The organism is Deinococcus koreensis (assembly GCF_002901445.1).
Classification (GTDB): domain Bacteria; phylum Deinococcota; class Deinococci; order Deinococcales; family Deinococcaceae; genus Deinococcus; species Deinococcus koreensis.
In genome coordinates, this window is the sequence record NZ_PPPD01000001.1 from 2,362,501 (window position 1) to 2,419,307 (window position 56,807).

48 protein-coding genes and 3 tRNA genes (1 of these 51 running past the window's edge) are annotated in these 56,807 nt (G+C 70.6%); 17 read left to right on the forward strand and 34 right to left on the reverse strand.

The genetic code is table 11. The annotated features are described in order from the left end of the window. The 15 genes from CVO96_RS11175 to CVO96_RS11245 form a co-directional block, all read right to left on the reverse strand. Positions 1-1,271, reverse strand: the 5' portion of a protein-coding gene (locus CVO96_RS11175; RefSeq protein ID WP_103312303.1) for a chromosome partitioning protein. It extends 532 nt beyond the left edge of the window; only the first 1,271 of its 1,803 coding nucleotides appear in the window; its start codon is at positions 1,269-1,271; the stop codon falls past the left edge of the window. Between the two features lie 316 nt (positions 1,272-1,587). Next, positions 1,588-3,222, reverse strand: coding sequence for a P-loop NTPase family protein (locus CVO96_RS11180; protein ID WP_103312304.1), 1,635 nt, complete (start codon positions 3,220-3,222; stop codon positions 1,588-1,590). Positions 3,223-3,421: 199 nt separating this feature from the next. Beyond that, positions 3,422-4,684, reverse strand: coding sequence for a glycosyltransferase family 4 protein (locus CVO96_RS11185; RefSeq protein WP_207795299.1), 1,263 nt, complete (start codon positions 4,682-4,684; stop codon positions 3,422-3,424). Continuing rightward, positions 4,681-5,865, reverse strand: coding sequence for a glycosyltransferase (locus tag CVO96_RS11190; RefSeq protein WP_103312305.1), 1,185 nt, complete (start codon positions 5,863-5,865; stop codon positions 4,681-4,683). Before CVO96_RS11190 ends, CVO96_RS11185 begins: the two co-directional genes overlap by 4 nt. Positions 5,866-5,928: 63 nt before the next feature. Beyond that, a complete protein-coding gene (locus tag CVO96_RS11195; RefSeq protein ID WP_103312306.1) occupies positions 5,929-6,765 on the reverse strand; it encodes a glycosyltransferase family 2 protein in 837 nt (278 codons plus the stop codon). Then, positions 6,762-8,048 (reverse strand): O-antigen ligase family protein, encoded by a 1,287-nt coding sequence (locus CVO96_RS11200; RefSeq protein WP_103312307.1) that lies wholly within the window; start codon positions 8,046-8,048, stop codon positions 6,762-6,764. Before CVO96_RS11200 ends, CVO96_RS11195 begins: the two co-directional genes overlap by 4 nt. Then, positions 8,045-9,151, reverse strand: a complete 1,107-nt coding sequence (locus tag CVO96_RS11205) for a glycosyltransferase (RefSeq protein ID WP_207795300.1) — start codon at positions 9,149-9,151, stop codon at positions 8,045-8,047. The genes CVO96_RS11200 and CVO96_RS11205 overlap by 4 nt, the downstream gene beginning before the upstream one ends. Next, the gene (locus CVO96_RS11210; RefSeq protein WP_103312308.1) at positions 9,148-10,593 is read right to left on the reverse strand and encodes a lipopolysaccharide biosynthesis protein; all 1,446 of its coding nucleotides are present in this window, start codon (positions 10,591-10,593) and stop codon (positions 9,148-9,150) included. The genes CVO96_RS11205 and CVO96_RS11210 overlap by 4 nt, the downstream gene beginning before the upstream one ends. Next, complete coding sequence (locus CVO96_RS11215; protein ID WP_103312309.1) at positions 10,590-11,630, reverse strand: glucosamine inositolphosphorylceramide transferase family protein; 1,041 nt, start codon at positions 11,628-11,630, stop codon at positions 10,590-10,592. The genes CVO96_RS11210 and CVO96_RS11215 overlap by 4 nt, the downstream gene beginning before the upstream one ends. Continuing rightward, complete coding sequence (locus CVO96_RS11220; protein ID WP_103312310.1) at positions 11,627-12,388, reverse strand: hypothetical protein; 762 nt, start codon at positions 12,386-12,388, stop codon at positions 11,627-11,629. Before CVO96_RS11220 ends, CVO96_RS11215 begins: the two co-directional genes overlap by 4 nt. Then, positions 12,385-13,374, reverse strand: a complete 990-nt coding sequence (locus CVO96_RS11225) for an NAD-dependent epimerase/dehydratase family protein (protein ID WP_103312311.1) — start codon at positions 13,372-13,374, stop codon at positions 12,385-12,387. The genes CVO96_RS11220 and CVO96_RS11225 overlap by 4 nt, the downstream gene beginning before the upstream one ends. 159 nt (positions 13,375-13,533) lie before the next feature. Then, a complete protein-coding gene (locus tag CVO96_RS11230; protein ID WP_103312312.1) occupies positions 13,534-14,796 on the reverse strand; it encodes an exopolysaccharide biosynthesis polyprenyl glycosylphosphotransferase in 1,263 nt (420 codons plus the stop codon). 816 nt (positions 14,797-15,612) lie between these two features. Then, positions 15,613-15,689, reverse strand: a tRNA-Arg gene (locus CVO96_RS11235). 55 nt (positions 15,690-15,744) lie between these two features. Then, positions 15,745-15,818: transfer RNA gene (locus CVO96_RS11240), tRNA-Gly, on the reverse strand. Between the two features lie 33 nt (positions 15,819-15,851). Further along, positions 15,852-15,928, reverse strand: a tRNA-Pro gene (locus CVO96_RS11245). Between the two features lie 40 nt (positions 15,929-15,968). On the opposite strand from CVO96_RS11245, the gene mqnP reads away from it, so the two are divergent. The 6 genes from mqnP (at position 15,969) to CVO96_RS11275 (ending at position 21,118) form a co-directional block, all read left to right on the forward strand. Further along, positions 15,969-16,913: a menaquinone biosynthesis prenyltransferase MqnP gene (mqnP, locus tag CVO96_RS11250; protein WP_423739378.1), complete on the forward strand. Its 945-nt coding sequence runs from the start codon at positions 15,969-15,971 to the stop codon at positions 16,911-16,913. Continuing rightward, a complete protein-coding gene (locus tag CVO96_RS11255; protein WP_103312313.1) occupies positions 16,895-17,185 on the forward strand; it encodes a hypothetical protein in 291 nt (96 codons plus the stop codon). The genes mqnP and CVO96_RS11255 overlap by 19 nt, the downstream gene beginning before the upstream one ends. A 177-nt stretch (positions 17,186-17,362) precedes the next feature. After that, complete coding sequence (locus CVO96_RS11260; protein ID WP_103312314.1) at positions 17,363-17,815, forward strand: hypothetical protein; 453 nt, start codon at positions 17,363-17,365, stop codon at positions 17,813-17,815. Between the two features lie 159 nt (positions 17,816-17,974). Then, positions 17,975-18,571, forward strand: coding sequence for an adenylate/guanylate cyclase domain-containing protein (locus CVO96_RS11265; RefSeq protein ID WP_103312315.1), 597 nt, complete (start codon positions 17,975-17,977; stop codon positions 18,569-18,571). Positions 18,572-18,616: 45 nt separating this feature from the next. Further along, positions 18,617-19,294, forward strand: coding sequence for a response regulator transcription factor (locus CVO96_RS11270; protein ID WP_010887388.1), 678 nt, complete (start codon positions 18,617-18,619; stop codon positions 19,292-19,294). A gap of 216 nt (positions 19,295-19,510) precedes the next feature. Further along, the gene (locus tag CVO96_RS11275; protein WP_103312316.1) at positions 19,511-21,118 is read left to right on the forward strand and encodes a sensor histidine kinase; all 1,608 of its coding nucleotides are present in this window, start codon (positions 19,511-19,513) and stop codon (positions 21,116-21,118) included. 65 nt (positions 21,119-21,183) lie between these two features. Here CVO96_RS11275 and argR read toward each other — a convergent pair whose 3' ends face one another. From argR to CVO96_RS11290, 3 genes are all read right to left on the reverse strand, one after another. Then, entirely contained in the window at positions 21,184-21,672 is a 489-nt protein-coding gene (gene argR, locus CVO96_RS11280) for an arginine repressor (RefSeq protein WP_103312317.1), read from the reverse strand. A gap of 10 nt (positions 21,673-21,682) precedes the next feature. Next, a complete protein-coding gene (gene coaBC, locus CVO96_RS11285; protein WP_279327008.1) occupies positions 21,683-22,951 on the reverse strand; it encodes a bifunctional phosphopantothenoylcysteine decarboxylase/phosphopantothenate--cysteine ligase CoaBC in 1,269 nt (422 codons plus the stop codon). A gap of 340 nt (positions 22,952-23,291) precedes the next feature. Continuing rightward, on the reverse strand, positions 23,292-23,897 hold the full coding sequence (locus CVO96_RS11290; protein WP_103312319.1) for a TetR/AcrR family transcriptional regulator: 606 nt from the start codon (positions 23,895-23,897) through the stop codon (positions 23,292-23,294). Positions 23,898-24,083: 186 nt separating this feature from the next. Here CVO96_RS11290 and CVO96_RS11295 point away from each other — a divergent pair, with 186 nt between their 5' ends. Further along, the gene (locus tag CVO96_RS11295; protein WP_103312320.1) at positions 24,084-26,984 is read left to right on the forward strand and encodes a YhgE/Pip domain-containing protein; all 2,901 of its coding nucleotides are present in this window, start codon (positions 24,084-24,086) and stop codon (positions 26,982-26,984) included. Between the two features lie 25 nt (positions 26,985-27,009). On the opposite strand, the gene CVO96_RS11300 is transcribed toward CVO96_RS11295, so the two are convergent. The 7 genes from CVO96_RS11300 to aceB all read right to left on the reverse strand — a co-directional run bounded on the left by CVO96_RS11300 (position 27,010) and on the right by aceB (position 36,103). Further along, the gene (locus CVO96_RS11300) at positions 27,010-28,734 is read right to left on the reverse strand and encodes an NAD-dependent malic enzyme (RefSeq protein ID WP_103312321.1); all 1,725 of its coding nucleotides are present in this window, start codon (positions 28,732-28,734) and stop codon (positions 27,010-27,012) included. A gap of 27 nt (positions 28,735-28,761) precedes the next feature. Further along, entirely contained in the window at positions 28,762-29,508 is a 747-nt protein-coding gene (allE, locus tag CVO96_RS11305) for a (S)-ureidoglycine aminohydrolase (RefSeq protein WP_103312322.1), read from the reverse strand. Positions 29,509-29,570: 62 nt separating this feature from the next. Beyond that, entirely contained in the window at positions 29,571-30,929 is a 1,359-nt protein-coding gene (locus CVO96_RS11310) for an allantoinase (protein WP_103312323.1), read from the reverse strand. After that, positions 30,926-32,173, reverse strand: coding sequence for an allantoate amidohydrolase (locus CVO96_RS11315; protein WP_103312324.1), 1,248 nt, complete (start codon positions 32,171-32,173; stop codon positions 30,926-30,928). Before CVO96_RS11315 ends, CVO96_RS11310 begins: the two co-directional genes overlap by 4 nt. Beyond that, a complete protein-coding gene (locus tag CVO96_RS21280) occupies positions 32,170-33,687 on the reverse strand; it encodes an aldolase/citrate lyase family protein (protein WP_207795301.1) in 1,518 nt (505 codons plus the stop codon). Before CVO96_RS21280 ends, CVO96_RS11315 begins: the two co-directional genes overlap by 4 nt. 45 nt (positions 33,688-33,732) lie before the next feature. After that, positions 33,733-34,536: an IclR family transcriptional regulator gene (locus CVO96_RS11325; RefSeq protein WP_103312325.1), complete on the reverse strand. Its 804-nt coding sequence runs from the start codon at positions 34,534-34,536 to the stop codon at positions 33,733-33,735. Between the two features lies 1 nt (position 34,537). Beyond that, complete coding sequence (aceB, locus tag CVO96_RS11330; protein WP_103312326.1) at positions 34,538-36,103, reverse strand: malate synthase A; 1,566 nt, start codon at positions 36,101-36,103, stop codon at positions 34,538-34,540. Positions 36,104-36,241: 138 nt separating this feature from the next. Between aceB and CVO96_RS11335 the strand changes: the two genes are divergently transcribed. Continuing rightward, positions 36,242-36,487: a ChpI protein gene (locus CVO96_RS11335; protein WP_103312327.1), complete on the forward strand. Its 246-nt coding sequence runs from the start codon at positions 36,242-36,244 to the stop codon at positions 36,485-36,487. Beyond that, complete coding sequence (locus tag CVO96_RS11340) at positions 36,484-36,834, forward strand: type II toxin-antitoxin system PemK/MazF family toxin (RefSeq protein WP_103312328.1); 351 nt, start codon at positions 36,484-36,486, stop codon at positions 36,832-36,834. The genes CVO96_RS11335 and CVO96_RS11340 overlap by 4 nt, the downstream gene beginning before the upstream one ends. On the opposite strand, the gene CVO96_RS11345 is transcribed toward CVO96_RS11340, so the two are convergent. After that, complete coding sequence (locus tag CVO96_RS11345) at positions 36,831-38,078, reverse strand: glycerate kinase type-2 family protein (protein WP_103312329.1); 1,248 nt, start codon at positions 38,076-38,078, stop codon at positions 36,831-36,833. The genes CVO96_RS11340 and CVO96_RS11345 overlap by 4 nt on opposite strands. A 24-nt stretch (positions 38,079-38,102) precedes the next feature. Then, the gene (locus CVO96_RS21285) at positions 38,103-38,876 is read right to left on the reverse strand and encodes a hypothetical protein (RefSeq protein ID WP_207795302.1); all 774 of its coding nucleotides are present in this window, start codon (positions 38,874-38,876) and stop codon (positions 38,103-38,105) included. Positions 38,877-39,016: 140 nt separating this feature from the next. Here CVO96_RS21285 and uraD point away from each other — a divergent pair, with 140 nt between their 5' ends. From uraD to uraH, 3 genes are read left to right on the forward strand one after another with little or no spacing between them, the layout of a single operon-like run. Further along, on the forward strand, positions 39,017-39,553 hold the full coding sequence (uraD, locus tag CVO96_RS21440) for a 2-oxo-4-hydroxy-4-carboxy-5-ureidoimidazoline decarboxylase (RefSeq protein WP_243398307.1): 537 nt from the start codon (positions 39,017-39,019) through the stop codon (positions 39,551-39,553). After that, positions 39,546-40,415: a factor-independent urate hydroxylase gene (gene pucL / locus CVO96_RS21445; protein WP_103312332.1), complete on the forward strand. Its 870-nt coding sequence runs from the start codon at positions 39,546-39,548 to the stop codon at positions 40,413-40,415. The genes uraD and pucL overlap by 8 nt, the downstream gene beginning before the upstream one ends. Next, positions 40,412-40,768, forward strand: a complete 357-nt coding sequence (uraH, locus tag CVO96_RS11370; RefSeq protein ID WP_103312333.1) for a hydroxyisourate hydrolase — start codon at positions 40,412-40,414, stop codon at positions 40,766-40,768. Before pucL ends, uraH begins: the two co-directional genes overlap by 4 nt. An 18-nt stretch (positions 40,769-40,786) precedes the next feature. Here the strand turns inward: uraH and CVO96_RS11375 are convergent, their stop codons facing one another. From CVO96_RS11375 to CVO96_RS11405, 7 genes are all read right to left on the reverse strand, one after another. Next, complete coding sequence (locus CVO96_RS11375; RefSeq protein WP_103312334.1) at positions 40,787-42,151, reverse strand: transaminase; 1,365 nt, start codon at positions 42,149-42,151, stop codon at positions 40,787-40,789. 109 nt (positions 42,152-42,260) lie between these two features. Further along, positions 42,261-43,703: a gamma-aminobutyraldehyde dehydrogenase gene (locus CVO96_RS11380; protein WP_103312335.1), complete on the reverse strand. Its 1,443-nt coding sequence runs from the start codon at positions 43,701-43,703 to the stop codon at positions 42,261-42,263. A 199-nt stretch (positions 43,704-43,902) separates the two neighbouring features. Beyond that, the gene (locus CVO96_RS11385) at positions 43,903-44,712 is read right to left on the reverse strand and encodes an ABC transporter permease (protein ID WP_103312336.1); all 810 of its coding nucleotides are present in this window, start codon (positions 44,710-44,712) and stop codon (positions 43,903-43,905) included. A 204-nt stretch (positions 44,713-44,916) separates the two neighbouring features. Continuing rightward, positions 44,917-45,840, reverse strand: a complete 924-nt coding sequence (locus CVO96_RS11390) for an ABC transporter permease (protein WP_103312337.1) — start codon at positions 45,838-45,840, stop codon at positions 44,917-44,919. Then, complete coding sequence (locus CVO96_RS11395) at positions 45,837-46,880, reverse strand: ABC transporter ATP-binding protein (protein WP_207795303.1); 1,044 nt, start codon at positions 46,878-46,880, stop codon at positions 45,837-45,839. Before CVO96_RS11395 ends, CVO96_RS11390 begins: the two co-directional genes overlap by 4 nt. 210 nt (positions 46,881-47,090) lie before the next feature. Further along, positions 47,091-48,251 (reverse strand): ABC transporter substrate-binding protein, encoded by a 1,161-nt coding sequence (locus CVO96_RS11400; protein WP_103312338.1) that lies wholly within the window; start codon positions 48,249-48,251, stop codon positions 47,091-47,093. A gap of 52 nt (positions 48,252-48,303) precedes the next feature. Further along, positions 48,304-49,752: an APC family permease gene (locus CVO96_RS11405; protein WP_165795278.1), complete on the reverse strand. Its 1,449-nt coding sequence runs from the start codon at positions 49,750-49,752 to the stop codon at positions 48,304-48,306. Positions 49,753-49,937: 185 nt separating this feature from the next. Between CVO96_RS11405 and CVO96_RS11410 the strand changes: the two genes are divergently transcribed. From CVO96_RS11410 to eutC, 5 genes are all read left to right on the forward strand, one after another. After that, the gene (locus tag CVO96_RS11410; RefSeq protein WP_103312340.1) at positions 49,938-51,488 is read left to right on the forward strand and encodes a PucR family transcriptional regulator; all 1,551 of its coding nucleotides are present in this window, start codon (positions 49,938-49,940) and stop codon (positions 51,486-51,488) included. Between the two features lie 328 nt (positions 51,489-51,816). Further along, positions 51,817-53,358, forward strand: coding sequence for an amino acid permease (locus tag CVO96_RS11415; protein WP_207795304.1), 1,542 nt, complete (start codon positions 51,817-51,819; stop codon positions 53,356-53,358). Beyond that, positions 53,358-54,122, forward strand: a complete 765-nt coding sequence (locus tag CVO96_RS11420; protein ID WP_207795305.1) for an SDR family NAD(P)-dependent oxidoreductase — start codon at positions 53,358-53,360, stop codon at positions 54,120-54,122. The genes CVO96_RS11415 and CVO96_RS11420 overlap by 1 nt, the downstream gene beginning before the upstream one ends. Before the next feature lie 509 nt (positions 54,123-54,631). Further along, entirely contained in the window at positions 54,632-56,029 is a 1,398-nt protein-coding gene (locus CVO96_RS11425) for an ethanolamine ammonia-lyase subunit EutB (protein ID WP_103312342.1), read from the forward strand. After that, on the forward strand, positions 56,029-56,802 hold the full coding sequence (gene eutC / locus CVO96_RS11430; RefSeq protein ID WP_103312343.1) for an ethanolamine ammonia-lyase subunit EutC: 774 nt from the start codon (positions 56,029-56,031) through the stop codon (positions 56,800-56,802). Before CVO96_RS11425 ends, eutC begins: the two co-directional genes overlap by 1 nt. Positions 56,803-56,807 lie beyond the last annotated feature (5 nt).

A 56,807-nucleotide genomic window follows, 5' to 3' on the forward strand; every position in this document is an offset into this window, starting at 1 on the left:
GCCACCTGAGGATTCAGGCAGGCCTGCGACAGCGTGGTGGCGACGCCGTAGGCGAGATCGACCCCAGCCCCGGGCAGCGGATGCCAGGCCGCGATGTGGAGCGGCCAGAGGTGCCGTTGCCGGGAGCGGCCTCCCTGGGCATCGATCACCAGCACCCGGAGCCCGCTGGCCCCCAGATGGGCCGCCAGCGCCGCGACGACGGCGCTGGCGCCGGCCCCCTGCGCCTCGGTGGGGGCGCAGACGACCACGGTCGCCTGGGGGGCGCGCGCCAGCAGGGGCATCAGCTGCAGCCGCAGGTAGCCCAGGGCGCCCAGGAACGCCCCGGTTCGGCTGGAGGCCACGGGGCCCTGGCCCGGCAGGGGCAGCTCCCCCAGCACCCGCAGCCTCAGCGCCTCCAGATCGGCCGCGCCACGAACCCGGCGCTGGAAGCGGTGCAGCAGCAGGGCCGCGCCACTGCTGCCCAGCAGGGCCAGCAGGCCGGCCAGCGCCGCGTCCCGCGAGGGCCGGGGGGCCAGCGGGGTGGTGGGGGTCACGGGCTGCGACACTAGCGTGAGGGTGCCGGCCGCCGACGATTCGAGCAGTCTCAGCTCCCAGATGTTCTGAATCACCTGAGAGCGTGCGGCGCGCCCGGCAGGATCCCGGCCCGTGGCGCCCAGCTGCGCTTCCAGGGTCTGGCGGGCCCGGGTGTACCGCTGACGGGCCCGCTTCGAGTCCCAGGCCAGGAGCGACCGGGCGCCCAGGCCGGCCAGGGTTTTGGCGGTCTGGGGCGAGCCGGCGCGTGCCAGGATCTCGTAGACCCCGCGCTGCTGCTGGTCGACCCGGGAGCGGAGCCGCAGCAGCCCGAAGCGCTGGGCCTTGACCTCGGCGCGCAGATCCGCGGCCAGGGCCTGGATCTCCGGTACCGGCAGGCTGGTGCCCGGCAGCCGCCGGATGATGTCCTCGACCAGTTCGGTGCTGTGCAGCACTTCCTCGACCGCGCCCGGAGTGACGGGCGGCGCCCGAACCGAGAATTCCGCCGCCGAGTCGCGCCCGCCGCTGACCGACATCAGGCTGGTCGCTGCCTCGTAGACCCTCGGCTGCGCTCTGGACGACAGGTAGACCCCGGCCGTCGCCGCCACGGTGGCCAGCCCGATCCACAAGGCGAAGGGGCGCAGCCGGCGCACGAGCTGCCCCAGCTCGATGTCGTCCCGCTCGGCGGCGGGGCTGACGGGGGTGAAGGGCGGCTCGGTGTCCGGGGGAGGCACAGTGTCCAGGGGAGGCACAGTGCTCATAGTAGACACGCTCAGCGGAGGCGCAGTGTTCATATCCGGCGCAGTGTGGATGCCAGTCGCAGTGTCCATACCCGGCACGGTGCCTTTATCCGGCAGAGTGGCTCCATCCGGCACGGTGTCCATGGGGGGCGCGGCCTCAGTCGGAGCCTCGGTGGTGACCGGACGCATGGTCATGACAGACGGCATGGTGCTCGTCGCAGAGCCAGGAAGCGGCGCGGAAGAAGGTTCAGCCAGGGTCGTGGCGCCCGGATATGGGCCGCCAGGCGTGACCTGAAGCACTCCGGCTAATACCTTCAGCGCCCTGCTCACAGCCTCCTCACAGCCCCTCGGAGTCGGCGGCCGCGCGGCGCAGGGCGGGTTCCTGACCCCGTGAGCGGGCCGCGAGGGCGCCCAGCCAGGTCTGCGACACATTGCTCCAGACCACGCCCAGCACCCCGGCCGCCGAATCTGGCACGGCGTCCGGCACCGTGCCGAGCGTGCCCCCCCGGTTCTCGGTGTCGTCGACCAGCAGCAGCAGGCTCCGGCGTCCGCCGCCCAGCAGCGCCGCGTCCTGGGAGACCGACAGGGCCGGAGCGTCGATCAGCACGGTGTCGTAGGCCTCCCCCCAGCGGGAGAGCAGCAGGTCGAGCTGTTCCACCTGGGCGAGCGCGAAGGCGGCGCGTGGGGTGTCCGGGCCACCCAGCAGATCGATCCCTGGAGCCACGTTGCGCGCCCGCGCGCCCTCCGGGGCGAGCAGCGCCTCTGCCAGCGTCGAGGCGGGCGGCGCCTTGTCGCTGGCGCCACTGAGCGGCTGCCAGCGCGGCTCGACATTCCACAGCTGGGCCTGCGCCGGATGGGGCTGCGCGTCGATCAGCAGCACGCGCTGTCCGGTCTCGGCGAGGCTGCAGGCCAGCAGCGCCGTGACGGTGCTCTGATCCGTGGTGGGGCGCGGCGCCGTGAGCACCACCCGCCGCGTGCCCGGGGGCAGCTGGGCCAGCAGGTTGCTCCGCAGCAGGCTGACGGCGCGGCGCAGCGAGGCCGGCCAGCTGGCGATAGGCTGCGCCGCCGACTGATTGAGGTGCAGTTCGGTGGGCCCGAAGCGGGGCAGCCAGCCCAGTTCGGGAACGCCCCGGAGCGGCCGGCCGCGGCCACGTGCCCGTCCCGTTGGCCAGAGGGCGGCCAGCACGGTGCCCAGCAGGGTCGCCAGCACGAAGGTCAGCACCGTGCGGCGCAGGGGCGAGGCCGACACCGGCCGGGCGGGCGCCACCGCCGACGCCAGCGGGGACAGGGTGCCGCTGGCCGCCTCCTGCACCTGCTCCAGCTGCGCAAGCCGGTCGCTGGCCCCCTGCCGGGCCTGGAGCAGCGCCTGGCGCCGCCCGATGTCCGGCGTGGCGGCCAAGCGGCGATCCACCGAGGCGAGGTAGCTGCGCAGGCTGCGCTGCAGGCGGGTCACGCTCTGCACGGCGCGCGCCTGATCCCAGGCCAGCAGCGCGTCCACCGCGGTATCGGCCAGCACCTTGGCCTCCTGCGGGCTCCCGCCCCGGGCCGCCACGATGTAGGTGCCGCCCTGCTGATCGTTGAGCTGCGCCCGGACGCCCAGGCGGGCGAAGTCCTGCTCGCTCAGCTCGCGGCGCAGATCGGCCGACAGGCGGGCCACCGTGTCGGCGTCCAGGCCGCTGCGGCGCAGGCGGATGATCATGTCCTGCACCAGGGACTGGCTGTGCAGCGCCTGTTCGACCGCGCCGCTGGGCAGGGCCGGGGCCGTCGTGACCACCGAATCGGCCGTCTCGCCGGGAGCCGCCATCAGGCTGCTCACCGCCTGATACTGGGGCGGCTGACGGGCCAGGGAGGCGTAGGTGCCCAGGGTCAGCAGCGCCGCGCCGCCCAGGATCAGCGGCGCACGGGACAGGAAAGCATTCAGGAAGCGCTGAGCGCTCCAGTCGGGTGGGGTGTGGGGACGGGCAGGAAGCAAGTGATACCTCGGCAAAGGGGCGGGACAGAAGACGGGACAGCGGACGGGGCAGACGCGGGGTGGGCAGGGTGCAAGGGTGGGTGAGTCTGGCACGGCCAGGGGCGGCCGCGATCTGACCCCAGGTGTAGCAGCCCAGGCATAACGGGAACATCAACGTGGAGGGTGAAAACGGGTGCCCCAGACCGGGGGTGGGGGGAGGTCACCCTGGCGGCTGCCCGGTGATGTCGGGGGTGGCTGGTGCCCGCCGGCCTCCACCTGCACGGCCTGCGTCCGGACTGCCAGCATCCGGACTGCCGGCGCCTCGTGGGGCCGCGTCCGGGGCCGCCGTCGCCGGGCTGGTCAGGGGCCGGCCCAGCACCTGCTGGTAGACCTCCAGGGTCTGGGCAAACATCCGCGTGAAGGTGAACTGCTCCAGAAAGACCTCGCGGCCCCGGTCGCCCAGCCGCTGACGCTCCTGCGGCGAGCCGATCAGCCCGGCCAGGGCGAGGCGCAGCGCGTCCACGTCGGCGGGCGGCACCACCCGGCCGGTCACGCCGTCCTCGACCGATTCGCGCACCCCCCCGACGTCCGAGGCCACCACCGGCAGGCCCGCGCGCATGGCCTCCAGGATGGAGCGTGGAAAGCCCTCCCAGTGGGTGGCCAGCACGAAGATCTGGGCCGATCTCAGGCGCTCGGCCACGTCGCTGCGGGCGCCCAGGAACTGCACCCGGGCGGCGAGGCCCAGCTCGGCGGCCAGCGCCATTGTCTGGGCTTCCAGGGGGCCGTCCCCGATCAGCTCCAGCGTCCAGGGCAGGGTCTGCAGGCCGGCCAGGGCGCGCAGCAGGGTGGCGTGATCCTTCTGCTCCTGGAAGCGCGCCACCATGACCAATGTGGGGGGGGCGTGCTGCGGCCGGGCCAGGGCGTCGCCGGACAGCAGCGGCATGCCGTTGTGCACCGTGACCAGCCGGTGGGCCGGGGCCACGCGCCGCCGCAGGGCGAGCTGCCGGTCGTGCTCGGAGACCGTGATGATCCGCCGGCTCAGGGGAGCGAGCAGCCGCTCGGCCAGCGTGTAGAACCGCCGCTGACTCTCCGGCACGCCCTCGGTGAAGGCCCAGCCGTGCGCGGTGAACAGCGCCGGCACCCCCAGCGAGCGCGCGGCGAGGCGGCCCAGCAGCCCCGCCTTCGAGGAGTGCGTGGACACCAGATCGGGCCGCAGTTCGGCCAGCACGCCCCTGAGCTCCAGCAGCGCGCGGCCCTCCTGGCGGGGGCGGATCTCACGGGTCAGGAACTGCAGGCTGCGAAAGGGGATACCGGCGCGCTCCAGCTCGGCCGTGTAGGCGCCCGCACCCCCGACGACCACGGTGACGTGGTGGCCCAGCGCCATCAGCTGCCGGGAGAGGTCGCGCACGTGGATGTGGGCGCCCCCCACCGAATCTCCACGGGTGATGACGAAGACGATCTTCAGTCCTTGCTCCTGCTTCATTCCTGGCTCCCGGCCGGGGTCTGCCGGCGACGCAGCACTCCTGCGTAGATCTCTTCCCAGTCGTTCAGCACGCTGTCCAAGCCGAAATGGCGTTCGATGTGGTCGCGGGCGGCCTCGCCCATCTGTGTCCTGTCGTGGGCCGGAATCGCCATCAGACGGGCCATCGCCGCGGCCAGGGCGGCCGGGTCGTTCGGGGGCACCAGCAGGCCGCTGCGCTCATGCAGCACGGCGTCCGGCACGCTGCCCACGGCGGTGGAGACCACCGGCAGCCGCGCCGCGCCGGCCTCCAGCAGCACCATCGGCAGGCCCTCCCAGGCGGAGGCCATCAGGTAGCCGTCGGCGCCGGCGAGCAGCGCGGGGACGTCCTGGCGGGCGCCCAGGAAACGCACCCGCTGGGCGAGGCCCAGCGCCTGCGCCTGGGCCCGCGCCGCCTCCAGACCCCGGCCCTCGCCCACGATGTCCAGCCGCGCCCCCGGCCAGTCGGCCGAGGCCTGCGCGAAGGCCCGCAGCATGGTCGGATAGTCCTTGGCCTCCTCGAAACGTCCGACCGCGATCCACGAGAAGGGGCCGGCCCTCCCGGTGCTGGGGGCGTCGCTGCCGCTGTCTACCGACATGGCGGGCTGGTCATGGGCGGGCCGGTCATGGGGGGCCCGGTCACAGGTGGCCCGGTCGAAGGCGGCCAGATCCAGTCCGTTCGCCACGTAGCGCAGCTTGCCCGCCGGCGCGGCCCGGGTGTCCAGATAACGCTGCAGGGCCAGGCGGCTGACACTGGTGGTCAGGTCGCACAGCCCGTCCGTGAGGCGGTAGGCCTGCAGCGACCAGCGCCCGCCCTCGCGCACCGAATGACCGGTCGAGATCAGCGCCGGCACCGGACACAGCAGCCGGCTCAGGCGCGCGAGCAGGTTGGCATGGACGAGGTGGCTGTGCAGCACGTCCGGGCGGACACGGGCGCTGGCGCGGGCCACGCCCAGCACCGCCCGCAGCAGGCCGGCCCGGCCACGAATGTTCAGCGACTGCACGTCCAGGCCGTCCTGGGCCGCCAGCTGCGCGACCGGCCCGGGGGGCGCGAACGACAGGATCTGCACCTCATGGCCGCGCCGCCGCATCCCGCGCGCCAGGCTGAGCACCTGCATGTCGGCGCCGCCCAGGCCCATGCTGGTGGAGACGTACAGGATCTTCACCGTGTTCGCTCCACGCTCTGCGTTCGCTCCACCAGGCTGTCGACCAGTCTGTTCACGGCGCCCTCAGGTGTCCTGCTCGCTGGACCGCCCGAGCAGGCGGCGCACGGTGCGCTTGGCCCCGGTGGGCAGGTAGCCGTAGACCAGCCGGCCCAGCGGATAGACGTAGCTGGACGCGGGCAGCCGCAGCTGGCGGATCGCCTGCACCTGCACGCGGGCCAGGCTGCGCTGGCGCTTCATGTAGCTGAAGTTGCGGTGCCAGTAGCTGGCGGCGTAGACGTAATGCTCCCCCAGCACCTCGGGCAGGTTCGCCAGCTCCCAGCCGCCGCGCGCCATGCCGATCCACAGCGCCAGATCCTCGATGTCGTCCTGCACGGGGTAGCCGCCGGCCTGCAGCCACGCGGCGCGGCGGAACATCACCATGGTGTGCGCGAAGGGGATGGAGCGGGCCATGGCCCGGCGCAGGCCGGCGTGATCCGTGGGCGGCTGGCGCACATAGCGTTCGGCGCGGTTCTCGTCGATCAGCACGTAATGCGCGCCCACCACGCCGACCCGGGGGTGGGCCTCCAGGAAGCGGCTCTGCTGGAGCAGCCGCTCCGGGTAGCTCACGTCGTCGAAATCCTGGATGGCGATGTACTCGCCCCGCGCCTCCCCGACAGCCCGGTTCAGGGCCTGCGCCCGCCCCAGGCGCCCCGGCGAGAGCACCCGCACCCGGGGATCGCGGGCGGCCAGCTCGGCCAGCAGGCGAGGCGTCGCGTCGCTGGAGCCGTCGTCGAGGATGATCCATTCGAAGTCGGTCAGGGACTGGGCCAGGATCGACGGCGGAGACTGGTCGAAAAACCGCTCGCCGTTGTAGACGGTGGTCACCACGCTGACCTTGATTCCAGGACGGGGGTCGTTCATGCCGGGCCTTCCTTTGCGGGGTCGTGCTGCGGCGCGGCGGGGCCTGCCCAGGCCCCCGGCAGCGCCGCCGGGCGGCTCAGCCGCACCGAACACAGGGCGAGGGCGGGCAGCACCCAGGTGAGCTTGCGGTGGTTCCAGGTCAGCGTGAAGGTGCCCACCGCCAGGCAGGCCAGGCAGGCCAGCCACATCGGGCGCAGGGAGCCGCGCATCTGAAGGACACCCAGCAGCAGGGAGATCAGGTACAGGCTGAACAGCAGCGCGCCGACCACGCCTTCCTCGACCGCCACGGTGATCAGGGTGTTGTGCGCCACGATGGCCTGCCCGAAATAGGGCGCCAGATCGTCGGCGAAGCGCCCCACCCCCAGCCCGAGGATCGGCGAGTCGCCGGCCAGCGTCCAGGCGGCTTCCCAGATGTCGCGCCGGTCGTTCAGGTTGCCGCTGGTGAGCTCGCTGCCGATGGTGCTCAGGCGCGCCACCGAGTCCGGCGCGAGCTGCGTGGCCGTCCAGACGCCCAGGCCCAGCGCGGCCAGCAGCCCCAGCCGGGCCGCCGGGCGGAAGCTGGCGGTGAACCACACGTCGTGCAGCACGTACAGCAGGCTGAAGGCGTAGGCGATCAGGGCGGCGCGGGAGCTGGTCAGCACCAGCGGCGCCAGACAGGCCAGCGGGTAGCTCAGCAGGGCCCACCGCAGGGCCGGCAGCCGCACCTGTTTGGCCGTCCACCACGCCAGCGGCACCGAGAGCGAGAGGATCAGCCCGAGGTCGTTGGGGTCGAAGTTGCCGCCCGAGTAGCGCTCGTAGAAGCGCACGGGCTGCTGGCCCAGGAAATTCACGATGGTCAGGACGACGCCCACGTAGGCCCCGGCGACCACCGAGACCAGGGCGGCGATCAGGTGCTGGCGCGTGCGGACCTGATCCCACAGCAGCAGCACGATCACGCCCAGCTGCAGGCTGGTGATGGCCGTTCCGAACGACGACTGCAGATCCAGCCGCACGAAATAGCTGGCCGCCGTGTACAGCAGGTACGCCAGCATCAGCGCCAGCGTGGTCGTGAGCTTCGCGATGCGCCCCCGGCCGAGCAGCGCCAGCAGCCAGCCCAGCACGGCCAGCCCGCCCAGCAGCCGGCCGACCGTGCCCAGGCCGCTGACCAGCACGGCGTTTTCCCAGGACAGGCTGAAGAGGAACAGGCAGGTCAGCAGCAGCGGCCCGAGCACCAGCAGGGAGCTGGAGCGGAGGCTGGCGCCCGCCGCCGTGGCCTGTGCGTGACCTGGCGCACCGGAGGTCATAACAGCAGCTCCAGGTAGCGCTGGGCGGGGTAGCTCATGCCGAAGGGCCGGAGGTCGGCGGCGGGCTGACCGCCGGCCTCCAGCGCGGCCAGGATGCCCTGGGAGAGCGCGCCCACATCGCCCACCGGCACCAGCGTGCCGCTGCGGGCGCGGGCCAGGATCTCGGCCGGGCCGTGCGGACAGTCCGTGGAGACCACCGCCGTGCCCAGCGCCAGGGCCTCGATTAAAACCGTGGGCAGCCCCTCGTAGCGCGAGGAGAGAGCGAACACCGCCGAGCGGGCCATGTAGGCGTAGGGGTTGCGCAGGTGTCCGGGCAGCCAGACCTCGTCCTGCAGCCCCAGTTCGCGGATCAGCTTTTCCAGGGCGGGCCGCTCGTCGCCCTCGCCCAGGATCGCCAGCCGCGCGGGGCGGGTGCGGCGCAGCTGCGCGAAGGCGCGGATCAGGGTGGCGTGATCCTTCTGGTAGATCAGCCGCCCCACGCCCAGAATCACGGGCGGCTGTCCCGGCGCGAACCAGGGATGGTCGACGGCCTCGGCGCCCATCTGCTCCAGGTCGGGCGCGATCACCGGGTTGTAGACCACCTCGATCTGACTGCGCCGCCGCCCGGTGACCCGGCTGAAGTCGTCTGCCACGCCCTCGGAGACGGCGATCACCGCCCCGGCCAGCGGATAGATGCGCCGCACCAGGGTCGGGGTCAGCCGGTCGCGCCAGCCGCTCGCCTGCGCGATCTCCCGCGAGAGCGTGTTGTGGATGGTCACGACCATGCGGGTCGGCACCCACGCCAGCTGCCGGGCCACCAGGGCCACGATGTTGGCGTGGTCGAGGGCGCTGAGCAGGGCGTGGGGCCGCTCGCGGCGCAGGTAACGGATCAGGCCCGGCAGGCTGCGGAGGGTCTGCGCGCTGCCGAGATCCACCACCCGCACCTCGGGCGGCAGGTCGTCGAGGTAGATCCCCTCCGCCCGGGCGAGCACGAAGTCCACCGGATGGCCGCGCTCGACGAAGCCGCGCGCCAGGTTCACCATCACCCGTTCGGCGCCGCCGGGGGTCAGGGTGGGCATGAACAGGGCGATGCGGCGGGCCTCGGCCGGCTCCGGGATCGTCACGACAGCCCCCAGAGGTGCAGGCCGCGCCGCCGGTTCCACCAGTGGCGCAGCCGGGCCCGGTCGCGACCACTCAGCGCCATGTAGACCACCACGTAGGCCCCGGCCCCCGCCGTGATCTGCCCCAGCAGGGCCAGCGGGCCGCGCCCCCCGGCGAGCAGCAGTTCGGCGCCCAGCAGGGCCAGCGTGCCGCCCGTCACGGCCAGCACGTTGGGCAGCCGCACCGGCACCGGGAAGGTGCGCCGTCCCCACCACCAGCTCAGGAGCAGCGCCACCGTCGCCGCGACCACCGAGGCGTAGGCGCAGCCCATGTAGCCGGAGGCCGGAATCCACAGCAGGTTGAGGCCCACGTTGATCCCGGCGGCGATCAGCACGACCCAGACCTGACGGCTGGTGTGCTGCCCCAGCTGGAAGCTCAGATCCAGGTGGAAGGATTTCAGGCCCATCAGCAGGGCGCTGAGCGAGACCCAGGGAATCAGGCGGGTGGCGGCCTCGCGGAAGTCCGGGCCCAGGGCCACCTGCGCGATCTGCGGCGCCAGCAGGGCCAGGCCCACCGTGGCCGGCACCGCCAGCGCGACCAGCATCGAGCCGTTGTGGGTCAGCTGCGCGCGCGCGGCGTCCGGGCCGTGGTCGTTCATGGCGCGCACGGCCAGCGGATAGGCGGCCAGGTTCACGATCGCCATCAGCATGCCCAGCGACTGCTGCGCGAGGTCCATGCCTACCGCGAAGACCCCGGCGTCGGCGCTTCCCCGCAGCCAGCCCAGCAACAGCCGGTCCGAGGTGCTCAGGATGAAGGCGAAGGCGAAGGTCAGGGTCAGCGGCAGGCCGTAGCGCAGCAGGGTCTGCATGGTCTCGCGCTCGGGGCGCAGGCTGGCGGCGCCGCGCCACTCGCGGGCGCTCCAGAGCAGGGCGGGCAGCGTGGCGCCCAGCAGCAGCCCCAGCAGCCGCCCGGTCGAGCCCAGGCCCCAGCGCACCAGCAGCACGCCGGCCCCCAGCGAGAGCAGGGCGCGGGCCAGCGAGAGCAGCCCGAAGGTCACGGGCCGCAGCTGGGCGCGCAGCAGCTCCAGGGTCAGCTCGAACCACACCTGCCCCCAGGTCAGCGCCAGCGCCAGCGCCACCAGCGGCCGCAGCTCGGGCTTCAGGAACAGCAGGCTCAGGAGACCCAGCACGCCGGTGGCCGCCACGACCAGCAGGTAACCGCTGACGATGGTTCGCAGGAAGGCCCGGCGCTCCTGCGCTGCGCTGGGCAGGTAGCGCAGCAGGCCCAGGTGCAGCCATTCGAACAGCACCGAGTTCAGCAGCCCCGAGATGGCGATCACCAGCGCGTACTGTCCGTATTCGGTCGGGCTGAGCAGGTGGCTGAACACCGCCAGCGCCACGAAGTTCAGGGCGCCGGGCACCCCGCGGGCCAGCGCGTAGATCAGGCTGTGGCGCAGCAGCGTCATCGGCCGATCCTGAACAGCTTGTTCCGCAGCCGCAGCAGCGCCCGCCGGGGCGAGGCGTCCAGGATCAGCGATTTGCCGTCCACGGCCGCCACGAAATCGTCGCCGTCGGGCTGCAGGTCCAGGTGGTGCATCCCCACGGCGTTCCAGCCCGGTGGGGGCGCGCCGGACAGTGGAGAGCCGGCCGCGGAAACGCCGGGCGGCCCCAGCAGCGGCTGCGGCACCTCCTGAACGAGCGTCTCCCGGTAGCCGTGGGCGCCCAGCTCGATGCGGTAGAGCCAGACGTCCTCGCCGTACACCTGCCCCTGGCGCTGCACCGGCCGGTACCACTGGCCGCCCAGCCGGAAGATGCGGCCCGCCGAGCGCAGCCGCGTGGGGTCGGCATCCGACTGGGCCGGCACCGGTGTCCAGGGCCCGCGCAGGCCGGCGGCGCAGTAGACCCGGGGCCGGGCCGAGTGGGCGGTCGAGGTCACCAGCCACCACTGGCCGTCCGGGCCGTCCTCGTGGAACAGCGAGGTGTCCACGAAGGCCTCTCCGGCCAGCAGATCGCCCACCTTCTCCCAGCCGAGCGGGAAGGCCGTGGCGCGGTACAGGCTGACCGTGGCCCGCTCGCTGGTCTCGGGCACCATGTAGGTCTCGCCTCCGTGCTCGAACACGTAGGGGTACGAGAGGTGACAGCGCTCGCGCAGGGCCACGCCGTCGTAGCTCCAGTGTTCCAGGTCGCTGGAGTGGGCCACCGAGAGTTCGCCCCAGCCGGTCGAGAGGTTGAGCACCTCGAAATACAGGTAGAACGCGTTCCCCCGCCGCAGCAGGAAGGGGTCGGCGATGTATTCGGCCACGGCGTCCGTGACCAGGTCGCGGGTCAGCACCGTGCGCCAGGGGTGCTCCCTGAGGCCCGGCAGTCCGCAGGGGCGGCCCAGCGCGATCATGTATTCGTGGCGCAGCAGGAGCCTGGACAGCGGCAGCCGGCTCAGCAGCCGGCTCAGCGGCGAGAGCTGCTCACGGTTCAGGCGGCGGCGGGCGGGCAGGGTCAGGCTCATGCGCCCTTCCCGAGCAGCCTCATCCCCTGGCGGGCCAGCACGTAGGGGCTGGTCAGGGCGTGATACTCGTAGCGCCTGTCCATGCCGAACGACAGCTTGAACTCGTCGATGCCCCGGGACGGATGCTGGGGGTCGTCGAACAGGCCGCCCGCGTCGTACAGGCGGATGCCCAGGCTCCTGAAATACAGCATGTCGAACCAGATCAGCGCGCGGTTGAGTTCGGAGATCAGCCTGGGATTGAAGGCGCCGCCGCTGCGGGCCGCCGTCGCGCCGTACAGCGCGCGGGCGCGGCGGATACCGTCGATCAGGTGGGTGTTGGCCGAGACGACCTGCCCCTCCACCGTGATCTGGCTGATACAGCCGGAGCGCTCCGTGAGGGCCCAGTTGGCCTCGCTGACCGGATGCCCGAACTTCTCGATGTTGAACTCGTCGATCAGCCGGCGGGCCTGCGGCAGCTCGCTGGGAAGCGCGACGCTGAATTCGTGTTCGGTCTTGAGGGCCTGGCGCACGCCGTAGCGGCAGGTGCGGCTCAGTCTGGCCATCAGCTGGTCTTCGGACAGCGTGAGGTCGGCCACCGCCGTGCAGAAGCTCCGGCGGTGGACGACCCGGTGCCCGTAGCGCTCCATGAACTCCGGACTGCCCTGCCGGATCATGGTGAGGGGAGAGCGCAGGTTCGCGACCTCGGCCACGTCCCTGGCTTCCGGGAACCAGACCACGCTGTAGGGCACCAGGGCGCTGGTCTTGCGGGTATGGATCACCGGGCCACTCCGCTGCCCACGGCACGGCCCACAGGCTGAGGCTCGTGCCGCAGCCAGGACGCGAACGCCTGACAGCCGGTTCCGAAGTCCACCTGGGGCTGAAAGTCCAGCAGGCGCCTGGCCTTGTCCAGGCTGGCCCAGGTCTGCGGCACGTCGCCGGGCTGCATGGGCATTTCGCGCCGCCGGGCGCTCACGCCCAGGGTCTCCTCCAGCACGCCGATCATCTCGGCCAGGCTGACCGTGCGGTTGTTGCCCAGGTTCACGATCTCGTAGTCGCTGCCCTGATACTCAATGGCCGCCTGAATCCCCCGCACGATGTCGCTGATATGGGTGTAGTCGCGCCGGGTCGAGCCGTCGCCGAAGACCGGGATCGGCTGGCCGTCCAGCAGCAGCCGGGCGAACTTGTGGATCGCCAGATCCGGGCGCTGCCGCTCGCCGTACACGGTGAAAAAGCGCAGCCCCACGAAGCGCATGGAGTACAGGTGGGCGTAGACGTGGCCCAGCAGCTCCCCGCTGACCTTGGTGCTGGCGTAGGGGCTGATGGGCGAGAGCACGTGGTCTTCCTCGCTCCAGGGCACGCGCGGGTTCACTCCGTAGACCGAGGAGCTGGAGGCGAACACGAACTGCCGGACGCCGAGTTCGCGGGCCAGTTCCAGCAGGTTCTGGGTGCCGCGCACGTTCACGTCCTGGTAGGTCGCCGGGTCGGCGATGCTGGGCCGTACCCCCGCCTTCGCGGCGAGGTGCACCACGGCGTCGTAGGGCCCGCTCAGCTGGGCACGCAGCGCCGGCAGATCGCGGATGTCCAGCTCACGCAGGGTGTAGTTCGGGTGCGGGCGCTGCCCGGCGACGTTGGCTTCCTTCAGGGCGCGCGGATAGAAGGGGTCGAAGGAGTCGACCGCCGTCACCTGCCAGCCCTGCGCCAGCAGCACGTCGACCACATGGCTGCCGATAAACCCCGCTCCCCCCGTGACCAGCGCGCGCCTCACCGTGCCCTCCCGGAATGTCCAGGGATGACGCGGGGCGCAGGAAGGCCGGTAACGGGGCCAGCAGCGGGACTGGCAGCGGGGGAGCAGGGGGCAGTGGGACGGGGAGTGCACATGGGGAAATCCTTTCGGGCGGGGGGACGGCGAGGCCCGCCGGAGACGTCAGCGGGCGCCGAACCCGGTCAGGATGGTCTGCAGCGTCTTGAACACGATCCGCACGTCCAGCCAGAACGACAGGTGCTTGATGTAGAACACGTCGTACCGCAGTTTGTCGATGGTGGTGCCGGTGTCGGCGGCGTAGCCCTGCACGACCTGGGCCCAGCCGGTGATGCCGGGCCGTACCCAGTGCCGCAGCGGGTAGAGCCGGATCTCCTGGTTGAACCGCTCCACGAAGGTGCCCTGCTCCGGCCGGGGCCCGATGATGCTCATGTCGCCGCGCAGGACGTTCCAGAACTGGGGCAGCTCGTCCAGGCGGAACTTGCGCAGGAAGTGGCCGACCCTGGTCACGCGGGCGTCGCCCTGCACGGCGAAGGCGGCGCCTCCCCGCTCGGAGTCGATCCGCATGGAGCGGAACTTGACCATCCGGAAGACCCTGCCGTTGCGGCCCACGCGTTCCTGCCAGAACAGGAGCGGGCGGCCGGAGTCGATCAGCACGGTCAGCGCGACCAGCCCCGCCAGGGGCAGCAGCACCGGCAGGGCCAGCAGGGTCACCAGCCGGTCGAGCACCGCCTTGACCAGCACGTAGGAGGACAGGAAGGGCACTTCGCCCAGACGCGCTCCGTGCAGATACTCCACCGAGACCCGGCCGCTCAGTTCCTCCTGCAGGCTGGCCACCGTGCAGGTCGGCACGCCCGAGGCGTAGGCGTGCATCAGCAGTTCGGCCCACTCCCCCGAGAGGGCCTGGTGCGGGTCGATCAGCAGCTCGTCGAGTTCCTGCAGGGCCACCTGCTGCGGGGTGGTCAGGAGCACGTAGCGCACGTCCGGGCCCTGCGGCAGCACGGACTCCATGCCGGGCAGCACGCCCACGACCATGGCCGGCGCGAAGCGGCGCATCAGGAAGCGGCTCACCAGCATAATCAGGCCCCAGCCCAGCGTGACGACCACCAGGAACTTGATCGCGCTGGACGCGTCGATCAGGGCCAGGACGACCAGGCTGATGATCAGGGCCGCCAGCGGAATCATGATCGACTCGTAGTAGCGGTAGGAACCCAGGCCCGCGCGGCGCCCCCGGATGGCGCCCCAGGCCACCCAGGTCGACAGCAGCCAGTTGCTGTAGGTCAGCATGATCGACCCCGCCGGCACCATCAGCTGGGCCGCGAGCAGGCCCAGGATCACCGGTGTGGTGACGTCCACCAGGCTGAGCAGCGCCAGCAGGTGCGAACGGTAGAACGCCTGTCGTGTCGGTTGGAGCCGTTGACTGACCATGGGGGCCTCTGTCCTGGTGAAGTCGCCCGGAGTGCGCTGGGGAAGACTGAGCGCCGCTCTGGCGGAGGGGAAGCTCCGGCGGGAGCAGGGGGAGCCGTGATCTTCGGCAACCCGCTGCCAAAGGGGGGGGAGGGGGGGGAGAACGTGGCAGAGACGGCGTGAGGGGTCGGCGCTGGGCAGAAGGCTGGTCAGACCAGGCCACAGGGCCCCGTCCGAGCTGATCTTGGCTGAATCTTTACTGTATCTGCGAAAAGATGAGAAAACGCTTAAAAATCAGAGCCTGCAGGTGCCAGAAAAAAGACGGGAAAAAGCTGAATAGGGTTCTCTGGGCGTCATGAAAAGCGGTCGCTTCGCCGGGCGATTCTCGTCCACACAATCCTCCACAGGTTGTTTAATTTTCCCATGTTCAGCTCATTGTGCGCTGGAACGGTGGACGCTGTATAGAATTTCATAGACATCCTGCCGACCTCACTTTAACCAGTCGGGTTGAACAGTTTGTGAGAAATTGTACAGCCGGTCGCTCGGCAGCGCCAGCGAATGTGGTGTGCAGATGGAGGGTTTCCCGGGTCACCCTCCGATGAGGGGGAGATAAAGTTCTCATGTCGGGGGGGGTCATCTCCCCATCGGATGAGCCGGACAGCTCCGCCGATTCCCCGCGCTGGGCCGCGCATGGAGAGGGAGGCAGGGAAGCGCGCGGCGACCGACGAGTCGGAGACGACGGGGGGGTGGAGACTGCCGGCCCTGGGTGGGCCCCGCGCAACAGGCGAAGCCCAGGAACCCACAGTCAAAATCCCCGCACTGGGCGGGGATGTCTGGTGGCGCACCCTGCAGGATTCGAACCTGCGACCGACCGCTTAGAAGGCGGTTGCTCTATCCAGCTGAGCTAAGGGTGCCTGAGGTGGGGCGTGGGGCTGAACAGGAAAAGCTCCCGCGGGGGGAGCTTCAGGCTGGAGCGGGATCACGGATTCGAACCGAGGCCAGAAGCTTGGAAGGCTGCTGTGCTACCACTACACCAATCCCGCTGGTGCTGCGCGCCCCGGCACGTGCCGGGATGATGGTCGAGGCGACTGGATTCGAACCAGCGACCCCTTGGTCCCAAACCAAGTGCGCTACCGGCCTGCGCTACGCCTCGTTCCCACGCGCGTTCAGGACTATAGCAGATGGGAAGTGGAATGTGCATGGGAGCGCCCGCCGAGCGCTCGGCGTATCCTGGCCGCATTGTGAGCGACGGTGTGGCGGCGGGGCGGCGGCTCAAAACCTTTCTGGATCTGGTGAAGTTCGAGCACACGGTCTTCGCGCTGCCCTTCGCCTACGCGGGGATGCTGCTGGCCAGCATGCAGCTGCGCGGCACCGGCTGGCCGGGCTGGCACACCCTGCTGTGGGTCACGGTGGCCATGGCCTCGGCCCGCACGGCGGCGATGGGGGCGAACCGGGTCATCGACCGCTTCATCGACGCCCGCAACCCGCGCACGGCCGGGCGCGAGGTGCCCAGCGGCAAGGTGTCTCCGGCGCAGGCCTGGGCCCTGGTCGCGCTGAGCCTGCTGGTGCTGACCTACGCGGCCGCGCAGCTGGGCCCGCTGTGCCTGCTGCTGATGCCCCTGGCGGTGGTGTTCCTGATCGGCTATCCGTACACCAAGCGCTACACCTGGCTCTGTCACCTCTGGCTGGGCGTGACCGACGGCGCGGCGGCGGCGGGTGGCTGGATCGCGGTCACCGGGGAATTCGCGCCGGGCGCCTGGCTGCTGTGGGCCACGGTGATCTTCTGGATGGTCGGCCTGGACGTGATCTACGCCACCATGGACTACGACTTCGACCGCGCCAACGGCATCCAGAGCATCCCCGCGCGCTTCGGCATCGCGCGGGGGCTGCAGATCGCCGCCGTCAGCCACGCGCTGACCTTCGTCTGCCTGCTGGCTGTGGGCGTGGTCACGGGGGCCAGCTTCTGGTACGTGCTGGCCGCGCTGGTCATGGGCGGCATCCTGCTGTACGAGCACCGGATCGTCAATCCGCACGACCTGGGACGGGTGAACGTGGCCTTCTTCGACGCCAACATGTGGCTGGCCCTGACCATGCTCGTGGGCGTGATCGTGGACGTGACATGGCGCACCCTGACCTGAGGGAGGCGCTGCTGGCGCCGGCGCAGGCCTTCCAGGCGGGTGAGGAACATCAGGCACTGGGCCTGCTGGGGCGGCTGGTCGAGCAGGCCGGGCCGGACACGGTCGAGTGGGCCAGTCTGGAGCGCCTGCGCGGTCTGGTGCTGATCCACGTGCTGCGCGAGGTCGAGGGCACCTTCGCGCTGGAGCGGGCCGACCCCGTGCTGGAGCGGGCCGGCGCCCCACGGCCGACGCTGGCCTGGCTGGCCGGGCCTGACGAGGCGGAGGGAACCTGAGGGAGCCGCGGGGATGGGCGCCGGGGGGCGTGGGGGCGGCGCCGCCTGCCGGTTCGCTAGAATCACCGCGATGCGCTCCTCTCCCGCCCGGATCGTTCCCCTGGTCTGCTCCGGTCTCCAGGCCGTTCTGGAGGGCGCTGCCCGCACGCCGGAAGGCGCCCGCCCGAGGAGCGCCCGGTGACCCTGGAGAGTTCCGAGCAGGAGTTCACCACCCGTTTCGCCGAGTTCGCGGCCACCGGTATGGTCTACGCCCAGGTCGAGGGCAGTCCGCTGCTGGAGTTCGCCTCGGGCGGGCGGGTGCTGTATCTCTTCGACCGCTGCGGGCCGTACAGCGCCCGGCCGGGCCCGGCACGCGTGGTCGTGCACGGCGTGCTGGAACAGATCGGGCCGGTGCCAGACGGTACCGAGCGCACGGAACTGCTGTCGGTGAACGGCGTGTCCAGTGTCGAGGGGCGGGGGCGGGTGGTGGCCAGCCTGCGGGGCACCTGGGTCGTGCAGGCCCGCCTCCCGCTGGTGCTGTCCGCCTTCGGGGAGGCGCCCACGCTGCAGGTCGGCGACTGGGTGGCCTTCCGCACGCTGCCCCCGCTGCACGGCTTCCTGCTGGGCGGCGCCGAACAGCGTCCGGCCTGAAGGGGGTCAGGACACCCTGCCCTCCGCCACTCTCTTCGCGAGCCCCAAGCACAACGGCCGACCCTCCATCGGCCAGCACTTCATCCAAGCTTTAATTAAGCGTTCCATGAAGAATCCTCTATGAATTGCTTCATGCCTGCGGCATGATGAGGCATTCCCATGCCCAAGTTGTTGCCCCTCCCCAGCGCCAGCGCCGAGACCTCCACGGCCTGTCTGGTGCTGGTGGATCTGGTCGCTAGCACTGCGCTCGCCCAGACCCTGCCCCTGCCTCACTACATGGCCCTGATGTCCGAGTTCGTGCAGGTCATGGTGCTGAGCTTCGAGGCGCGGGGCGGGCAGGTGCTGCAGCATCAGGGAGACGCGGTGCTGGGGTACTGGGAGGCCGATCAGACCGTGCAGGCCTCCCGGGCCGCGCTGGAATCCCACGACCGCGCGGGGCGGCTGGGTCTGGCGGGTCTGCTGGGGGTGCGACTGCAGCTGCGGGCCGGGGTGGCCAGCGGCGAAGTCCTGACCGGCATGGTGGCGGGACAGCGCAGCGCGTACGGCCTGCCGGTGAATTACGCCCGGCGCCTGTGCGACGGCGCGCAGCCGGGCGGCACCCTCGCCTGCTGCCGCGTGGTGCGCGAACTGAGCGCACAGCTGAGCTGGAAAGCGCGTCCACCACAGGAGTTTCAGGGCTTCGGTACGGACTGTGAAGCCTTCGAACTCGGCTGGCCCACGGACGGCGCGGGGCAGATGCACATGAAAGTTGATTAAGCACCGCGACCGTATTCTCATGAGAGCCGTCCATACACTGCGGCCATGGAACGCAAGCCACTGGTACTCGTCATTGAGGACGAAAAAGACATCGCCCGCTTTATCGAGCTGGAATTGGCCGCCGAGGGCTACGCCACCGAAGTGGCCTTCGACGGCGTGACCGGCCTGTCCAAATTCCGTGAAGTCAACCCCGACCTGGTCATCCTGGATCTGATGCTGCCCGTGCTCGACGGCCTGGAAGTGGCCCGCCGCATCCGCAAGACCAGCAACACCCCGATCATCATCCTGACGGCCAAGGACGGCATTCAGGACAAGGTCGAGGGCCTGGACTCGGGCGCCGACGACTACCTGATCAAGCCCTTTTCCATCGAGGAACTGCTGGCCCGGGTGCGCGCCCACCTGCGCCGCGTGAATCCGGCGGTGACCGGCGAGGTGCGCGTGGCCGATCTGGTCATGAACCTCGACGGCCGCGAGATCTTCCGGGGCGGGCGGCGCGTGGAGCTGTCGGCCAAGGAATTCGAACTGCTGGAACTGCTGGCCCGCAACCCCGGCAAGGTCTTCTCGCGCTTCGAGATCGAGGAGAAGGTCTGGCCCGAGTACACCGGGGGCAGCAACGTGGTGGACGTGTATATCGGCTACCTGCGGCGCAAGCTCGAGGAGGGCGGCGAGCGCCGGCTGATCCATACCGTGCGCGGCGTCGGCTACGTGCTGCGCGAAGAGTAAGCAGAGAGAACACGCGCCTGACCGGCCGCCGTGGCCCCCCCGCGTTCCGCCCCCATCTGGCCGGGCGGACGCCTGCTTTTGCCCACGAGCGCCGGCCCATGCTCATGTCCGGGCCGCTAGACTGCCGGGCGTGAGTGCCGATTCCTTCGCCGTGTTCCGTGCCGGTGGTGCAGGTGCCCGCCGCGACCCCCGGCGGCTCAGCGGAGGCGAGCGCGCATGACCCTGCGCTGGCGCCTGACGCTGTTCTATACCGGCCTGCTGGCCGCCCTGCTGCTGATCGTCGGGGTGACCACCCTGTACCTGATGCGGAGCAATCTGTTCGACGGCCTCGACGACGAGCTGCTCACCACCTACACCCGCTTCACCAGCACCTCGTTGACGGTGCCGCTGCCCCTGAACAGTGAACGGGCGGGGAACGCGGCGTCCCGGAGTACGCCACCGAGCGGGGTCAGCGAGGCGGCCCTCTCGGCGCGCCTCCAGTATGGCAACTTCATCCTGCAGAGCGAGGAGCTGAGCTTCTACACCCAGCAGAAGCTGATCGACGAGTTGAGCCAGGTGGGGGCCAGTGGGCAGAAGCGCAAGGACTTCTTCACCTATCTCCGCAGCCTTCAGGAGTTCGACCGGCGCTCCCTGAATACCGATTACCGCTACCCGATCACCCTGAGCGACGAACAGCTCGAACAGCTGATCCGCTCGCCCGACGGGCGGCTGACCCTGAACTACGAGCAGCGGGATTCCTTCAGCGATCAGCCGGTGCCCATCCGTCTGCTGGTTCGTCTGACGGCGCTGCGCCCGGTGCCCACCGCTTTTCCCGGCGACGATGAGGGCATTCCGACCATCGTGTACGTGGGCCGCAGCCTGAGCGATGTCCAGAACACCCTGAGTCAGCTCAGCCGGGTGATCGCGCTGCTGTTCCTGATCGGGCTGGCGATTGCCGGTACGGGGGCGTTCGTGCTGGCGGGTCAGGCCCTGCGCCCGCTGCGGCAGGTGCAGCGCGCGGCCGAGAAGATCGGCGGCCAGACGCTGGCCCAGCGGGTGCCGGTGCCCCGAACCGGCGACGAGGTGCAGTCGCTGGCCCAGGCCCTGAACGGCATGTTGGGACGCCTGGAGGCCAGCTTCGAGGCGCAGCGGCGCTTTACCAGCGACGCCAGCCACGAACTCCGCACGCCGGTCACGGCCATCAGCGGGCACGCCAGCTACCTGCTGCGGCGCACCAGCCCCAGCGGGCAGCAGCAGGAGAGCCTGAAGATCATCACCAGCGAGTCCGAGCGGCTGACCAACCTGATCGCCAGCCTGCTGCAGCTGGCCCGCTCGGATTCCGGCGCCCTGACCCTGCAGAAAGCCCCGATCCTGTCCACGCTCTTTCTCTCGGAGATAGCGCGGGAACTGGAGCCGCTGGCCCACTCGCAGCGCACCACCCTGCAGACCAGCGGTCAGGAGGTGGCCTTCGAGGGCGATCCCGACCGGCTCAAGCAGGTGATCATCAACCTGACCAGCAACGCCCTGAAGGCCGGGGCCAAGACCATCACCCTGCAGAGTCAGGCCGTGCTGGACGGCCAGGCGGTGCGCCTGAGCGTACGCGACGACGGCCCCGGCATCCCGGCCGACCAGCTGGAGAGGTTGTTCGACCGCTTCTACCGCCTGGAAGACAGCCGCAGCCGCGATCAGGGCGGCGCCGGCCTGGGCCTGAGCATCGTGCGGGGCATCGTGGAGGCCCACGGCGGCCGGGTCTGGCTGGAGAGCGTGGTGGGCGAGGGCACCGCCGCGCACGTGCAGCTCCCCGTGGGCAACCTGCCGGATCTGGACGACGAGGACGTGCCGTAGGGAGGCAGAAGGTCGAAGGCAGATGGCAGATGGCTCAGGATTTTTAAGCCATTTGCCTTCCGCCTCTACCCCAGCATCAGTTCGTGCAGCTCTTCCATCAGGGCCTCGCCCTCGGCGGTGGTGCGGGCGAGCACGAAGATGGTGTCCTCGCCGGCGATCGTGCCCACGATGTCGTCGCGGCGCAGGCGGTCGAGCAGCATGGCCACTCCGGTCGCGTGGCCGTCGGCGGTGCGGATGACCAGGGTGTTCTCGCCCCGGTCGATGTCGTGCACGAAGTTCTGGAACAGCCGCGCCAGTTCGGCCTCAACGTTGGTGTGCCCGGTCATCTGGGCCAGGGCGTAGCGGTGGCGGCCCTTACCGACCGGCACGCGCACCAGCCTCAGTTCGTTGATGTCGCGGCTGACGGTCGCCTGGGTCACTGCGACGCCCTCCTGGCGCAGGCGTTCGACCAGTTCGCCCTGGGTGGCGATGCTCTCGCGGGCGATGATGTCCTGAATGCGTTTCTGACGTTGTTCCTTGCTCAGCGTGGGCGGCACGCCCGCCATCTTATGCATGAAGTGTGAATTATTCAATCGTGGCGCCGGTCGGGGCCTCCGCCTGCCGCGCCCGCACCCGCAGCGCCTCGTCCAGCAGTCGCCGGGCGACCTCGCGCTTGCTGAGCCGGGGCCAGTCCTCGGAGGAGCCGTCCGGGCGCACCAGGGTGACCTGGTTGTCGTCGCCGCCGAAGGCCGTGCCCTCGCGCGTGGGGTAGTTCAGCAGGATGAAGTCGGCGTTCTTGCGTGCCGCCTTGGCCGCCGCGCGCTCGACCCCGGCGTGCGTCTCCATGGCGAAGCCCACCAGCACGCGCCCGCCCCTCTGCTGACCCAGTTCGGCCAGGATGTCGGGGTTGGGGGTCAGCTGCACGGTCACGTCGCCCGCCACCTTGGCCTGCTTCTCGCCCGAGGCCTGGGCCGCCCGGTAATCCGCCACCGCCGCCGTCATCACCACGATGTCGGCGTCCTGGGCGGCCGCGATCACCGCGCCGCGCAGCTCCAGCGCCGATCCGATGGGCACGACCCTCAGGCCGGGCGGGTCGCTCAGGGTCACCGGCCCGGTCACCAGGGTCACGTCGGCGCCCCGGCTCCGGGCCTCCTCGGCCACCGCGAAACCCATCTTGCCGGAACTGGGATTGGAGATGAAGCGCACCGGGTCGAGGTACTCGCGGGTCGGGCCGGCCGAGACGACCACCTTCAGGCCCACCAGGTCGCGCACCGCGGGCCGCAGGAGTTCCAGCACAAGGGCGGCGACGTCTTCCGGCTCGGCCATGCGGCCCAGACCCGCGCCCTCGCCGCGCGTGCCGAAGGCGCCGACCTCGGGGCCCAGGAACCCGTGCCCCCAGCCGCGCAGCCTCTCCACGTTGGCCTGCACGGCCGGGCTGCGCCACATCGCCTCGTTCATGGCCGGCACCCACAGCACCGGCCCGCGCACGCTGAGCAGGGTCGCCAGCGCGAGGTCGCCCGCGTGGCCGCCGGCCGCGCCTGCCAGCAGCTCGGCCGAGGCGCCCACCACCACCGCGCCGTCCACCCGCGCCAGCCGCAGGTGCAGGGCGTCGGGGCGCGGCTCGAACCAGTGTTCGTCGGTGCCCACCGGGCCGTCCGCGGCCGTGCTCAGGCTCAGCTCGGTGATGAACGCCAGCGCGGCGCGGGTGGCGATCACCTCGACCCGGACGCCGTGCTCGCGCAGGCGCCGCAGCACCGAGGGCGCCTTGACGGCCGCCATGGAGCCCCCCACGATCACCAGCACGGCGGGGGCAGCGGCGCCAGTCTCGGCAGTCTGGCCAGTCTCAGCAGTCACGAGCAGAGTGTACCCAGTGCGGGGCGGGCGCTGCCTGTCGCCGTGAACCTCATACGGATTCCGCTCCATTCCGTCACATCCATGATGCGGACAATTTCGTACCGCCCTCGCTGAACAACTCGGTCATTGCTGTCTGAGACGCTACCTGCGCTCCCCCACGAGGAGGGAGGAGCCCACAAGGTTGTGGGCATCGCCTTTGGAAGGATACCCAGCCAAAACTGTCCGGACTATCGGACATCCAGAACCGAACTGGATGTTCCTCGCTTGCGGCGAAATCCGTCGTTTTGCCTTCGCCCTCCGGTCGGATGGGTTCCGCAAACGGAACCGACCGGACGTCGTCTCAGGTGCCGGTCTGCAGGGCGCCCAGCCCACCGGCGATCATCTGCCCCAGGGTGCGGGCCAGCGCCGCCGGATCGCGCTCCGGATGACGCAGGGCCTCCACGGCCGCCGCCTCCAGCAGCAGGGTCACCACCTCCAGCGCCCAGGGGTGACGCTGGGCGGGGCGGTAGGGCTCGATCAGCCCGGCCAGCCGCGCCAGAAAGTGTTCGCGCTGCTGCCGGAAGATGGGGCCACCGCCGCTCCTCATCAGAAGCAGCAGTTCGCGTTCCCGCAGGAGCGCCCGGAAGACCTCGCTGTAGAGGCTCGACTGGTCGGCGGCGAGCGGGCCGGGCGGGGGGCGCAGCGGCCCGGCGAGGGGCAGGGCGGGCAGCAGCGGGCTCAGGCGTTCCCACAGCAGCGGCAGGCGAACGTCGAGCAGGGCGCGCAGCATGTCCTCGGTAGACGTGAAATAGGTGTAGACCGTGGGCCGCGAGGTGCCCAGGGCCTGCGCCACGTCGTTCATCCCGACCCCCTCGAAGCCGCGCTCGATAAACAGCGTCTCGGCCACCTCCAGAATCCGTTCACGGCGGGTCTCGGCGCTGAGGCGGCGGGCGGCGGGGGCGGACATGCGCGCAGCCTACCACCCTGGCTGACGATCTGTCACTTGACGATCTGTCAATAACACTGTCAAGATGGGCGCATACTCGACGGGTCGCCGACCTCGCCCCGTTTCAGGAGCCCCAGCCCAGGGGTTCTGGCCCAGGAGTCCGAGTCCAGGAGTTCCGGCCCAGGAGCCTCGTCCCAGGAGATCGACATGCCATCCCTCAGATCCCTCCAAGCCGACTACCGCCTGCTGAGCCCCGCCGAACGCAGCCTCTGGCGTCATCCGATGATGTGGCTCTCGGCCGCCGCCATCTCGGCGGTGCCGCTGCTGTACGCCACCATCTACCTCAGCAGTTCGCTCGACCCCTACGGCCGCCTGGAGGCCCTGCCGGTCGCGCTGGTGAACCTCGATCAGGGCGCCACCGCCCGCGGGCCGGACGGCGCGCAGCAGCGTTATGAGCTGGGTGCCGAGGTGATCCGTGACCTGACCAGGGAGCCGAAGTTCCACTACCTGAGCTACCCCAGCCAGCAGGCCGCGCAGGACGCCGTGCGGCGCGGGAAGGCCTATTTCGCCCTGACCATCCCCGCCACCTTCAGCAAGCAGTCGCTGGCGGGGGAGAGCCGGGATCACGGCACCCTGAACTTCTATGTCGCCGAGGGCAGCAACTATTTCGCCAGCCGCGTGGCCGCCACCTTCGCCACGACCCTCAGCGACGAGCTGAACCGCACGCTGGGCGAGACCCGCTGGGAGATCGTGCAGCGCTCCCTGAAACAGGTCGACCAGGGCTTCGCGGACATCCGCCGGGCGACCGGGCAGCTGGCCGACGGCGCGGCGCAGCTCCGGGGCGGCACCCGGCAGCTGCAGTACGGCGCCGGCACCCTGGCCGACGGAGTCCGTCGGGCCGCCGACGGTGGGGCGGAGCTGGAGGGCGGCGCGGGTCGCCTGTCGGGCTCCGTGGCGCAGCTCACCGACGGGACGGGCCGGCTCTCGGGCGGCCTGCGGCAACTGGAGGCGGCCGCCCCGGGCCGCGGGCAGCTCGCGCCCCTGCAGGCCGGCGCGGCGCAGCTCTCGGGGGGCGCCGGCACCCTGGCGGACGGCCTGGGGAAACTCTCGGCCGGTGCGAATGAGCTGTCTCAGGGCGCCCAGAGCGCGACCACCGGCGCCCAGCGGCTGGCCCAGGGCACCGCGCAGCTGGCCGCCCAGGCGCCGCAGCTGCAGTCCGGGCTGGCCCGGCTGTCGGCGGCGGGCACGGCCCTGGCCGGCGGTGCCCGGAGCGCCAGCAGCGGCGCGGCCGACCTGGCGGCGGGCGGTGAGCAGCTGGCGTCCCGGCTGCCGACCCTGCAGAGCAGCCTCGGGCAGCTCGCGGACGGCGCGGCGGGGCTCTCGGACGGCGCGAAGGCGGCGAGCGCCGGGGCGCAGCGGCTCGCGGAGGGCAGCGGCGCCCTGGCCGGCCAGCTCTCACAGCTCCAGGGCGGCCTGGAGGCGGCGAGGCAGGGCGCCCAGCGCGCCAACGCCAGCGCGGCGAACTTCGCCCTGCTGAGCGGGCAGCTGAACAGCTCCCTGAAAAGCCAGGTGCTGGTGCCAGCCCAGGTGCGCGAGGACGTGGCGAAGCTGGAGGGCGGCGCACTGCAGCTGCAGGGGGGCACCAGCAACCTGAACGTGGGGCTGCCGAAGTTCGCGGCCGGCGCACGGCAGGCGAGTGTGGCCGCCCGCCAGCTGCAGACCGGGGCGGCGGGGCTGGCGGGCGGCGCGGCCCGGCTGGACAGCGGCGCCCAGGCCCTCGCCGGGGGGCTCACGGCGGCCCAGGAGGGATCGGAGGCCGCCGTGCAGGGTGCCCGGAGTCTGGGCACGGGGACGAGGAAGCTGGCGGCGGGCACCGCGCAGGTGGCCGACGGGGCTTCCACACTGGCCGCCAGGGTGAGAGACGCCCAGGCGGGAGCGGCGGCGACCTCGCGCGCCGCCCAGCAGCTGAGCGCCGGCGCGGCGGCCCTGACCCGAGGTACCGGGCAGCTCCAGACCGGCGGCGCCACGCTGGCCCGCCGCGCGGCCGAGGCGGCCAGTGGCGCCCGCAGCCTGCAGAGCGGCGCGAAGACCCTGCAGAGCGGCGTGAACACGCTGGTGGACGGCAACGTGAAGATCAAGGAGGCGCTGGGGCAGATCACCCGGCAGCTGCCGGCCCCGGCCGACCTGGGAGCGCTGAAGTCCGGCGCGAACACCCTGGCGCAGAAGACCGGGGAGCTACGGCGCGGCCTGGGCACCCTGGCCGACGGCTCGGACAGGCTGCGGCGCGCCACCGCCGACGTGAACCAGGGCGCCGGGGCGCTGCTGGGCGGCCTGCGAACCCTCCAGGCGAAGGTGCCGCAGAGCGTGGGGCAGATCAGCGGCGACCCCGCCGGCCTGAGCGTGAGCGTGCGTCCAGAGACGCAGGTCTTCGCCGCCGTGAAGAACAACGGCGCGGCCTTCGCCCCGTATTTCATGGCCCTGAGCCTGTGGGTGGGCGTGACCCTGACCACCTTCATCTTTCCGTATTCGCAGCTGCCCCGCACGGGCCGGCGCACCTCGCAGCTCGCGCGCATGGCCCGCAAGGCGGCCACCCCCGCCCTGCTGGTCGTGCTGCAGGCGCTGCTGGTGGTGTGGGGTGTGCAGGCGCTGGGCGTGGACTTCCTGCACCCGGCCCAGGTGCTGGCCACCGCCATCGCGTCCAGCCTGACCTTCCTGGCGCTGGTGCTGGCCCTGATTTTCTGCCTCGGCGCCGCCGGCCGCCTGCTGGCCCTGATCCTGCTGGTGCTGCAGCTCGCGGCCTCGGGCGGCAGCTACCCGGTCGAGCTGGCGCCGCCCTTCTTCCAGACTATCCACAACTGGCTGCCGGTCACGCAGAGTGTGAACGCCCTGCGCCACGCCCTGAGCGGCGCGTTCCAGGGCGGCTACCCCGGTTTCATGCTGAGCCTGCTGGCTATCGCCGCGCTGAGCGTGGGGCTGGGGCTGCTGGGCCGCCGCTGGGAATTCGTGGATGACGAGGACTTCAAGCCGCTGATCTCCGCGCCCATCGTGTCGCAGGAACTTCACCACGACTCGCCGCAGGACGCGCCCAGAGACGCAGTTCGGAGCTGAGCGTCCTGGCCTCTCTCCCGCTGGTCTACTCCAGCCGGAAGGGCAGGTGCTTGGGCACCCAGAACTTGCGCTCCACGAAGGCGCGCAGTTCCTGATCCCCCATGCGGCGGATCTCGAACTCGGTCGCCACGCCGCCTTGCAGGGCCTGCCAGATGACCGCCACCGCGACCTCGATGCTCGCTGCCGAGAGTTCCGAGACCGGCGGATAGATGCGCCCCGGGTGGTGCCGCTCGGTGTAGGCCGCCAGCGCGTAGGCCGCTGCCGTGACCATGTCGTCGGTGACCTCGCGCACGCGGGCCAGGATGGCGCCGAAGCCCAGTCCCGGAAAGATGAAGGCGTTGTTGCCCTGCCCGATGGCGTGGGTCTGCCCGCCGTACTCCACATCGGCAAAGGGGCTGCCGGTGGCGACCAGCGCCGCGCCCCCGGACCAGCGCAGCAGGTCGTCCGGCAGCGCCTCGGTGTGCGCGGTCGGGTTGCTGAGCGGGAAGACCAGCGGGCGCTCCGTGTTCGCCAGCGCGGCGCGCACCACCGCCTCGTCGAAGGTGCCGGGCACGCCCGATAAGCCCAGCAGCACGGTCGCCTTCGCCCCCTGGATCACGTTCAGGAGGTCGGGGCCGGCCCAGCCGGTGGTCAGGGCTCTGGGTGTCGCCAGGGGGCGCTTGTAGTCCTCCATCTCCCGGTCATCGGTGAGCAGGCCGCGCGAGTCGAGCACGAAGACGCGGCGCGGGAGTTCATCGTCCGGCACGCCCTCCCGGCGCAGGCCCTCGCGCATGGCGGCGGCCACCCCCGCGCCGCCCGCGCCCGCCCCGTGGATCACGATGACCTGATCGGCCAGCCGTTCGCCCTTGATGCGGCAGGCGTTCAGCACGCCCGCCAGCACCACCGCGCCGGTGCCCTGGATGTCGTCGTTGAAGCTCGGCACGACCCGCCGGTAGCGGTGCAGGATGGTAAACGCCGCGTCCTTGGAGAAGTCCTCCCACTGGATGATCGCCTTGGGGTATCTCCCCAGGGTGGCCTCCACGAAGGTATCCATGAACTTCAGGTACTCCTCGCCGCTCAGGCGCTCGTGCTTGACGCCCAGGTAATGCGGGTCGTCCCGCAGGTCGGCGCGGCCGGTGCCCACGTCCAGCTCGACGGGCAATGTCTTGTCGGGGCCGACCCCGCCCGCCACCGTGTACAGCGACAGCTTGCCGATGGAGATCGCCATGCCGCCGAAGCCCTGATCCCCGATGCCCAGGATGGCGCTGGAATCGGTCGCCACGATGATCCGCACGTCGTTGAGCGGCACGTTCGCCAGTGCCTGGCGCGCCCGCGAGATGGTCTGCGTGCTGAGGGTCAGGCCGCGCGCGTAGCGGTAGATCTGCGAGAAGCGCTTGACCGCCTCGCCCACGGTGGGCGTGTAGACGATGGGCAGCATCTCCTCGATGTGCTCTGAAAGCAGCGCGTAGAACTGCACCTCGTTGCGATCCTGCAGGTTGCGCAGGAAGGTGTGTCTGCGCATCGGCTCGTCCAGCCGCGAGTACTCGGTGTACAGCCGCTCGACGAGTACCTCCAGCGAGTCCACCTGCGGGGCCAGCAGTCCGTCGAGGCCCAGCACCTCGCGCTCCTCGGCGGTGAAGGCCGTGCCCTTGTTCAGCAGCGGAATGCGGGTCAGGTTGAAGCCCCGGATCAGCGGCACGATGTAGCGGTGCCCGTCCTCGCCGCGCTTCACGTCGTAGTGGTCGGTCAGCGGCAGGTCGCGTCTGGACATGTCCGATCTTGACACGCCCGGCCCTCTTCAGCCCAGCGGATGCCGGTTCATGTCCTTGTACAGCAGGTACTTGCTCCACCCCTTGCCCAGCGCGGCGTACCACTGCGGGCAATACGCGCCCATCCAGATCACGTCCCCGCGCGCCACCGGGTAATAGGCGTCCTGCAGCTTGTACAGGCCCTCGCCCTCCAGCATCAGCAGGCCGTGTTCCATGAGGTGGATTTCCGCGTAGGGCAGCGTGGCGCCCGGCGCGAAACTCATGGTGCTGACCATGAAGTCGAACTCCGGGGTGTCGGGCAGCAGCTTGCGCGCGATGAGGTGGTCGTCGCCCTCGAAGGGGGTGTCGGGGGCGGTGCGCTCGTTGCCCCAGACGACGCCGGGGGCCTCCACGCCCGGCGCGGCCTCGTAGGCTTTCTCGAACACGGAGACGCGGGCGGTGGAGGTGGCCGTGAGCGTGTGTGGGGCGCCGGCCGGCAGGAAGACGTACTCGTACTCGCGCAGCGTGCGCGTTTCGCCGTCCACCGCCACCTCGACTTCCCCCTCCAGCACGAAGGCGAAGCGCTGGTAGCCGTGCTGGGAAGCGTGCGCCACAGCGCCGGAAGGCATCTCCGCTGTGAACTGCACGAAACGCGCCCCCAGCCCCATGACCGGCGCGATGTGCAGGACGACCGCGCTGCCCGGCCATCCGGCCAGTGCCGTGCGGACGAAGGTGTCCGGCGTGATGACCGCGTGCGAGGGTTGCAGGGCGCTGCGGGTGACTCCGAGGTGTTTCAAGTGGGGCTCCTTGGGGGGGCTGATGGCAGAGGGCAGATGGCGGATGGCAGATAGCAGATGGCTCAGGGCATGGACGCCGGGCGAGGCGATGGCCTGAGCAACTTTCCCCGAATCGCATCGACGACGACGCCATGCTCGTAGACCGTTCGACCCCGCGAATACGTCGACCGGACGCGCCCCCGGAAGGTCTGCCCCCGGTAGGGGTTCTGTTCCCAGCGGTCGTGGAGGTCGGTGAGCGTCCACTCTTCGTTCAGGTCGACGAGGGCGAAGTCGGCGTCGGCGCCGACCTCCAGGCGGCCCTTGCCGGGCAGGCGGAAGCGCTGGGCCGGGTTCAGGGCGCTCAGGGCGGCGACCAGCTCCAGGGGCAGGCCACGGCGGTGGTGCCCGCCGTCCAGCAGCACGTTCAGGGTGCTCTGCGCGCCGCTGATGCCGCCCCACAGGGCAAAAAAGTCCGAACTTGTCTTCATGTCCGGCGGGGCGGGCGAGTGGTCGGAGCCGACGATGTCCACGTGCCCGGCCAACAGTTCGCGCCAGAGGTCGTCCTGCACGGCTTTCGGGCGCAGGGGCGGGGCACATTTCAGCGCCGCGCCCACACGCTCCACGTCCTCGTCGGTGAAGTGCAGGTAGTGGGGGCAGGTCTCGATGGACACGTCCACGCCCTTCGCTTTCGCCTCGAAGGCCAGCGCCACCGCCGCGCCCGAGCTGAGATGCACCAGATGCAGCGCCGCGCCGGTGTCCCGGGCGAACAGCAGGGCCCGCCCCACGGCCTCCAGTTCGGTGACGACCGGGCGGGTCTCCAGATAATCCCGCACCCCCGCTTTCCCCTGGGCCCGCGCCGCCTCGGTCAGGCGGCGGGTGAAGTCGTCGCTCTCGGCGTGAGTGGCGACGACCAGCCCCAGGCGGGCGGCGGCCCTCATCCCCTCGTAGAGCGTCAGGTCGTCGGCGGCCGGGAACTCGTCCAGGCCGGAATGCGACATGAAGGCCTTGAAGCCGCACACCCCCGCGGCCGCGAGGTCGTCCAGTTCGCCCAGATTCAGCGGGGTCAGGCCACCCCACAGGCCGAAGTCCAGCCGCGACTTCTCCTCGCCCAGCCGGGCCTTCTCCTCGAAGCGGGCGCGGGTCAGCACGGGGGGCGAGGAGTTCAGCGGCATGTCCACGAAACTGGTCGCCCCGCCGGCCGCCAGGGCCCGCGTGCCGGTCTCGAAGCCCTCCCAGTCGGTGCGGCCCGGTTCATTCAGGTGAACGTGGGCGTCCACCACACCGGGGAAAACGTGCCGGCCGCCGGCGTCCAGCTCCTGCCGGGCGCCGCCCAGTTCCTCGCCCAGCGCCGCGATCTGCCCGCCCGTTATTCCGATGTCCAGGCGCCGCACGCCCTGGGGGGTCACGACCTGGCCGCCGCGCACGATCAGGTCGAAGCTCATGCGCGGGCCTCCTGAGCCAGCCGCTCCAGAAAACGCAGGCCCACGCGCAGGGCGGCCTCGACGTCCTCCGGGTTCACCATCTCGTCCGGGTGGTGGCTCAGGGCGTTGGGCGAGCGGAGAAAGAGCATCGCGGCGGGCATCCGGGTGCTCATGATCATGGCGTCGTGCCCCGCGCCGCTGAGCACGTCGGGCGCGTCCAGGCCGAGGTCGGTCGCCGCCTGCCGCAGCAGACCCTGGAAACGCGCGTCCATCGGCGTGGCGGCCTCTTCCATCTTCGGCGTGATACTCACCGTGACTCCCCGTTCGGCGGCGAAACGTTCGGCGTCGGCCAGCAGCAGGGGCAGGGCGTCCCGGCGCACCTCGTCGCGCTCGTGGCGGATGTCCAGCGTGCAGTGCACCTCGCCGGGCACGATGTTGATGGCCCCCGGCCGCGCCTGCATGACCCCCACGGTCGCTACCAGCCCCGGGGTGGCCCGCGCCCGCTCCTCGGCCGCCACCACGAACCGGGCCGCCGCCGCCAGCGCGTCCCGGCGGTGGGTCATGGGGGTGGTGCCGGCGTGCGCGGCCTGCCCCGTGAAGTCCAGCAGCACGCGGTTCTGGCCCGCGATGGCCGTCACCACGCCCACGCCCGCCCCCGCCGCCTGCAGCACCGGCCCCTGCTCGATGTGGAACTCCAGGTAGCCCAGCGACTCGCTCCGGATCTCCGCGTCCGGCAGCTCGTCCGGGTTCAGGCCATAGGCGCGGATGGCGTCTGAGACAGTCAATCCGTCCTTATCCCGCAACTCCAGCAGCGGCCCCGCCGTGCCGGTCAGCGCCCGTGAGCCGATGAAGGGCACGCCGTAGCGCACGCCCTCCTCCTCGGAGAAGGCCAGCACCTCCAGGGCGTAGGGGAGCGCCTGATCGCGCACGGCCTCGGCCAGCGCGTAGGCCAGCAGCACGCCCAGGATGCCGTCGTAGGCGCCCGCGTTGGGCACGGTGTCGATGTGCGAGCCCAGGTAGAGGGTGGGCGAGTCGGGAGTCGGCCCTTCACGTCGCGAGCGCAGGTTCCCCACCGCGTCGATACGGGTGCTCAGGCCCAGGCGATCCGCCCAGGCCCGCAGGAAGGCGTGGACGCCCCGCGTGGTGGGGCACAGGTACGGGCGCGTCGTCTCGCCGGGGACCTCGGTCAGCGCGGCCAGTTCGCGGCAGGCGGCCAGCACGCGGGCATGGAGTTCGCTCAGGTCGATACTTGGGTTCGCGGTCAAGGGGACACTCCTGGGAAGAGTTCGGGAAACAGATGCTGCGCCTCACGGGGAAAATATGCCGGGCACTCGCGGGCCAGCACCAGATCATCCAGCAGCCGCGCGGCGCCTTCATCATCCGGCATCAGGGATCGGCGTTCGTGGAGGTAGCGCTCGGCGCTTAGCACTGTGCCATCGTCCAGCGGCGCCCCGACCCGTACCCACTGCCAGAGGAGCGCCCGCGCGAGTTCGGCCGTGGCGGTGTCCTCGACCCGCCCGCCGCGCACCACCACGCCGCGCCCCTCCAGCCACGCCGCGAACACGTCCAGCGCGAGGCCGGTGGCATCCCGGACTTCGGAGAGGGGGAGGAGGGTCGGGGTGGGGAGGTCGGTGAGGGTGTGAAGACGGGTTTGTGCTACCCGGTGCAGCTCGTCCAGAGTTGTGGGTCTGCCAGGCCCGTTTAACCCCTCCGGCCCTCCGGGCCACCTCCCCTCAAGGGGAGGCAAGGTGAGAGACTCTTGGCTCCCCTTGAGGGGAGCTGGCCGCGCAGCGGACTGAGGGGTTATAAGTAGCGCAAGCCCCCCCCGCACCGCCTCCACCAGTTCCGGCAGCCCCGCCCAGGCCGCCGTGAAGCCCTGCGCGGCCTCGCGCTCCTTGTCCGCCCGCACCGCGTCCAGCGCCGGTTCGGGATTCGCCGGATCGGGCGCCAGCGAGGCTGTGCCCCCAATGGCCTCGGCGCCGTGCTGACGGCAGACCTGCACCAGCTGTTCGGCGTAGGCGCGCATGGCGGGCACGTCCATCGTGAGTGCCGAGCGGGGCGGTATGGGCGTAGTGCGCGTGGCCCCTAGGTGCTTGACGAGGCTGAACACGTAATCCCAGCGGCCCGCGTTCAGGCCGTAGGCGCGGGTGTGAAGAGCATGGAGAAGCTCGTCGGCCCGCAACAGGCCCCAATACGTCTCGATCTGCAGGCACACGCGCACGGTGTCGGGCTCCAGGCCCAGGTGCGCCTCGGCCAGTGCCAGCGCGTCGTGCCAGAACCGGGCTTCCATGACGGTTTCCAGCTTGGGGATGTAGACATGCGGCGGCCGCCCCGGGCGCGCGGCCAGGACGGCACTCAGGTCGCACAGGGAGGCGATGCCTGGGCCGCCGAAGTTCAGGCCAGGCTCCACCGCGTACAGCGCGCGGGGGCGCACCAGCAGGGGCTTGTCGCTGCCCGTGGCCCACGCCAGCGCGTCGTAGGCCGCCTGCACGTTCGCCCGGGTGGGGGAAAAGGTGTCGTCGAAGTCGATCACCACGGCGTCGGCGTCCGAGTTCAGGGCGCGGCGGAGCATGGCGAGATCGGACGCCTCAACGATCAGTTCCACGCGGCGACCCCGCAGGTCGTCGGGAATGGGCGCCGCCTGAAACTGATGGATGGTAGAGCTGGCTTCACCCGGTGGGGGCGGATCATGCAGCGCCATCCAGCGCGACCGCAACCCCTCGTGCAGGTGTTCGGCCAGCGCGTGGGCGGCGGGGGTCAGATGGAGTGGACTGGGCATGGGCGGCTCCTCCCGTGAGGTCTGCCGATCATGGAGCCCGGATGGTCACTCCGTCCAGCCCAGCCGCGCCGAGATTTCTCCCGCCGCCCGTTGGACATGCGCCAGGACGCGGGGAATGTCCGTCCGGGTCAGGCGCGAGGTCGGCGCGGACACGCTCAGGGCCGCGACCACGGTGCCCAGGGCGTCCCGGATGGGCGCGGCCACGCAGCGCACGCCCAGTTCCCGTTCCTGGTCGTCGTGCGCGTAGCCCTGCTGCCGCACGCGGGCGAGTTCGGCCCGGTAGGCGGCCGGCTGGGTGATCGAGTGCGGCGTGAAGGCCGGGTACGGCCCCTCGCCCAGCGCCCCGCGCACGGTGGCCTCGTCCTGCCAGGCCATCAGCACCTTGCCCACGCCAGAGCAGTGCAGCGGCGCCGAAGCGCCCAGTTGCGTGAACATCCGCACGAGCTGGCGGCCCTCGACCTGCGCGATGTAGACCGCCTGGGAGCCGCGCAGCGCGGCCAGGTTCGCGGACTCGTTCAGCTCGTCCACCAGCGCGTGCATGGGTTCCCGCGCGGCTCCCAGCAGGGCGCCCTGGGCGCTGTAGGCCGAGCCCACCTGCGCCGCCCGGCGGCCCACCCGGAACAGACCGCTGGCCTCGTCCCACTCGGCGAAGTCCTGCTGGCGCAGGGTTTCCAGCAGCCGGTAGGTGGTGCTGGCGGGCAGGCCCACCCGCCGGGCCAGCACGCCCAGCGGCGCCTCGCGCGCCTCGGCCAGGGCCGCCAGCACGCTCAGGCCGCGTTCCAGCGTGCGGACGCTGGCCGCCTCGCCGGAGCGGGCGCGGCCGGCTTTGCCCCTGGCGCCAGCGGTCATCTCAGGCGAGCTGCGCGTAGCCCGGCAGGGTCAGGAAGTCCATCAGCGGGCTCTCGGTGGCGGTGCGCCGGAAGAGGGCGGCAGCTTCAGCGAAGTCCGGCCCCAGCTGCCGCACCTCGTCGTCGTACAGGGCGTCGAAGAGTTCGGGGCTGAGGGGGCGGCCGTCCTCCAGGGTCACGCCGTGGCGCCGCCACTGCCACAGCTGCGCGCGGGAGATCTCGGCGGTGGCGGCATCTTCCATCAGGTTGTGGATCGGCACCGCGCCCGAGCCGCGCAGCCACGCCGCGAGGTACTGGACACCCACGCTGATGTTCGTCCGCACGCCCGCCTCGCTCACCGCGCCGTCCGGGGGCGTCAGCAGGTCGGCGGCCGTGATGGTCAGATCCATCTGCTTGCCGGAGCCGATCTGGTTTGGCGTCGGCATCAGCGCGTCGAAGACCTCAGTCGCCAGCGCCACCATGCCGGGGTGCGCGACCCAGGTGCCGTCGTGGCCGTTCTGGGCCTCGCGCTCCTTGTCGGCGCGCACCTGGGCGAAGGCGCGCTCGTTGGCCTGCGGATCGTTCTTGACCGGAATGAAGGCGCTCATGCCGCCGATGGCCGGGGCGCCGCGCCGGTGGCAGGTCTGGATCGCCAGCCGGGAGTAGTTCTGCATCATCGGCACGGCCATCGTGACCTTCGCCCGGTCGGGCAGGGTGGCGTGCGGGTCTTCGCGGAACTTCTTGATGTACGAAAAGATGTAGTCCCAGCGCCCGCAGTTCAGCCCCGCCGAGTGCTCGCGCAGCTCGTAGAGGATCTCGTCCATCTCGAAGGCGGCCAGGATGGTCTCGATCAGCACCGTGCCCTTGATGGTGCCGCGCCCCAGCCCCAGGCGCTCCTCCGCGAGGCCAAACACCTCGTTCCAGAGCCGCGCTTCCAGATGCGACTCCATCTTGGGGAGGTAGAAGTACGGCCCGGAGCCGCGCGCAAGCAACTCCTTGGCGTTGTGCCACACATACAGCCCGAAGTCGAAGAAGGCGCCGCTCAGCACCTCGCCGTCCACCGTGACGTGTTTTTCCGGCAGGTGCCAGCCGCGCGGCCTGACCAGCAGCACGGCCACCCGGTCGTTCAGCCGGTAGCTCTTGCCGTTCGTTTCCAGGCTGATGGTGCCCCGCACGGCGTCGCGCAGATTGATCTGGCCCCCCACGCAGTTGGCCCACGAGGGGCTGTTGGCGTCCTCGAAATCGGCCATGAACACGCGGGCGCCGGAGTTCAGCGCGTTGATGATCATCTTGCGGTCGACCGGCCCGGTGATCTCCACCCGGCGATCCTGCAGGTCGGCTGGCAGCGGATTGATCATCCAGTCGCCCTCGCGGATGGCGCGGGTCTCCGGCAGGAAGTCGGGTTTCTCCCCGGCGTCCAGCCGCGCCTGCCGCGCCTCGCGGGCCGCCAGCAGCTCGCGGCGGCGCGGGTCGAAGCGGCGGTGCAGCTCGGCCACGAAGGCCAGCGCCTCTGGAGTCAGGATCTCGTCGTAGCCGGGCTGCAGGGGGCCGGAGATGGTCAGGCCGTCGGGCGTGGAGAGGATCGTCATGGGCACTCCTGGGAAACGAGAGGCGGCGGGTTGTTTTTCATCAGATGAACTTGTTTTTCAATCTATGACATGAAGTCAGAGCTGACAATTGTTCGTGACCGGGTGACAGGGTGGTAGGGAGAAAGTTATACTCCTGCCGTGAAAACGGCGATTTCGCTTGCAGACAGCCTGTACCAGCGCGCCGAGCGGCTGGCCCGCCTGCGCCGGCTTTCGCGCAGCGAACTGTATGCCGCCGCGCTCCGCGACTATCTGGATCGGCATGAAGCCGCCGACGTCACGGATCAACTGAACGACCTCTATGCTGGGGAAGACAGCACACTGAGCCCGGAACTTCGGGAACTGGGCTTGGAGGCTGTGCGGACATCCCAGTCTGACCCTCCATGAGGCGTGGCGAGGTCTGGGACATCCGTTATCCCCTGGTCGCGCGCGAAAACTCCGAGCCGTATGGGCATGGGCCGGTGGTGATCATCTCCAGCGACCGCTTCAACGAGAGTGCCATCCGGACGGTGCTCATCGCCGTCCTGACCAGCAACCTGCGTCTGGAACGCGCGCCCGGCAACGTCCTGCTGATCGCCGATAGCGGCAATGGCCTGGCTTCCGACAGCGTGCTGAACGTGTCCCAGCTGCTGGTGGTCGATAAGGCCCGGCTGGTCTCCAGGCGCGGCGCCATAGACGAGGTCAGCCTGGAACTGCTGGACAGAGGATTGAAACTCGTGCTGGCCCTGATCTAGTCCAGGCCCACCGCGATCATCCGCAGGTCGTTCAGGTTGTGCCCGGTCGGCCCGGTGACGAACGCGTCGCCCAGCGCGGCGAAGAAGGTGCCCGAGTCGTTGCGGGCCAGAAAGTCGTCCAAGTTCAGCCCTGCCGCTTCAGCCCGCCCCCGGCTGTCCGGGGTCAGGAACGCGCCCGCCGCGTCGCTGCTGCCGTCGAGGCCGTCCGAGCCGGCCGAGAGGGCAAAGACCCCCAGGCTTCCCAGCTCACGCAGCAGCCCCAGCGCGAACTCCTGATTGCGGCCGCCCACGCCGTCGCCGCGCACGGTAACTGTTGCCTCGCCGCCCGAGAGCAGCACGACCGGGGGCGCGGCGGGCGTTCCGCGCTCCAGCACGCTGCGAACTGTGGCGGCGTGGAAGCGGGCCAGCCGGCTCACCTCGCCCGCGAAGGCGTCGCCCAGGATCAGCGTCCGCACGCCCCGGACTTCCAGCGACGCCTGCGCCGCCTCCAGCAGCAGGCGGCCCCCACCGATCACCGTATTCGTGACGTTCGGGAGGGTCTTTGGCGTATCCGGCACCTCGCCCGCCACGCCCCGCAGGAGATGGGCGCGGGCCTCCGGGGCGTCCAGGCCGTAGCTGTCCAGCACCGCCAGCGCGTCCGCGAAGGTGGTCTGATCCGGCACGGTGGGGCCGCTGGCGATGGTCGCCGGATGGTCGCCCACCACGTCCGAGATCAGCAGGGCGCGCACCCGGGCGCGCGTTGCCGCTGCCAGCCGTCCGCCTTTGATCCGCGAGAGGTGCCTGCGAACCGTGTTGATCTCGCGGATGTCGGCCCCGGCGCGCAGCAGCCCCTCGGTCAGCGCCTGCTTGTGCTCCAGCGTCAGGCCGTCCGGGGCGCACAGCAGGGCGCTGCCGCCCCCCGAGACGAGCAGGAGCGCCTCCTGATCCGCGTGCAGCGCGGACAGCCGCGCCAGTGCCGTCTCCGCCGCCCGCACGCTCGATTCGTCCGGCACGGGATGGCGGCCGGAGACGACCTCCACGTGGCCGGGCAGGTCGAGGGTGGAGGTTCCTGCCGGGGGCACCACCAGCGCCGGTACGCCCGGATACGCCTCCAGCGCCGAGCGCGCCATCGGCACCGCCGCCTTCCCGAAGGCCAGGACGAAGTCCGGCCGCGACCCGAGCAGGTGCGGCCGGAGCAGGTGTTCCGGGCTCACGGCCGCCAGCGCGGCGCGGTACGTATCTTCCAGCAGGCGGCGAACATCCACCGGATCACTGTAAACCGGCCCGCTTCAGCGGTCGCGGTATTCGGGGAGGTTGCGCCAGGGGTGAAGCACGTTCGGCGCCGTGTCCAGCCTCGCGGCGCTGATGGTGTTCGAGGGCCGCCAGGGCACCGGGCTGCCGGGCTGCGAGCCGGCCGTGTACGAGGTCGAGACGCCCGGATCGGTCACGGTGACGAGCAGGTTCCAGCCGCGCTTGAGGGCGAAAGTCGTATCGATCTTGCCCAGGCCCAGGCAGTCGCCCCTGAACTTCACGGTGGCGTCCTGGGTGGCGAACCACCACGCGCGGTAATTCAGCGCCGCCCTGGCCGGGTCGAGTTCCGCGATCAGGCTCTGCCCCTTGTCCGTGTTCAGGTCGTTGATGGGGTAGACCTTGAGCGTCGGCGGCGCGCTGGTCTGCGGGTTGGTACAGGCCCCGAATACGTCGGGCACGCTGAACAGCAGCTTGGCGTTCGTGGAGGTCATGGTCGCCACCCTGGGCAGGCCCAGGTCGAAGACGCCGGTGGCATTCACGGGGGCCGATACGGGCAGTTCGTCCGGTTTCACGCTGGCAGCGTCCCCAGCCTTGAAGGGCGTGATCTGCCCGGGAATCCGGCCCGCGACCTCGGCCGCCGTCGGCGGAGGCGTCGGGTTGGGCGGGGGCGTCGGAGTCGGCTGGGGTGCCGGAGTGGGGGTCGGCTGGGGTTGGGGGGCAGGCGGCGTCCCTCCGCCACACGCGGCCAGCAGCGCCGTCAGGCCGGTCAGGAGCGGCAGCGTCAGCCGGGTCACGGTCGGTCGGGAAGCCATGCGGTCAGCCTGACCTCCGGGCCTGACCCTGGGGTGGCACTTCTCTTCAGCCGGGTGCCAGGGTTTTCTCACCCCCCGGTCAGTTCTGATCACGGCCCCCGGTGCCCGCTGTGCCCCAGAATGTGGCCTGAGGTAGCCCTGTGACCGCCCGACGCCTGCTGACCCTGACCGAGATCAACGCCCTGGAGGCCCTTGCGTTCGAGACCCACTTCGCGGGCGTCCTCGAACATTCGCCCCGGTACGCCGCCCAGGTCGCGGCCGGACGCCCCTACCGCAGCGTGGAGGCGCTGGCCGCTGCCTTCGCCGCCGCCTTCACGTCCGATACGCCCGACGCCCAGCTCGCGCTGATCCGCGCCCACCCCGACCTGGCGGGCAAGGCGGCGCTGGCCGGCGACCTGACCCGGGAGAGCGCCAGCGAACAGGCCTCGGCCGGACTGGATCGCCTGAGCCCCGAGGAGTACGCCGAATTCCACCGCCTGAACGCCGCCTACCACGACCGCTTCGGCCTGCCCTACGTGGTCTGCGTGCGCGAGCACAGCAAGGAAAGCATTTTCGAGGGTGCCCGCCGCCGGCTCTCGAACACGCCGGAGCAGGAGCGCCGGGCGGCGCTGCACGAAATCGGCCGGATCGCCCGCCTGCGGGTGCTCGATCTGGTTCAGGAGGAAGGACATGACTGAAAGCGTGAAGGTCAAGGTGAAGCTGGGCGAGAACAACTACGGCAAGGCCGACGTGCAGCTGTTCAAGGTGTACCGGGGCACGCCGCGCCACCGCATTCGCGACGTGAACGTGCGGGTGGCCCTCACCGGCGATTTCGGGGCCGCCCACAAAGGCGGCGACAACACCGGCCTGCTCGCCACCGATACCGTGCGGAACACCATCTACGGCCTGGCCAAAGAGGGCTTCGCGGGCAGCGTCGAGGAGTTCGGCCAGGAACTGCTGGCCCATTTCGTGCGGGTCGGCCCGAAGGTCACGGGCGGCTTCGCGGAGTTCACCGAACATCTCTGGGAACGGCTGCCCGGCGCCGATGATCAGGGCCACGACCACGGCTTCGTGCGTCAGATGCCCAAGCACACCGTCCGGGTCGAGACCTCCGATGGGCAGAGTTTCAAGGTCACGTCCGGCATCGAGGAACTCTCCGTCCTTAAGACCACCGAGAGCGGCTGGGCGGGCTACCTGCTGGATGAGCGCTTCACCACGCTGCCCGAGTCGACCGACCGCATCATGGCGACCGTGGTGACCGCGAAGTGGGAATACGCCGCCGAAACGTGCGACTACGACGACGTGTGGCAGCGGGCCTACGACCAGGTTCAGCGCACCTTCACCGACCACTACTCGCCCAGCCTCCAGCACACCCTGTACCGGCTGGGCGAGGCCGTGCTGGGCGCGTGCCCGGAGATGTCCCGCATCTGGTTCCAGCTGCCCAACCGCCACCACCTGAAATACAACCTGGAGCGCTTCGGCCTGGAGAACGACAACGAGATCTTCCACGTCGACCCCGAACCCTACGGGCTGATGGAAGCCTGGATCGAGCGCGCATGACCGGCGCGGGCCTGAGTACGCACGTGCTGGACACGGCGCAGGGGCGGCCAGCGGCGGGCATCCGCGTGGAACTCTTCGGCATCGACGGCGAACTGCGCCACCACCTCGCCCAGGCCGTGACCAACGCCGACGGCCGCACGGACACGCCGCTGATCGAGCGCGGCGCCCTGCAGGCGGGCACCTACGAGCTGACCTTCCATGTCGGTGCCTACTATTCCGACTTCCCCGCCGCGCCCACGCCCCCCTTTCTGGACGTGGTGACCCTGCGCTTCACGGTGGCCGACGCCTCGGCGCACTACCACGTGCCGCTGGTCATGACGCCCTGGGCGTACTCGACGTACCGGGGGAGCTGAAGCTTCAGGCCAGCAGCCCTATCCCAGCACCTCCGCCACTGCCGCCGCGAAGACCTCGCTGTGCCGATCCACGTCGGCCTCGGTGTGGAAGGGGCTGAGCAGCGCCATGTTGTGGAAGGGCGTGAGCAGGATGCCCCGGTTGAGCGCATACAGGTGCATGAAGGCGTCCAGGTCGGCGTCGATGGCGGCCGCCGCCTGCGCCCCGTTCCTCGGCGGCGGGCAGAACCAGTATTCGGCGCGGCTGCCGAGCTGCTGCACGCTCCAGCCCAGGCCGTGGCGGTCGATGGTGGCCTGCACGCCCTGCGCCCAGCGCGCGGCCAGGGGAATGGTCAGGGCGAAGTCCTCCTCCCGCAGCGCGTTTGCCAGGGTGGCGCGCATGGCGGCCAGGGCCAGGGCGTTGCCGGTCAGCGTGCCGCCCAGGCCGCTCACGTCCACGTCGTCGCTGCGAAGGAAGCTGTCCAGCGCGTCGGCAATGGGCTGGGTCATGGCATAGGCGGCGGCCGGCATCCCACCGCCGATGGGTTTGCCGATCACGAAGAAGTCCGGCTCCAGGCCCCACTCGCGCGTAGCGCCGCCCGGCCCCAGGCAGATGGTGTGGGTCTCGTCGATCACCAGATACGCGCCGTACCGGGTGCACAGCGCCCGCAGCCCCGCCAGGAAGCCCTCGTCCGGCGGCACGATGCCGATGTTGGTGAGAGCGGGCTCGGTCAGCACGGCCGCCACGTCCCCCTGCCGGAGCTGCGCCTCCACTGAATCCAGGTCGTTGAACTGCGCCACGCGCGCGATCTCTGCCGGCGGCACCGCCCAGCCCAGGTTGCCGGGGCGCGGGATAACGTGCCCGGCAGCGTCTACGGTCACCAGACTCTCGTCCACCGTGCCGTGGTAGCTGTAATCGAAGACCAGCACCTTGCGCCTGCCCGTCAGTTGCCGCGCCAGACGCAGCACGAAGCGGTTGGCGTCGGTGGCGGTCATGGCGAACTGCCACCTCGCCATGCCGAAGCGGCGATGCAGTTCGGCCGCCACCCAGGCGGCGTCCCCCGAGGGCAGCATGGTCGTGATGCCCCGCCGGGCCTGCGCCGAGAGGGCGTCCGCGACCACGCTCAGCCCGTGGCCGGTCATGGCCCCGGTGTCGCCCAGGCAGAAGTCGATGAAGTCGTGCCCGTCGGCGTCGCGGAAGTGCGCGCCCTGCGCCCCCGTGAAAAAGAGCGGGTGGTCGCCGGGCCAGCGTGTCATCCAGGGCATCGGCACGCCCGAGAGCAGGTGGGCGCCAGCCTCGCGCGCCAGGGCGGCCGACTCCCTGTTCCGGTCGCGGAAGCTTTGCCGCTCGCGTTCATGCAGGGCGTGCAGGCGGGCGCGGTCGATGGTGGGGGAGAGGGTGGGCATGGGGGCCTCCTGTTGGGGTGCGGGCCATGGGGGCTGGGTCGCGGGGTAGGGGTCAGGAGCTATGAGCTCTGGGCTATGAGCAAGATGTCTCTTTCACAGCTCACAGCCCTCAGTGCTTCACCATCACATGCCGCACCACCGAATAGTCCTCCAGCGCGTACGAACTCAGATCCTTGCCGTAGCCGCTCTGCTTGAAGCCCCCGTGCGGCATCTCGGAGACCAGCATGAAGTGGGTGTTGACCCAGGTCGCGCCGTACTGGAGCTGGGCGCTGACCCGCATCGCCCGCCCCGTGTGGTTCGTCCAGACCGAGCTGGCGAGGCCGTAGTCCGAGTCGTTGGCCCAGGTCACGGCCTCGTCCTCGGTCTCGAAGCGGGTCACGCTCACCACCGGCCCGAAGACCTCGCGGCGCACGATCTCGTCGTCCTGGCGGGCGCCGGCGATCACGGTGGGGGCATAGAAGAAGCCGCCGCCCTGGCCCGCCGAGCCGCCCGCGACGACCTCCACATGCTTCAGCTCGCGCGCCCGATCCACGAAGCCCGCCACCCGGTCACGCTGCGCGGCGCTGACCAGCGGCCCCATCTCCGTGCCGTCCTGGCGCTGGCTGCCGACCTGAATGGAGCCCACGGCGTCGGCCAGGGCGGCCACCAGCCGGTCGTAGATGCCCTTCTGGGCGTAGACCCGGCAGGCGGCGGTGCAGTCCTGGCCCGCGTTGTAGTAGCCGAAGACCTTGATGCCCTCGACCACGGCGTCCAGATCGGCGTCGTCGAACACGAGCACCGGGGCCTTGCCGCCCAGTTCCAGGTGGGTGCGCTTGATGCCCGTGCGGGCCGCCTCCAGCACATGCTGTCCGGTGGCGACCGAGCCCGTGACCGAGACCATCCGCACGTCCGGGTGGTTGATCAGGCGCGAGCCCACCGTGCCGCCCAGCCCGCTCACCACGTTCACCACGCCGGGCGGCAATAACTCGGCCATCTTCCGCGCCAGGTGCAGGGTGGTCAGCGGCGTCATCTCCGAGGGCTTGAGCACCACGGTATTGCCCGCCGCCAGCGCGGGCGCGAGCTTCCAGGCGGCCATCATCAGCGGGTAGTTCCACGGCGCGATGGAGGCGACCACGCCCACCGGATCGCGCCGGATGAAGGAGGTGTGGCCCGCCATGTATTCGCCCGCCAGCGCGCCCGTCAGGGTGCGGCAGGCCCCGGCGAAGTAGCGGAAGGTGTCCGAGATGGCCGGGAGTTCGTCGGCCAGCGCGGCGCCGTAGGGCTTGCCCGCGTTGTCCGATTCCAGCGCGGCGTAGGTCTCCTGATCGGCGTCGATGGCGTCGGCCAGGGCCAGCAGGGCGGCCGCGCGGTCTTTGGGCGGCGTGGCGGCCCAGGCGGAGAACGCCCCTCTGGCGGCGGCCACGGCGGCGTCGACCTGTTCGTCACTGGCCTGGGGTACCTGCGTCAGCGTCTGGCCGGTGGCGGGGTCGAGCACGTCCAGCGCCGCGCCCGTGCCGTTCACGAGTTCGCCGCCGATGAGGAGCTGGGTGGGAAGGGTGGTGGATGTGGTCATGGGGAGCCTCCTGGGAAAAGGGTGGGATGGATTAGGCAGCGCGGAAGGCGACCCCTCTGCTTCGCAGCTCTGCGAGTCCGCCCCTCCGGGGCACCTCCCCTTAAAAGGGAGGCAAGGAAAAGCCCGAGTGGCAGACCCTTCTTGGCTCCCTCTCGAGGGGAGCTGGCCGCGCAGCGGACTGAGGGGTTTCCCTTGACCCTCACGTCCCCTTCCCCGCTCCACTCGGATCATCCGTGCCCAGGGTCAGGCGCTGGGCGAGCAGGATCGGCACGAAGGTCACGGCCATGACGATCAGGGCGACGACGTTCGTCACCGGGCGCTGGCGGGGCTTGAAGAGTTCGCCGTAGAGCCAGATGGGGAGGGTCTGCTGAGGGCCGGCGGTGAAGGTCGTGACGATCACCTCGTCGAAGCTGAGCGCGAAGGAGAGCAGGCCGCCCGCCAGCAGCGCGGTCGCCAGATGCGGCAGCAATACGTAGCGGAAGGTCTGCGCGGGGCGGGCACCCAGGTCGGCGCTGGCCTCCAGCTGCGAGGCCGAGAGCCGCCGCAGCCGCGCCGAGACGTTGTTGTAGATGGTCACGATGCAAAACGTCGCGTGCCCGATGATGATGGTCGCCACGCCCGGCGACACGCCCAGCCGCCGCAGGGACACCAGCAGCGCCAATCCCGTCACGATCCCCGGCAGCGCGATGGGCAGCACGGTCAGCAGCGTGATCGCTCCCTGCCCCCGGAAGCGCGTGCGGGTCATGGCGAAGGCCAGCAGCGTGCCCAGCACGAGCGCGATGGCGGTCGCGCCCAGCGCCACGCGCACGCTCAGCCACAGCGCGGCCCACATGTCCTGGCGGGCGAAGGCCACCGCGAACCATTTCGTGGTCAGGCCCGGCGGCGGGAAGGCGTAGGTGCGGTCTTCGGTGGTGAAGGCGTACAGCGCGATCAGGGCCAGCGGGAAGTGCAGGAACAGCAGGCCGGCGCCGGCCGCGAGGCGCAGGGGCCAGGAGGAAGAGGAGGTCATGGGCGGGGCCTTGGGGTGGACGGTGGCGCCGTGTGCGACCCCTCTGCTTCGCAGCTCTGCGAGTCCGGCGCTCCGCGCCACCTCCCCTTACAAGGGAGGCAAGGAAAAGCCCGAGTGGCACGTCCTTCTTGGCTCCCTTTTGAGGGGAGCTGTTCGCGGAGCGGACTAGCTGGTACAGCTGCGAAGCAGGGGGGTTTCTTTTGCCTACAGCGCATCGAACGCCCCCAGTCTCCGCGCCAGACTCAGGTACAGCGTCACGATCACGATGGGCACCACCGAGAACGCCGCCGCCAGCGGGAGGTTGTTCGCCGCCCCCTGCTGCGTGTACACCATCTGCCCGATGAAGAAGCCCGGCGCCCCGACCACGGACGGGATGATGTAGTCCCCCAGCGTGAGGCTGAAGGTGAAGATGCTGCCCGCTGCCAGCCCCGGCAGCGCCAGCGGCAGCAGCACGCGGCGGAAGGTCTGGGCTGGGCGTGCCCCGAGGTCGGCACTCGCCTGGAGCAGACTGGCGGGCACCCGCTCCAGCGCGGCCTGCAGGGGCAGGATCATGTACGGCAGCCACACGTACACGAACACCAGGAACATCCCCAGCGAGGAGTTCGCCAGACTCGTGCCGCCGATGCCGGGTGTGGCGAGCAGCGCGTCCAGGGCGCCGCCCAGCCCGAGCCGGTTGGCGAAGTAGCGGATCACGCCCTCCTGCGCCAGGATCAGCCGCCACGCATACACGCGCACGAGGTAACTGGCCCACAGCGGCAGCGTGACCAGCAGCAGCAGCGTGGCCTTGCGCGGCCCCCGCGAACGGGCGATCAGCAGCGCGACCGGAAAGGCGATCAGCGCGCAGGCGACCGTGACCGCCACGCTCATGACCAGCGTCCGCCGAATGATGTCGAGGTTGGAGGGCACGAACAGCGCCTGAAAGGACGCCAGCGTGGAGCCCGGCAGCACCTGTCCGGTGAAGTCGTCCACAGACCGGAAGCTGTAGCTCAGCAGGCCCAGCAGCGAGCCCAGATACAGCACGCCCAGCCACAGCAGCGGCGGAATGAGCAGCAGCAGCGGCCAGCGCGGGGTGCGGCGTCCGCTGCGGACAGGGCGGCCCGCCCCCAGCGCGGAGGGAGGAGCGCTCACGCCTCCGGCTCCAGCGCCCTGAGGTCGGTGGGGTCGTAGGCCAGCGTCACCGGGTCGCCGGGGCGCAGGTCGGCCGGGCCGCCGGGCAGGTGGGCCACGACACTCTGGCCACCGTCCAGTTCGGCTTCCAGCTTGGTGTACGCGCCCTGGTAGCCCGCGCCGATGACCCGCCCGGTCAGGTGGGGGCCGGGCGCGTCCGGCGAGGTCAGGCGCAGCCGTTCGGGGCGCAGGGCGTACTGGGCCGCCCCGCCCGCCGTCCCCAGCACGCCCGCCGGCAGCACGTTGGCGCCGCCCACGAAGTCCGCGACAAAGGCCGTGCGCGGGTGGTCGTAGAGGTTCTGCGGGGTGTCCTCCTGCACCACGCGGCCGTCACGGAACACGGCCACGCGGTCGCTGAGGCTCAGGGCCTCGCCCTGGTCGTGGGTCACGTAGATGCAGGTCAGCCCCAGCGTGCGGTGCAGGGCGCGCAGCTCGCTCTGCATGGCCTCGCGCAGCTTCAGATCGAGAGCCCCCAGAGGCTCGTCCAGCAGCAGCAGTTTCGGCGCGTGGGCCAGCGCGCGGGCCAGCGCCACCCGCTGCCGCTGCCCGCCCGAGAGCTGAGAGACCCGCCGCCCGGCGAAGCCCGGCAGATGCACGAGTTCCAGCAGTTCCCCGGCGCGGCGCTCCTGCTCGGCCTTCGGGCGACCGCGCACGGTCAGCGGATAGGCCACGTTCTGCCCGACCGTCATGTGCGGAAACAGCGCGTAGTCCTGAAACACGGTGTTCACCGGGCGGTCGTAGGCGGGCTGGTGGGTCGCGTCCTGGCCGAACAGATGCACCGTGCCGCTGCCTGGGGTCTCGAAGCCCGCGATCAGTCGCAGGCAGGTGGTCTTGCCGCTGCCCGACGGCCCCAGCAGCGAATAGAACTCGCCGGGCCGCACCGAGAGCTGCACCCCGCGCACGACCATGTTCGCGCCGTAGCTGAGGCTCACGCCGCGCAGCTCGGCGGCGGGGGTGTCCGAATCTGGCTGATTCCTGGCCTGATTTACGGTTGGGGTCATGGTATGGGCCAGAGAGGGCGCCGGATCATCGTGAATCGTTCCTTTCTTGTCCAGCACGTCCATGTCGATGTTTCACCACTTGGCTGTCCGCCACTTGACTGGGTGCCACTTGTCTGTGTGAGGGGGTCTCCTGGAACAGGGGCAGGGGAGACCGTCTGGAGACCAGACCCGCTCCCCTGCCCGTCACCAGATCGGAGCTGTCAACCCGTCTTACTTCCCGCCCTGGATGGCGATGTAGTCGCTGACCCAGCGGCTGTAGGGCACGCAACTTCCCTGGGTCGCGCACTTGCTGACCGGCGTGCGCCAGAACCAGATCTTGTCGAACTCGTTGTAGCCGTTGGTGGTGCAGCCCTCCTTGCCGAGCAGTTCGCTGGCCGTGCAGCCCTTCTGGGCGGCGGGCAGCGAGCCGAACCAGGCGGCCACGTCGCCCTGCACCTTGGGGGTCAGGCTGTGCTCCATCCAGCGGTAGGCGCAGTTGGGGTTTTTCGCGGTGGTGGAGAGCATGGTGGTGTCGGCCCAGCCGGTCGCGCCCTCGGCGGGTACGGTGCTCGCCACGGCCTGCTTGTTGGCCTGCAGGGTGTTCACCTGGAAGGGCCAGGTGGGCGAGAGCGCGGTGCCCTCGTTGGTGAAGTCCTGCACCTGGGCGTTGGCGTCGTTCCAGTAGCGCTGCACCAGCGGGCGCTGCTGCCGCAGCAGGGCCAGCACCGCCGCGTACTGCTTCTCGCTGAGTTCGTATGGGTTCTTGATGCCCAGGGCGGGCTGGGTCTTCATCAGGTACAGCGCGGCGTCGGCGAGGTAGATGGGGCCGTAGTAGGCCTGCACGCGGCCCTTGTTGCTCTTGCCGTCGGGCAGGGTCTGTTCCTTGAAGATCACGCTCCAGCTTTTCGGCGCCGTCTTGAAGACCTTGGTGGAGTACATCAGCACGTTGGGGCCCCACTGGTAAGGCACGCCGTAGGTCAGGCCGCCGACCGTGTGCCAGGGGGCTTTTTGCAGCTTGGGATTGACTGTGGAGAACGAGGGGATCAGCTTCAGGTTGATGGGCTGCACCTTGCCGCCCGCGATCAGCCGCACCGAGGCGTCGCCCGAGGCGGTCACGAGGTCGTAGCCGCCCTGGTTCATGAGCGAGACCATCTCGTCGGAGGAGCCGGCGGTCTTCACCGACACCTTGCAGCCGGTCTGCTTCTCGAAACCGGTCACCCAGTCGTAGGCCTTGTCGGATTCGCCGCGCTCGATGTAGCCGGCCCAGGCGACGATCGAGAGCTGCCCCTCGTTCTTGCCCAGGGCGGACATCATGTTCGTGGCGGCCTGCGCCTGGGCCAGGGGCGACAGGATCAGGGACAGGGCGGCGGTCAGGACAGCAGTACGTTTCATAGAACTCCTCCGGATGAACGTGGGGATGGGACGGGGGTCGGCCACGGCGGGGCTACTCGCCGGGCAGGGGGCGGCCAGTGACTTCCTGAACTGCGACTTCGTGAACTGTGACTTCGTGTCCCAGAGTATCCGGTGCGCCGCGTTTGAACAGCGCACTCAGGACGAAATAGGCCACGGGCCCGGACAGCAGCAGGGCGCCCGCCAGCGTCAGGAACTGGGCCCCCTCCTCCAGCACGGTGCCGCGCACCGCCAGCACGATGATCGTGGCGGGCAGCAGCGCCAGGAAGATCACGAAGGGCAGGCCGCCGGGGATCCGGAAGGGCCGCACCATCTCCGGCGCCCTGACCCGCAGCACGATCAGCGCGATGAACTGCAGGATCAGGCTGACCCCGTAGAGCAGCACGGTGGTGACCAGCAGCAGATCGAAGGCGCCGAAGGCCAGAACTGCGTAGACCACCGAGACCAGCACGATCGAGCGGAAGGGCGTGCCGTAGACCGGGTGACGCTCGACGTAGCGCTGCGGCAGGTAGCGGTCGGCGGCGAACACGAAGGGCAGCCGTGAGTTCGAGAGCACCATCGCGTTGAACAGGCCCATGGCGCAGAACATCCCGCCCAGCGCCACCCAGATGCCCAAAGCGCGCCCACCGACCGCGCTCGCCAGCTCGGGGAAGCCGGCGGTGTCGCCCCAGGCCTTCCAGTCGGTGCCGCCGATCAGGCCCGCCACGACGGGCAGCAGGTAGCCCAGGATCACCAGCGGCAGCGCGATCAGCATGGCTTTGGGGATGACCTTCAGCGGATTCTTGATCTCCTCCAGTACGGTGCTGATGCCGTCCCAGCCGAGGTAGTTGTACATCACGACGAAGAGCCCCAGCCCGAAGGCCCCGAACAGGCCGGTCTCGGGCGGCGTCGCGGGCAGCCAGAAGGGCAGAGGGTTGGCGATCCATTTTGCCGCCGCGATCACGAACATCACGATGAAGGGCACGAAGACCATCACCGCGAAGAGCTTGCTGGAATCGCCGACCGCCTTGGCGCCGCGGATGTTGAGCCGCGCGAAGAAGATGATCAGCGCCACGGCGACCAGCCACCCCAGGAAGGCGTTCCTGTCCAGGATGTCGATCCCGAAGGCGAGGTTCAGGAAGGAACTGGTGTAGTCGCGGAACAGCGCGGCGAAACTGGCCGCGATCACCACGCCGTAGAGCCAGGCCGTCCAGCCCTGGCAAAAGCCCCAGAAGCGCCCCAGCGCGCGCTTGACCCAGACGTAGTAGCCGCCCTCGACCGGCATGGCGGTGGCGAGCTCGGTGACCATCAGCACGGTGGGAATACTCCAGATGAAGGGCGTGAGCAGCACCAGGATCAGCGCCATGCCGGGGGCCGAGGAGCCCACCAGCCCCTCGATGCCGAAGGCGCCGCCGGCGACGGCGAAGTAGATCACCATGACCACCCCGCCCAGGCCGAGCTTGGACGGAGCGGGGGCGGAGCTGGCGACAGGCTGTACGGTCATAGGAACCTCGCGGGGGGAGCGTGGGTGGACTGACCTGGGCACGTGGCGTATGGAACGTGGTTTAACGAAGCCTAAAGGGACAGGTTCAGCATAACCTTGTGGCGGGCCTCCAATACCACGCCGCCCCGGCTGGAGGACGTTCACCATGTCGTGCTCTAAGCTGGGCCCATGACTCGGGAGGTTCCATGCAGGTTCACGACGCGCTGAGGCTGCCCTCGCTGGCCTGCGCCCGGCAGGTGGGCCCCGGCGGGCTGGAGCGCGAGGTCGTGCTGGCGCATGTCGTGGACGTGCCCGAGACGCCGCGCTGGGTCACGCCGGGCACGTTCCTGCTCTCCACGGGGCTGTCCTGGCCGCGCTCAGCCCAGGGGCTCGCCTCGTTCGGCGAGGAACTCGCGGCCTGCCGGCCCGCGGCGGTCGTGCTGGCGGCGCCCCACTTCTTCCCGGCTTTCCCGCCCGAGGTCGCCTCTCCGCTCGCCCGGCGCGGCATCCTGACCCTGGAGCTGCCCTACGAGGTGCCCTTCGCGCAGGTGGTGCAGGAAGTCCACGGCCTGATCCTGCGCGAGCACGCCGACGTGCTGCGAAGGAGCGAGCGCATCCACCGGGCGCTGACCCGCGCCGCCCTGAGCGGCAACCTGGCCGACGTGGCGCAGACGCTCTCCGACGGCCTGGGACGCGGCGCGGTGGTGCTCGGGCCGGGTGGTCAGCCCCTCACACCCGCCCTGACTGACCTGCCCGCCGCCGACGTGGTGATGGCGGCCCTGGCCCGGCCCGGCAACGCGCCCCGCGAACTCTCGGGCGGCATCCTGGTGCCCGTGGTGCTGCGTGGCGGGCGCGAGGGCGGCGTGTGGGTGGCCCCTCCCCAGGCAGCCCCCCAGCCCGGCCGCGCCGCCCCCGAGCTGGCCCCCCCCGAACTCGCCCTGCGCGCCGCCGAGCACGCCGCCACCGTGGCCGGTCTGCTGCTGCTCGCCCAGCGCGACGCCGAGGTGCGCGAGGCCCGGCTGGGCTACACCTTCGTGGACACGCTGCTCGAGGGCCGCTTTTCCGGCGATCCCACCGCGCAGGAACGCGCCGCCCGGCTGGGTTTCGACCCCGCCGGCGAGTACGCCGTGGGCCTGCTGGCCCTGGCCGACGCGCTGCCGCTGACCCCCGAGGGCTTCGCCAGCCGCGAGCGGGCCGCCCAGGGGCTGCGCGAGGTGCTGGTCTCGCTGGGCGCCGCGCCGCTGGTCTCCGTGAGCCTGAACACCGTCTGGTTCCTGCTTCCCGCCGCGCTGAGCGCCGAGCGCGTCTGGGCACGCCTGGGCTGGCAGGGCCGGCCGGACGCGCCGGGCGCTCTGGTCTACAGCCGCGTCCGCACGGGGGCCGAGGGGGTGGCGCAGGGCCGCGCCGAGACCCTGACGCTGGTGCCCCACGCCCGCCCCGGTCAGCTCCGCTCCTACGCCGAGGTGCTGATCCCCCGCGCCCTGAGCGGCGACCGCGACGCCCAGGCCGACCTGAAGCGCAGCCTGCTGGGGCCGCTGCGGGCGGCCCGGGGCGGCGAGGGCCTGCTGGCGACCATCCGCACGCTGAGCGAGACGGGCTTCTCGCAGGTCGAGACCGCCGCGCGCCTGGGCATCCACGCCAACACCCTGCGCTACCGCATGGAGCGCATCGAGACCCTCACCGGCCGGCCCCTGTCGCAGCCCGACACCCGCGCGCTGTGGTGGCTGGCGCTGCAGCTCGACGCCCTGGTGGAATAGAGGAAGCGTCGCCTCAACCCCTCTGCCTCGCAGCTCTCCGGGCTCCCCTGGACTCCTGGAGTCCGCAGGGAGGGAAGCTGGCACCGAAGATGACTGGCTGATACGGCTGCGGAGCACAGGGGGTCACGCTGCGCCACCGTCCACCCCTTGCACTTTCCGGATCGGCCCGTACAATCGTGCGGTAAGTCACCGTCATCTCGAGGGGATGGTCGGGTCTGGGCAGAGGCCCGGGCCTGCACGTCGGCATCGGCGTATCCAGCCAGCGGTCAGGAGCTGCTTCGGTCAGGGTTCGTCCGAACACGGTTCAGCAGAGGTCAAAGGAGTCAGCGTGAGTCAGTCACCGGAGTCCCGCCCCGCCCCCCGTCCCCCGAGCGCCCCGCTGAATTCCGACGAGGCCACGCTGGCCGCCATGGGCTACCAGCAGGAGCTCTCGCGGCGCATGAAGGGCTTTTCCAACTTCGCGATCTCGTTCTCGATCATCTGCATCCTGTCGGGTGGGATCAATTCGCTTGGGCAGGGCATCTCGTCCATCGGCGGGGCCAGCATCGGGATCGGCTGGCCCATCGGCTGCCTGGTCAGCCTGCTGTTCGCGCTGGGCATGGCGCAGATCGCCTCCGCCTACCCCACGGCGGGCGGGCTGTACCACTGGGGCTCGGTGCTGGGCGGGCGCGGCTGGGGCTGGCTGACCGCCTGGCTCAACCTGATCGGGCTGGTCACCGTGCTGGGCGCCATCAACGTGGGCACCTACTTCTTCTTCATCGGCGCCTTCGGCGAGACGCTGGGAATTCCGGCCACCTTCGGCACCCAGGCGGTCTTCGTCATCACGATCACCGCCATCCAGGCGCTCGTGAACCACTTCGGCATCCGCCTGACCACCCGCCTGACCGACATGAGCGGCTACCTGATCTTCGCGGTCACGCTGGTGCTCACGGTGTCGCTGCTGGTCTTCGCCAGGAACATCGACCTCTCGCGCCTGTGGACCTTCACGAACTTCAGCGGCGAGGCGGGCGGCGGCGTCTGGCCGCAGAACTCCAGCCTGCTGAGCCTGTTCCTGCTGTGCCTGCTGCTGCCCATCTACACCATCACGGGCTTCGACGCCTCCGCGCACACCGCCGAGGAAACCGTGGACGCCCAGCGGGTCGTGCCGCGCGGCATCGTCAGTTCGGTGGCGTGGTCGTCGCTGTTCGGGTGGATCATGCTGATCGCCTTCGTGCTCGCCATTCCCGACATGCGGCAGGCGGCGGCGGGGGGCTTCGGCGTGTTCTTCAACACCATGAACGCGGTGCTGCCCGCCGGCCTGAAAATGCTGCTGTACGTGGGCATCTTCCTGGCGCAGTTCCTGTGCGGGCTGGCGACCGTGACCAGCGTCTCGCGCATGACCTTCGCCTTCGCCCGCGACGGCGGCCTGCCCTTTTCCGGCGCCCTGCGCGCCATCCACGCCAATTACCGCACGCCGGTCGCCGCGATCTGGACGACCGCGATCATCTCGGTACTGTTCACGCTGTACACCCCGGCCTACACCACCATCGTGTCGGTCACGGTGATCTTCCTGTTCCTGTCGTACGGCATTCCCATCGTGCTGGGGCTGTTCGCCTACGGGCGCAGCTGGACGAACATGGGGCCCTGGAACCTGGGGCCGCTGTTCCGCGTGGTGGCCGCGCTGGTCGGCGTGGCGGTCGTGATGATCTTCGTGATCGGCATCCAGCCGCCCAACGCCAAGGCGCTGCCCATCACCCTGATCTTCCTGGGGCTGACTGCCGTGGTGTGGTTCGGGCTGGAACGCCGCCGTTTCCTGGGGCCGCCCAACACCGAGGCCATCCGCGCCCGGCAGGCCGAGCTGGATGCCGTGCGCCCCGCCGGCACCGATTGATGAGGCGTCTGGAGGGCCGGGTCGCCCTGATCTCCGGCGGCGCGGGCGGCGTGGGCGCGGCCGCCTCCCGGCTGTTCGCCGCCGAGGGCGCGCGGGTGGTGATCGTCGACCGGCAGGCGGAGGCGGGGGAGGCGCTGGCCGGGGAGCTGCGGGCGGCCGGCGCCGAGGCCGTCTTCGCCCAGGCGGACGTTTCGGTGGCCGCCGAAGTGCAGGCGGCGGTGCGGGCCGGGGTGGACGCCTTCGGCACGCTGGACGTGCTGTTCAACCACGCAGGCACCATCGTCATCAAGCCCTTCCTGGACACCACCGAAGAGGACTGGGACGGCCTGATGACCGTCAACGTGAAAAGCATGTTCCTGATGACGCGGGCCGTGCTGCCGCACATGCTGCGGGCGGGCCGGGGCGCCATCGTCTGCACCTCGTCCATCTCGGCGGTCGCGGCCACGCCGATGGAAGTCCTGTACGACACCACCAAGGGCGCGGTGCACCAGTTCGCCCGCGCCATCGCCGTCGAGTTCCGCGACCGGGGGATCCGCTGCAACGCCGTGTGCCCCGGCTTCATCCGCACGCCCCACGGGCTGCGCGAGGTGCGCGAGCTGGCGGCGCTGGGGGTGGACACCTCTGAGGCCGCGATTGCCGCGCAGCAGGGCCGCCTCGCGGAGCCCGACGAGATCGCCCGCGCGGCGCTGTTCCTGGCGTCGGACGAGGCCAGTTTCGTGAACGGGGCGCAGCTGTTCGTGGACAACGCGTTTACGGCGGTGTAGAGGGTGGATGATGGGCTGCCCCAGCCCCTTCTCTACGAGCGTGACAGGTTCACAAGCGGCTCATCCGAGTACCCCAAAGGGCAGGGGGAGCGAAGCGCTGCGCTCGGCATGTGGTCGCCACGGTTCCCCCGATGGCCCTGCATAGTGGCTTCATTGGTGAGGGCGGCGTAGCTGCCATTTGCGTATCGCGTCGTTGCCCGCGCGCTGAGCGCACGATGGCATTCGTTCATGGGCAAGGGGGAAGCGTCGGTTTTCAACTGCCTGTGGTTGTCGGCGGTGGGTTGGTGAATAAGGCTGTTGCTCTGGCGGATCTATTTCCCAAACATTCGACGAACTCCCTTCTCCCCTCGCGGGAGAGGGGCTGGGGGTGAGGGGGCGTGTGACCATCACCCACACCCACTTTCCCCGCCCCAGAGCGCATCATGGAACCCGCCCGACTGCTACCCCTCCCCGGCTCATAGCCCATAGCTCATCGCTCCATCCCCCCAGTCCCCGTTCGAGGTCTCCCCATGTACCACGTCACGCTGGGCCACACGCACCATTCCTTCGCCGACCTGAGAGTGCTGCTGGGCCGCGCCAGCCCGCCGAAATCCGGCGACGAGCTGGCGGGACTGGCGGCCGGGAGCGCCGCCGAGCGCGAGGCCGCCCGCGCGGTGCTGGCCGACCTGCCTCTCACGGTGTTCCTGGAGCAGCCGCTCATTCCCTACGAACACGACGAGGTCACGCGCCTGATCGTGGACTCGCACGACGCGGCGGCCTTCGCGCCGGTCTCCGGCCTCAGCGTGGGGCAGTTCCGCGACTGGCTGCTGGGCGACGCGGCGACTCCGGCCGTCCTCTCCGCCCTCGCGCCCGGCCTGACCCCTGAGATGGTCGCGGCGGTCGCCAAGCTCATGCGAAATCAGGATCTGGTGCTGGTGGCGGCGAAATGCGAGGTGGTCACGCGCTTCCGGAACACCCTGGGCACGCGCGGCACCTTCTCCACGCGCCTGCAGCCCAACCACCCCACCGACGACCCGCGCGGCATCCTGGCGAGCACGCTCGACGGCCTCAGTTACGGGGCGGGCGACGCCGTGATCGGCATCAACCCGGCGCTGGATTCGGTGGAGAGCTGTATGACGCTGCTTTCGCTGCTGGACGAGTTCCGCGTCTCGACCGGCATCCCCACCCAGACCTGCGTGCTCACGCACGTGACGAACACGCTCCAGGCCATCGGGCGCGGCGCCCCGGTCGATCTGGTCTTCCAGAGCGTGGCGGGCACCCAGGCGGCGAATGCGGGCTTCGGCATCGACCTCGCGCTGCTGGCCGAGGCGCATGCGGCGGCGCTGGAGCTGCGGCGCGGAGAACAGCTCGCCGGGGGCTTCGGGGACAACGTGATGTATTTCGAGACCGGCCAGGGCAGCGCTCTGTCCGCCGGGGCGCACCACGGGGTCGATCAGGGCACGCTGGAGGCCCGCGCCTACGCGGTCGCGCGGCGCTTCCGGCCGCTGCTGGTGAACACCGTGGTCGGCTTCATCGGCCCCGAGTACCTCTACGACGGCAAGCAGATCATCCGCGCCGGGCTGGAGGATCACTTCTGCGGCAAGCTGCTGGGCCTGCCGATGGGCTGCGACATCTGCTATACCAACCACGCCGAGGCCGATGGCGACGACATGGACGTGCTGCTGACCATGCTGGGCGCGGCGGGCGTGAATTTCATCATGGGTATTCCGGGCGCCGACGACATCATGCTCAACTACCAGTCCACGTCCTTCCACGACGCCTGGTACGTGCGCAAGGTCTTCGGCCGCCCGCCCGCGCCGGAGTTCGCCGCGTGGCTGGACGGGGTCGGCCTGACGCGGGGCGGCCAGCTCGCCGCGCCCCAGCCCGGCCCGGTACGTGCCCTGCTGGCGGGCCTGGAGCGCGCCTGATGGACAAGCCCATGTCCTCTCCCTGGGACGTGCTGAAGACCTTCACCGACGCGCGGGTGGCGCAGGGGCGGGTGGGCACCTCGCTGCCCACCCGCGAACTGCTGGCCTTCACGCAGGCCCACGCGGCGGCGCGCGACGCGGTGCATGAGGCGGCCGACTTCGCGGGTCTGCGTGCCGTGCTGGAGGGCATGGGCGAGGAGGTGCTGGACGTGCGGAGCCGGGTGCCCGACCGCGCCACCTACCTGCGCCGCCCCGACCTGGGCCGCGCCCTGCACCCCGAATCGCGGGCTGCGCTGGAAGGCCAGCGCCCGCCGGTCGCTCCCGACATTGCCATTGTGCTCGCGGACGGGCTGTCGGCGGGGGCGCTGGCGCAGGTGCCGGACGTTCTGGGCGCGCTGCTGCCGGCGCTGCGGGGCGCGGGCTTCACCCTCGCGCCGCTCATCCTCGCCTCGCAGGCGCGGGTGGCGCTGGGCGACCCCGTGGCGCTGGCCCTGGGCGCGCGGCTGGTGCTGGTGCTGATCGGCGAGCGCCCCGGTCTGAGCAGTCCCGACAGCCTGGGCGCCTACCTCACCCACGATCCGCAGCCGCTGACCCCCGACTCGGCGCGCAACTGTGTGTCCAACATCCGTCCGGCGGGGCTGGAGGCGCGCGTGGCGGCGTGGCGGCTCTTTCACCTGATCTCCGGGGCGCTGCGGCGCGGCCTCAGCGGCGTGGCCCTGAAGGATGAAAGTGGCGAGCCGCCCCCGGACTTCGCCCCATCCGCCCTACGCTAGCCCTC

Bases quoted from the DNA above. Each gene is read 5' to 3' on its own strand.
- CVO96_RS11400 (WP_103312338.1), bottom strand. From the start codon at position 48,251: ATGAAACGTACTGCTGTCCTGACCGCCGCCCTGTCCCTGATCCTGTCG.
- CVO96_RS11295 (WP_103312320.1), top strand. From the start codon at position 24,084: ATGCCATCCCTCAGATCCCTCCAAGCCGACTACCGCCTGCTGAGCCCC.
- CVO96_RS21285 (WP_207795302.1), bottom strand. From the start codon at position 38,876: ATGGCTTCCCGACCGACCGTGACCCGGCTGACGCTGCCGCTCCTGACC.
- CVO96_RS11275 (WP_103312316.1), top strand. From the start codon at position 19,511: ATGACCCTGCGCTGGCGCCTGACGCTGTTCTATACCGGCCTGCTGGCC.
- CVO96_RS11380 (WP_103312335.1), bottom strand. From the start codon at position 43,703: ATGACCACATCCACCACCCTTCCCACCCAGCTCCTCATCGGCGGCGAA.
- CVO96_RS11420 (WP_207795305.1), top strand. From the start codon at position 53,358: ATGAGGCGTCTGGAGGGCCGGGTCGCCCTGATCTCCGGCGGCGCGGGC.
- argR (WP_103312317.1), bottom strand. From the start codon at position 21,672: ATGCATAAGATGGCGGGCGTGCCGCCCACGCTGAGCAAGGAACAACGT.
- eutC (WP_103312343.1), top strand. From the start codon at position 56,029: ATGGACAAGCCCATGTCCTCTCCCTGGGACGTGCTGAAGACCTTCACC.
- CVO96_RS11210 (WP_103312308.1), bottom strand. From the start codon at position 10,593: ATGACGCTGCTGCGCCACAGCCTGATCTACGCGCTGGCCCGCGGGGTG.
- CVO96_RS11405 (WP_165795278.1), bottom strand. From the start codon at position 49,752: ATGACCGTACAGCCTGTCGCCAGCTCCGCCCCCGCTCCGTCCAAGCTC.
- pucL (WP_103312332.1), top strand. From the start codon at position 39,546: ATGACTGAAAGCGTGAAGGTCAAGGTGAAGCTGGGCGAGAACAACTAC.
- aceB (WP_103312326.1), bottom strand. From the start codon at position 36,103: ATGACGATCCTCTCCACGCCCGACGGCCTGACCATCTCCGGCCCCCTG.
- CVO96_RS11195 (WP_103312306.1), bottom strand. From the start codon at position 6,765: ATGAACGACCCCCGTCCTGGAATCAAGGTCAGCGTGGTGACCACCGTC.
- CVO96_RS11375 (WP_103312334.1), bottom strand. From the start codon at position 42,151: ATGCCCACCCTCTCCCCCACCATCGACCGCGCCCGCCTGCACGCCCTG.
- CVO96_RS11230 (WP_103312312.1), bottom strand. From the start codon at position 14,796: ATGGTCAGTCAACGGCTCCAACCGACACGACAGGCGTTCTACCGTTCG.
- CVO96_RS11200 (WP_103312307.1), bottom strand. From the start codon at position 8,048: ATGACCTCCGGTGCGCCAGGTCACGCACAGGCCACGGCGGCGGGCGCC.
- CVO96_RS11255 (WP_103312313.1), top strand. From the start codon at position 16,895: ATGGCGCACCCTGACCTGAGGGAGGCGCTGCTGGCGCCGGCGCAGGCC.
- CVO96_RS11270 (WP_010887388.1), top strand. From the start codon at position 18,617: ATGGAACGCAAGCCACTGGTACTCGTCATTGAGGACGAAAAAGACATC.
- CVO96_RS11385 (WP_103312336.1), bottom strand. From the start codon at position 44,712: ATGACCTCCTCTTCCTCCTGGCCCCTGCGCCTCGCGGCCGGCGCCGGC.
- CVO96_RS21280 (WP_207795301.1), bottom strand. From the start codon at position 33,687: ATGCCCAGTCCACTCCATCTGACCCCCGCCGCCCACGCGCTGGCCGAA.
- CVO96_RS11265 (WP_103312315.1), top strand. From the start codon at position 17,975: ATGCCCAAGTTGTTGCCCCTCCCCAGCGCCAGCGCCGAGACCTCCACG.
- uraH (WP_103312333.1), top strand. From the start codon at position 40,412: ATGACCGGCGCGGGCCTGAGTACGCACGTGCTGGACACGGCGCAGGGG.
- CVO96_RS11215 (WP_103312309.1), bottom strand. From the start codon at position 11,630: ATGAGCCTGACCCTGCCCGCCCGCCGCCGCCTGAACCGTGAGCAGCTC.
- CVO96_RS11410 (WP_103312340.1), top strand. From the start codon at position 49,938: ATGCAGGTTCACGACGCGCTGAGGCTGCCCTCGCTGGCCTGCGCCCGG.
- CVO96_RS11310 (WP_103312323.1), bottom strand. From the start codon at position 30,929: ATGAGCTTCGACCTGATCGTGCGCGGCGGCCAGGTCGTGACCCCCCAG.
- CVO96_RS11185 (WP_207795299.1), bottom strand. From the start codon at position 4,684: ATGAAGCAGGAGCAAGGACTGAAGATCGTCTTCGTCATCACCCGTGGA.
- mqnP (WP_423739378.1), top strand. From the start codon at position 15,969: ATGTGCATGGGAGCGCCCGCCGAGCGCTCGGCGTATCCTGGCCGCATT.
- CVO96_RS11340 (WP_103312328.1), top strand. From the start codon at position 36,484: ATGAGGCGTGGCGAGGTCTGGGACATCCGTTATCCCCTGGTCGCGCGC.
- CVO96_RS11325 (WP_103312325.1), bottom strand. From the start codon at position 34,536: ATGACCGCTGGCGCCAGGGGCAAAGCCGGCCGCGCCCGCTCCGGCGAG.
- CVO96_RS11425 (WP_103312342.1), top strand. From the start codon at position 54,632: ATGTACCACGTCACGCTGGGCCACACGCACCATTCCTTCGCCGACCTG.
- CVO96_RS11395 (WP_207795303.1), bottom strand. From the start codon at position 46,880: ATGACCCCAACCGTAAATCAGGCCAGGAATCAGCCAGATTCGGACACC.
- CVO96_RS11300 (WP_103312321.1), bottom strand. From the start codon at position 28,734: ATGTCCAGACGCGACCTGCCGCTGACCGACCACTACGACGTGAAGCGC.
- CVO96_RS11290 (WP_103312319.1), bottom strand. From the start codon at position 23,897: ATGTCCGCCCCCGCCGCCCGCCGCCTCAGCGCCGAGACCCGCCGTGAA.